Origin of the sequence: Methanolobus profundi (assembly GCF_900114835.1) — an archaeon.
GTDB lineage: Archaea > Halobacteriota > Methanosarcinia > Methanosarcinales > Methanosarcinaceae > Methanolobus > Methanolobus profundi.
This window is the reverse complement of the sequence record NZ_FOUJ01000002.1, coordinates 365,766-423,436: the sequence shown is the minus strand read 5'-3', so window position 1 is coordinate 423,436 and position 57,671 is coordinate 365,766. Positions and strand designations below refer to the sequence as shown.

56 protein-coding genes (2 of these 56 cut by a window edge) are annotated in these 57,671 nt (G+C 42.6%); 30 read left to right on the top strand and 26 right to left on the bottom strand.

Annotated features, from left to right (window positions below; all coding sequences use genetic code 11):
* Positions 1–1,258 carry the 5' portion of a DHH family phosphoesterase gene (locus tag BM008_RS07325; RefSeq protein WP_091935459.1) on the bottom strand. The gene continues 866 nt to the left of window position 1, outside the view, so the window shows 1,258 of its 2,124 coding nt (coding positions 1–1,258); its start codon is at positions 1,256–1,258; the stop codon falls past the left edge of the window.
* Between the two features lie 433 nt (positions 1,259–1,691).
* Here BM008_RS07325 and BM008_RS07320 point away from each other — a divergent pair, with 433 nt between their 5' ends.
* Both BM008_RS07320 and BM008_RS07315 read left to right on the top strand, forming a co-directional pair.
* Positions 1,692–2,420: a slipin family protein gene (locus BM008_RS07320; RefSeq protein WP_394328918.1), complete on the top strand. Its 729-nt coding sequence runs from the start codon at positions 1,692–1,694 to the stop codon at positions 2,418–2,420.
* An 11-nt stretch (positions 2,421–2,431) separates the two neighbouring features.
* Entirely contained in the window at positions 2,432–3,760 is a 1,329-nt protein-coding gene (locus BM008_RS07315) for an NfeD family protein (RefSeq protein WP_091935453.1), read from the top strand.
* A gap of 35 nt (positions 3,761–3,795) precedes the next feature.
* Here BM008_RS07315 and BM008_RS07310 read toward each other — a convergent pair whose 3' ends face one another.
* Together BM008_RS07310 and hisH are read right to left on the bottom strand one after the other, a co-directional pair.
* Entirely contained in the window at positions 3,796–5,115 is a 1,320-nt protein-coding gene (locus tag BM008_RS07310) for an AIR synthase-related protein (RefSeq protein WP_091935450.1), read from the bottom strand.
* Positions 5,116–5,127: 12 nt separating this feature from the next.
* Entirely contained in the window at positions 5,128–5,736 is a 609-nt protein-coding gene (hisH, locus tag BM008_RS07305; protein ID WP_091935447.1) for an imidazole glycerol phosphate synthase subunit HisH, read from the bottom strand.
* Between the two features lie 697 nt (positions 5,737–6,433).
* On the opposite strand from hisH, the gene BM008_RS14885 reads away from it, so the two are divergent.
* From BM008_RS14885 to BM008_RS07285, 5 genes are all read left to right on the top strand, one after another.
* Positions 6,434–6,571 carry a hypothetical protein gene (locus tag BM008_RS14885; protein WP_177188003.1) on the top strand — a complete coding sequence of 46 codons (138 nt, stop codon included), beginning with the start codon at positions 6,434–6,436 and terminating at the stop codon, positions 6,569–6,571.
* Between the two features lie 349 nt (positions 6,572–6,920).
* Entirely contained in the window at positions 6,921–9,197 is a 2,277-nt protein-coding gene (locus BM008_RS07300; RefSeq protein WP_177188002.1) for a DUF927 domain-containing protein, read from the top strand.
* 951 nt (positions 9,198–10,148) lie between these two features.
* Positions 10,149–11,105, top strand: a complete 957-nt coding sequence (locus BM008_RS07295) for a hypothetical protein (protein ID WP_143072306.1) — start codon at positions 10,149–10,151, stop codon at positions 11,103–11,105.
* Positions 11,106–11,373: 268 nt separating this feature from the next.
* The gene (locus BM008_RS07290) at positions 11,374–12,648 is read left to right on the top strand and encodes a hypothetical protein (RefSeq protein ID WP_143072305.1); all 1,275 of its coding nucleotides are present in this window, start codon (positions 11,374–11,376) and stop codon (positions 12,646–12,648) included.
* A gap of 555 nt (positions 12,649–13,203) precedes the next feature.
* A complete protein-coding gene (locus BM008_RS07285) occupies positions 13,204–14,166 on the top strand; it encodes an endonuclease/exonuclease/phosphatase family protein (RefSeq protein ID WP_091935435.1) in 963 nt (320 codons plus the stop codon).
* A 217-nt stretch (positions 14,167–14,383) separates the two neighbouring features.
* Here the strand turns inward: BM008_RS07285 and BM008_RS07280 are convergent, their stop codons facing one another.
* Positions 14,384–14,614, bottom strand: coding sequence for a hypothetical protein (locus BM008_RS07280; protein WP_091935432.1), 231 nt, complete (start codon positions 14,612–14,614; stop codon positions 14,384–14,386).
* On the bottom strand, positions 14,611–15,579 hold the full coding sequence (locus tag BM008_RS07275; RefSeq protein ID WP_091935430.1) for a hypothetical protein: 969 nt from the start codon (positions 15,577–15,579) through the stop codon (positions 14,611–14,613). The genes BM008_RS07280 and BM008_RS07275 overlap by 4 nt, the downstream gene beginning before the upstream one ends.
* A 115-nt stretch (positions 15,580–15,694) precedes the next feature.
* Here BM008_RS07275 and BM008_RS14880 point away from each other — a divergent pair, with 115 nt between their 5' ends.
* Positions 15,695–15,838 (top strand): hypothetical protein, encoded by a 144-nt coding sequence (locus BM008_RS14880; RefSeq protein WP_177188001.1) that lies wholly within the window; start codon positions 15,695–15,697, stop codon positions 15,836–15,838.
* Between the two features lie 39 nt (positions 15,839–15,877).
* On the opposite strand, the gene BM008_RS07270 is transcribed toward BM008_RS14880, so the two are convergent.
* A complete protein-coding gene (locus BM008_RS07270; RefSeq protein ID WP_091935427.1) occupies positions 15,878–16,135 on the bottom strand; it encodes an AbrB/MazE/SpoVT family DNA-binding domain-containing protein in 258 nt (85 codons plus the stop codon).
* A gap of 217 nt (positions 16,136–16,352) precedes the next feature.
* Between BM008_RS07270 and BM008_RS07265 the strand changes: the two genes are divergently transcribed.
* Positions 16,353–16,559, top strand: a complete 207-nt coding sequence (locus BM008_RS07265) for a hypothetical protein (protein WP_091935425.1) — start codon at positions 16,353–16,355, stop codon at positions 16,557–16,559.
* 1,357 nt (positions 16,560–17,916) lie between these two features.
* Positions 17,917–18,549: a recombinase family protein gene (locus BM008_RS07260; RefSeq protein WP_091935422.1), complete on the top strand. Its 633-nt coding sequence runs from the start codon at positions 17,917–17,919 to the stop codon at positions 18,547–18,549.
* A 149-nt stretch (positions 18,550–18,698) separates the two neighbouring features.
* Here BM008_RS07260 and BM008_RS07255 read toward each other — a convergent pair whose 3' ends face one another.
* Positions 18,699–19,298 carry a hypothetical protein gene (locus tag BM008_RS07255; protein ID WP_091935419.1) on the bottom strand — a complete coding sequence of 200 codons (600 nt, stop codon included), beginning with the start codon at positions 19,296–19,298 and terminating at the stop codon, positions 18,699–18,701.
* Between the two features lie 66 nt (positions 19,299–19,364).
* Positions 19,365–20,552, bottom strand: a complete 1,188-nt coding sequence (locus BM008_RS07250) for a site-specific integrase (protein ID WP_091935416.1) — start codon at positions 20,550–20,552, stop codon at positions 19,365–19,367.
* An 89-nt stretch (positions 20,553–20,641) separates the two neighbouring features.
* On the opposite strand from BM008_RS07250, the gene BM008_RS07245 reads away from it, so the two are divergent.
* Together BM008_RS07245 and BM008_RS07240 are read left to right on the top strand one after the other, a co-directional pair.
* Positions 20,642–21,049 (top strand): carboxypeptidase regulatory-like domain-containing protein, encoded by a 408-nt coding sequence (locus BM008_RS07245; protein WP_245747957.1) that lies wholly within the window; start codon positions 20,642–20,644, stop codon positions 21,047–21,049.
* A 30-nt stretch (positions 21,050–21,079) separates the two neighbouring features.
* Complete coding sequence (locus tag BM008_RS07240) at positions 21,080–21,511, top strand: hypothetical protein (protein WP_091935411.1); 432 nt, start codon at positions 21,080–21,082, stop codon at positions 21,509–21,511.
* Between the two features lie 65 nt (positions 21,512–21,576).
* Here BM008_RS07240 and BM008_RS07235 read toward each other — a convergent pair whose 3' ends face one another.
* The 3 genes from BM008_RS07235 to BM008_RS07225 all read right to left on the bottom strand — a co-directional run bounded on the left by BM008_RS07235 (position 21,577) and on the right by BM008_RS07225 (position 23,909).
* Positions 21,577–22,236, bottom strand: coding sequence for a hypothetical protein (locus tag BM008_RS07235; RefSeq protein WP_091935409.1), 660 nt, complete (start codon positions 22,234–22,236; stop codon positions 21,577–21,579).
* A 62-nt stretch (positions 22,237–22,298) separates the two neighbouring features.
* The gene (locus BM008_RS07230; protein ID WP_091935407.1) at positions 22,299–22,565 is read right to left on the bottom strand and encodes a hypothetical protein; all 267 of its coding nucleotides are present in this window, start codon (positions 22,563–22,565) and stop codon (positions 22,299–22,301) included.
* A gap of 48 nt (positions 22,566–22,613) precedes the next feature.
* Positions 22,614–23,909, bottom strand: coding sequence for a UDP-glucose dehydrogenase family protein (locus tag BM008_RS07225; RefSeq protein ID WP_091935404.1), 1,296 nt, complete (start codon positions 23,907–23,909; stop codon positions 22,614–22,616).
* A 135-nt stretch (positions 23,910–24,044) separates the two neighbouring features.
* On the opposite strand from BM008_RS07225, the gene BM008_RS07220 reads away from it, so the two are divergent.
* Together BM008_RS07220 and BM008_RS07215 are read left to right on the top strand one after the other, a co-directional pair.
* On the top strand, positions 24,045–24,602 hold the full coding sequence (locus BM008_RS07220) for a class I SAM-dependent methyltransferase (RefSeq protein WP_245747955.1): 558 nt from the start codon (positions 24,045–24,047) through the stop codon (positions 24,600–24,602).
* Between the two features lie 202 nt (positions 24,603–24,804).
* Positions 24,805–25,359 (top strand): DUF3795 domain-containing protein, encoded by a 555-nt coding sequence (locus BM008_RS07215; RefSeq protein WP_091935401.1) that lies wholly within the window; start codon positions 24,805–24,807, stop codon positions 25,357–25,359.
* Positions 25,360–25,517: 158 nt separating this feature from the next.
* Here the strand turns inward: BM008_RS07215 and BM008_RS07210 are convergent, their stop codons facing one another.
* From BM008_RS07210 to BM008_RS07200, 3 genes are all read right to left on the bottom strand, one after another.
* Positions 25,518–26,414, bottom strand: coding sequence for a Fic family protein (locus BM008_RS07210; protein WP_091935679.1), 897 nt, complete (start codon positions 26,412–26,414; stop codon positions 25,518–25,520).
* A gap of 80 nt (positions 26,415–26,494) precedes the next feature.
* Complete coding sequence (locus BM008_RS07205; protein ID WP_143072304.1) at positions 26,495–27,181, bottom strand: hypothetical protein; 687 nt, start codon at positions 27,179–27,181, stop codon at positions 26,495–26,497.
* 150 nt (positions 27,182–27,331) lie between these two features.
* Entirely contained in the window at positions 27,332–28,957 is a 1,626-nt protein-coding gene (locus BM008_RS07200) for a DNA cytosine methyltransferase (protein ID WP_091935395.1), read from the bottom strand.
* 90 nt (positions 28,958–29,047) lie between these two features.
* Here BM008_RS07200 and BM008_RS07195 point away from each other — a divergent pair, with 90 nt between their 5' ends.
* The gene (locus BM008_RS07195) at positions 29,048–29,485 is read left to right on the top strand and encodes a very short patch repair endonuclease (protein ID WP_091935392.1); all 438 of its coding nucleotides are present in this window, start codon (positions 29,048–29,050) and stop codon (positions 29,483–29,485) included.
* A 16-nt stretch (positions 29,486–29,501) separates the two neighbouring features.
* On the opposite strand, the gene BM008_RS07190 is transcribed toward BM008_RS07195, so the two are convergent.
* The 5 genes from BM008_RS07190 to hisI all read right to left on the bottom strand — a co-directional run bounded on the left by BM008_RS07190 (position 29,502) and on the right by hisI (position 35,580).
* Complete coding sequence (locus BM008_RS07190; protein ID WP_091935388.1) at positions 29,502–30,716, bottom strand: COG1361 family protein; 1,215 nt, start codon at positions 30,714–30,716, stop codon at positions 29,502–29,504.
* A 142-nt stretch (positions 30,717–30,858) separates the two neighbouring features.
* Positions 30,859–32,013, bottom strand: a complete 1,155-nt coding sequence (locus BM008_RS07185; RefSeq protein WP_091935385.1) for a hypothetical protein — start codon at positions 32,011–32,013, stop codon at positions 30,859–30,861.
* A gap of 76 nt (positions 32,014–32,089) precedes the next feature.
* Complete coding sequence (locus BM008_RS07180) at positions 32,090–33,085, bottom strand: hypothetical protein (protein WP_091935382.1); 996 nt, start codon at positions 33,083–33,085, stop codon at positions 32,090–32,092.
* Positions 33,086–33,235: 150 nt separating this feature from the next.
* Positions 33,236–35,101 carry a PINc/VapC family ATPase gene (locus tag BM008_RS07175; RefSeq protein ID WP_091935676.1) on the bottom strand — a complete coding sequence of 622 codons (1,866 nt, stop codon included), beginning with the start codon at positions 35,099–35,101 and terminating at the stop codon, positions 33,236–33,238.
* A gap of 116 nt (positions 35,102–35,217) precedes the next feature.
* Positions 35,218–35,580 carry a phosphoribosyl-AMP cyclohydrolase gene (gene hisI, locus BM008_RS07170; RefSeq protein ID WP_091935379.1) on the bottom strand — a complete coding sequence of 121 codons (363 nt, stop codon included), beginning with the start codon at positions 35,578–35,580 and terminating at the stop codon, positions 35,218–35,220.
* A gap of 94 nt (positions 35,581–35,674) precedes the next feature.
* Here hisI and BM008_RS07165 point away from each other — a divergent pair, with 94 nt between their 5' ends.
* From BM008_RS07165 to acs, 5 genes are all read left to right on the top strand, one after another.
* Positions 35,675–36,439 carry an RAD55 family ATPase gene (locus BM008_RS07165; protein WP_091935376.1) on the top strand — a complete coding sequence of 255 codons (765 nt, stop codon included), beginning with the start codon at positions 35,675–35,677 and terminating at the stop codon, positions 36,437–36,439.
* 126 nt (positions 36,440–36,565) lie between these two features.
* Positions 36,566–37,774, top strand: a complete 1,209-nt coding sequence (locus tag BM008_RS07160; RefSeq protein WP_091935373.1) for a hypothetical protein — start codon at positions 36,566–36,568, stop codon at positions 37,772–37,774.
* A 128-nt stretch (positions 37,775–37,902) separates the two neighbouring features.
* Positions 37,903–38,232 carry a HesB/IscA family protein gene (locus tag BM008_RS07155; protein WP_091935370.1) on the top strand — a complete coding sequence of 110 codons (330 nt, stop codon included), beginning with the start codon at positions 37,903–37,905 and terminating at the stop codon, positions 38,230–38,232.
* Positions 38,233–38,287: 55 nt separating this feature from the next.
* Positions 38,288–38,638, top strand: coding sequence for a nascent polypeptide-associated complex protein (locus tag BM008_RS07150; protein WP_091935367.1), 351 nt, complete (start codon positions 38,288–38,290; stop codon positions 38,636–38,638).
* Between the two features lie 345 nt (positions 38,639–38,983).
* A complete protein-coding gene (gene acs, locus BM008_RS07145) occupies positions 38,984–40,873 on the top strand; it encodes an acetate--CoA ligase (protein ID WP_091935364.1) in 1,890 nt (629 codons plus the stop codon).
* A gap of 10 nt (positions 40,874–40,883) precedes the next feature.
* Here acs and BM008_RS07140 read toward each other — a convergent pair whose 3' ends face one another.
* The gene (locus BM008_RS07140) at positions 40,884–41,699 is read right to left on the bottom strand and encodes a hypothetical protein (RefSeq protein ID WP_143072303.1); all 816 of its coding nucleotides are present in this window, start codon (positions 41,697–41,699) and stop codon (positions 40,884–40,886) included.
* A 295-nt stretch (positions 41,700–41,994) separates the two neighbouring features.
* Between BM008_RS07140 and BM008_RS07135 the strand changes: the two genes are divergently transcribed.
* The 5 genes from BM008_RS07135 (at position 41,995) to BM008_RS07115 (ending at position 46,695) form a co-directional block, all read left to right on the top strand.
* Complete coding sequence (locus BM008_RS07135; protein ID WP_091935359.1) at positions 41,995–42,786, top strand: beta/alpha barrel domain-containing protein; 792 nt, start codon at positions 41,995–41,997, stop codon at positions 42,784–42,786.
* Positions 42,787–42,978: 192 nt separating this feature from the next.
* A complete protein-coding gene (locus BM008_RS07130) occupies positions 42,979–43,248 on the top strand; it encodes a thioredoxin family protein (RefSeq protein ID WP_091935356.1) in 270 nt (89 codons plus the stop codon).
* 105 nt (positions 43,249–43,353) lie between these two features.
* Complete coding sequence (locus tag BM008_RS07125) at positions 43,354–44,367, top strand: MBL fold metallo-hydrolase (protein ID WP_394328917.1); 1,014 nt, start codon at positions 43,354–43,356, stop codon at positions 44,365–44,367.
* A gap of 86 nt (positions 44,368–44,453) precedes the next feature.
* Complete coding sequence (locus BM008_RS07120) at positions 44,454–44,870, top strand: EMC6-like membrane protein (protein WP_091935353.1); 417 nt, start codon at positions 44,454–44,456, stop codon at positions 44,868–44,870.
* A gap of 52 nt (positions 44,871–44,922) precedes the next feature.
* Positions 44,923–46,695 (top strand): ribosome biogenesis/translation initiation ATPase RLI, encoded by a 1,773-nt coding sequence (locus BM008_RS07115; RefSeq protein ID WP_091935349.1) that lies wholly within the window; start codon positions 44,923–44,925, stop codon positions 46,693–46,695.
* Positions 46,696–46,728: 33 nt separating this feature from the next.
* On the opposite strand, the gene BM008_RS07110 is transcribed toward BM008_RS07115, so the two are convergent.
* Positions 46,729–47,520: an alpha/beta fold hydrolase gene (locus BM008_RS07110; protein WP_091935346.1), complete on the bottom strand. Its 792-nt coding sequence runs from the start codon at positions 47,518–47,520 to the stop codon at positions 46,729–46,731.
* Positions 47,521–47,656: 136 nt separating this feature from the next.
* Here BM008_RS07110 and BM008_RS07105 point away from each other — a divergent pair, with 136 nt between their 5' ends.
* Positions 47,657–48,511, top strand: a complete 855-nt coding sequence (locus BM008_RS07105; protein WP_245747954.1) for an AIM24 family protein — start codon at positions 47,657–47,659, stop codon at positions 48,509–48,511.
* Between the two features lie 161 nt (positions 48,512–48,672).
* Here the strand turns inward: BM008_RS07105 and BM008_RS15220 are convergent, their stop codons facing one another.
* From BM008_RS15220 to BM008_RS07085, 5 genes are all read right to left on the bottom strand, one after another.
* Positions 48,673–48,798, bottom strand: coding sequence for a hypothetical protein (locus BM008_RS15220; RefSeq protein ID WP_281246267.1), 126 nt, complete (start codon positions 48,796–48,798; stop codon positions 48,673–48,675).
* Positions 48,799–48,901: 103 nt separating this feature from the next.
* Positions 48,902–49,324 carry a hypothetical protein gene (locus BM008_RS07100; RefSeq protein ID WP_177187999.1) on the bottom strand — a complete coding sequence of 141 codons (423 nt, stop codon included), beginning with the start codon at positions 49,322–49,324 and terminating at the stop codon, positions 48,902–48,904.
* Between the two features lie 29 nt (positions 49,325–49,353).
* A complete protein-coding gene (locus BM008_RS07095) occupies positions 49,354–51,174 on the bottom strand; it encodes a COG1361 family protein (RefSeq protein ID WP_091935344.1) in 1,821 nt (606 codons plus the stop codon).
* 27 nt (positions 51,175–51,201) lie between these two features.
* Complete coding sequence (locus BM008_RS07090; protein ID WP_245747952.1) at positions 51,202–52,305, bottom strand: ABC transporter permease; 1,104 nt, start codon at positions 52,303–52,305, stop codon at positions 51,202–51,204.
* On the bottom strand, positions 52,298–54,115 hold the full coding sequence (locus tag BM008_RS07085) for an ABC transporter permease family protein (RefSeq protein ID WP_245747951.1): 1,818 nt from the start codon (positions 54,113–54,115) through the stop codon (positions 52,298–52,300). The genes BM008_RS07090 and BM008_RS07085 overlap by 8 nt, the downstream gene beginning before the upstream one ends.
* Before the next feature lie 121 nt (positions 54,116–54,236).
* On the opposite strand from BM008_RS07085, the gene BM008_RS07080 reads away from it, so the two are divergent.
* The 4 genes from BM008_RS07080 to BM008_RS07065 all read left to right on the top strand — a co-directional run.
* On the top strand, positions 54,237–55,046 hold the full coding sequence (locus BM008_RS07080; RefSeq protein WP_177187998.1) for a mechanosensitive ion channel family protein: 810 nt from the start codon (positions 54,237–54,239) through the stop codon (positions 55,044–55,046).
* An 82-nt stretch (positions 55,047–55,128) separates the two neighbouring features.
* Entirely contained in the window at positions 55,129–56,043 is a 915-nt protein-coding gene (locus BM008_RS07075) for an ABC transporter ATP-binding protein (protein WP_245747949.1), read from the top strand.
* 119 nt (positions 56,044–56,162) lie between these two features.
* Positions 56,163–56,648, top strand: coding sequence for a MarR family winged helix-turn-helix transcriptional regulator (locus BM008_RS07070; RefSeq protein ID WP_091935341.1), 486 nt, complete (start codon positions 56,163–56,165; stop codon positions 56,646–56,648).
* Positions 56,641–57,671, top strand: the 5' portion of a protein-coding gene (locus BM008_RS07065; RefSeq protein WP_091935338.1) for an MATE family efflux transporter. The gene runs 427 nt beyond the window's last position; the window shows 1,031 of its 1,458 coding nt (coding positions 1–1,031); the start codon lies at positions 56,641–56,643; its stop codon lies beyond the right edge, outside the window. The genes BM008_RS07070 and BM008_RS07065 overlap by 8 nt, the downstream gene beginning before the upstream one ends.

The window sequence follows — 57,671 nt, the reverse complement described above, 5'->3', positions numbered from 1 at the left end:
TATCCACACTTATGATAAGTGGCATCTTCTGTCCATGTCTTGCTGCATCCTCTAGGGCAAAGCCGATGTCACGCACAACATCGGTCACCTCATAGAAAGGTGCCTTGGAAGGAGCACGTCTGTAAAAGTGATATTCTCCGTCCTGACCGTTCACTTCCTGTATCAGTGGCAGGATGGCTTTCTCAATTGCCAGTGCTGCTGTCATTCCATCAGCATCGGCATGGTGGCGCAGAAGTATAGGTGTGGATCTAATGATCGCCTTCCTTATTTCCTTTGCAGCCTTCTTCATGATAGGTCTGAGCTTTTCAAGGACCTCGCTCTCCACCATGTACTCGATCTCATAGGGTTCTGCCCTTCTGTCAATGGCAGCCTCTATACGTTCCAGTATCTCGGCTTCCTTTGGTCCGGTGAGCCTCTTCATGCTCTGGATCTCAAGCTGGACACTGTCTCCACGGGCTGTTATCTCTCCTGTGGCTGAGACCATCATGTCAGAGTCTATTTCAGGATACGATCTTTCACCAGCGCTTGCAAAGGCCGCACCGGATATCTGTCCTGTTTCGTCTGCTATGGTAAATATAGTAGGACCGGCTGTCTGTTTGACCTGTATGATCTCTCCTTCGACCTTTACTTTCTTTCCTACCATCTGAGGGAGTTCGTTCGCTAGTTTGACAGGCAATTGCTTCTCAAGTTCTATGGTCTGGTATTCCTTTAGTTTACGTGGTGCCAGATCCATCTTCCCTCTTGGTTTGATCTCCTTGAGCATTACTATAACATCTTCACCTACTTCGAGAGGGCCATTCATATTGCTTGAATGTACAAGCCCTCTTAGGTTTGAATTAAGGTCAACGAAAACACCGAAATCTGCAATGTTCCTGACTACGGAATGATACATCTTTCCGACCTCAAGTTCATCAATTGTGCATGAATTGTCAAGCTTGTAAACTATCTGCTTCTTTGCACATTCCTGACAGACTTCGTTGCCGTTATAGAGTTTTTCCATGTCTGTTCCACAGATCTTGCATTTGTAAAAAGCTCCTTTCCCGTTGCAATTGGTACAGGTCTCTTTGTTCTCTATTTCCCCGCTTCCTCCGCAGTTGGTGCATGAAGAACCATTTTTCAAAAAGTTAGCCATGTCCTTCTCTGAAAGTTTCATAAAATCTACGGACTTTGATTTCCCAGTCCCTTTGCATTCGGGGCATTTGGAAGTGCCAGTGACACTATATCCTTTCCCGTTGCATTCTATACATTTCTCGCTCATTGTATCTACTCTTAAATAGTATACGTTGGATTTATGTGTTTGCTTGTAACTGGGAGTAATAAAGACTAGCCAGATTTATACTATCTATTTATATAATCAGTTACTGGTGCTGATTTTGAAAAATTGTTTGAAATTATTAACATCAAAATCAATCACATTAATAAACGATAAATGAGTTCTATAATCTGTTGGGTCTGAAATGTTATTTCAATAATAACAACTGCTTTCATGCTTTCGTGTACATCCCCTCAAACAAGAATTCAGACCCAACCCTCTATAAACTCTTTTAGACACTGTTCTTCTGCTTTAATGGACCATTTCCACATATTCACCGGCATATTTTTAAGAAGTATCATCTCTATATAATTATAGTTAAGTTTTTCAGGAGAGTGATCATATCGCCTTAGTCGATATTATTTTACCCTTAGCTGTGGTGGCAGTCTTTATACTGTCAAAAGCTATCAAGATAGTCAATGAATATGAACGTGTAGTTATCTTCCGTCTTGGAAGACTGAGTGGAATAAAAGGCCCGGGTCTGTTCCTTATTATCCCGGTTATCGATACTGTTGTGAAGATCGACCTGCGTGTCGTCACTATTGACGTACCGAAGCAGGCTGTCATTACAAAGGACAATGTGACAGTGGCTGTTGATGCTGTTATATATTATCAGGTGATCGAGCCTTCAAAGGCCGTCAACGAGGTTGAGAACTTCAAGTATGCAACTGCTATGCTCTCTCAGACGACCCTTCGTGATGTCATCGGACAGCTTGAGCTGGATGATGTGCTTTCTGACAGGGAGAATGTCAACAGGAACATTCAGGAACAGCTGGATATTTCCACAGATCCGTGGGGTATCAAGGTCACAGGTGTCACTCTAAGGGATGTCAGTATTGATGAGACAATGCTGCGTGCAATTGCAAAGCAGGCAGAGGCAGAGCGTGAAAAGCGTTCCCGTATCATTCTCTCAGAGGGTGAATATCTGGCTGCTGAGAAGATGAAGCAGGCAGCACAGTTGTATCAGGAGATGCCTGTAAGTCTGAAGCTCAGGGAATTGCAGACATATGCAGAGATCGCAAGGGAAAGGAATCTCATAGTTGTATCGAATTCAACTGATATAGCAGAGATCGCTGCAATGTCGAAGGCTTTCTCCAGGAAAGAGTGAAAGGAGGAATTATGGATAATAAGTGCCGGTCTTACCTGAGCACTTTTCTTTTTTTTATTCTGCTACTGTCCCAATTCACAGGTCTGGCATGTGCTGCCGGAGAGCAGAAGGTACTGGTGCTCGAGATATCGGATTCCATCACTCCGGTTACGGATGACATGGTGGCTGATGCCATATCATTCGCCGAGAATGACGACTATGAAGCTCTTGTCATCACGCTCAATACTCCAGGTGGAAATCTGGATGAGACCATTGACATCATCGAACAGATAGCTGCAACTGATGTTCCGGTAATTGGATATGTCTATCCGGAAAGCACAAAAGCATGGTCTGCTGGTACCCTGATCCTGATAAGTACTGATATAGCTGCCATGGCACCTTACACTATCATAGGTTCGGCACAGCCAGTAGCTGTAACATCGAGTGGCAGTGAGCCTATAGATGATGAAAAAGTGGTCAATGCTCTTGTTAAAAGGGCAACTGAGAATGCTAAACAGCATAATCGTAATCAGACCGCAGCGGAAGAGTTCATAACTAAGAACCTGAACCTTGATGCCGATACTGCACTGGAGTATGGTGTGGTAGAGTATGTTTCCCCTTCTATAGCTGACCTGCTTTCACAGGTAGATGGGGATGAGGTGAAAGACAAGGTGCTTGACACTGAGGGTGCGACGATCGTTCATTATGATGCTTCACTGAAACTCGCTTTCCTGAACATAATCTCTGATCCGATAGTCTCCTCGCTACTTCTGCTCCTTGGAGTCTATGCGGTGATACTGGGTATCTCGCATCCTGGTTTTGGAGCTGAACTTTTCGGTGTGGTTGCCATTGCCCTTGGGCTGATCGGTACCGGATTTGATGTGAATATCGGTGCTCTGTTCCTTATTATAGTAGGTGTGATCCTGCTGGTGCTGGAGTTCCAGGCGCCAGGATTCGGTATTTTCGGGATAGCGGGTCTTGTATGTGTGGTCGCTGGCAGTGTTTTGCTGGCTCCTACGGATTTCCCACAGAACTATACACCTGCGGAATTCCAGAGGACACTGATACTTTCAGTTGCAACACCGACCATTGTTCTGGGGATGTTCCTTGTGTTCATAATATACAAGGTATTCGAGGTCAGAAGGAGAAAACCTCTCTTTGGTGAACTTATAGGTGATTCCGGACAGGCCCTCGATCCAATTGGCAATGGTCAGGAAGGTTACATACTCCATCGTGGCCAACACTGGAAAGCACGTTCATCTGAAGTTATAGAGAAAGGTGACAAGGTCAGGATACTGGAAAAAGATGGTGTTGTCCTTGTTGTTGAGAAAATGAAGGATGAACCGGAGTCCGAAAAGTAAGGTTAAAATGTAAGAAAAAGAAAGGCAGGTCCTTTCTATTTCCTTTTTACCATCTCTATGACACGGCGTTTCTTCTCGATAGCATCGAGTGCAGCAGTGTCAATTGCTTTTTTCATTTCTTCGAAGTCGCGTGGATTCTCATCGCCTATCATCTTCTTGATAGGTGTGTATGCAGACTCTCTGAAGCGTGGTGTGAAATCCTTCACCTCACCGTCAATTATCACTTCAGCACCGGTACCTTCAACCACTTTTCCGATGACCGCGATGTCTACATCAGCAGTTCTGATGGTCTTCATGATATCCTCGGCATACTCGCCGGGTGCAATGATAAGCAAAGCATCAAGTGAAACTCCAAGGTAATCTATCTCAAGGGATTCAAGCATTTCAAGTACAGTCGGGTTTACCAGTTTCCTCATATCTTTCTCTTCAAAGATGAGCTTGACACCTGCTGTCCTTGAGATCTCTTTCGCATCTCCGCGGATACCACCATTTGTGACATCTGTCATTGCGTGGATGTGCTTTACAAGACCTGAATCGATAAGTTTGTCACATGCTTCCAGGAATTTTATGTTAATGGTCTCATCCACCACATCATGCATGTCATAATAGAGTGCAGTTGTGGATATTGTACCGCCACCTGCTCCTTCTGTCATGAGGATCACATCGCCTACCTGTGTCTGTTCTCTGGATGTGAGGTCTGTTGAGACCCCTACGGCACCAACACCTCCGGTCATACGCTCGCCGATCACCATGTCACCGCCGATCCTGAGGGTACTGCCTGTTATGAGTGGGATGTTCGAGAGCTCTGCAACTGCTGTTATACCTGCTATGTGGTCGAAGACCTTTCCTACATCACCATCATCAGCTACGTGGATGTCAGAGAGCATTGCCACCGGTCTTGCACCCATTACATAGATGTCACGCAGGGCTGCCCTTGCAACGTGGAATCCTGCGAGGAATGAATAATCGCTAAGTCTGGAATGCATACCATCCACGGTAAGGATGACGTATTCTCCGCCTTCTGATGTGACAACTCCTGAATCATCAAGATGGGTGGTGTCTACTACTGCCTTTGTCTTGCCTATGACCTCAGCTATCTTCTCATGTGTGTAGAAATCACCAAGACCTCTTGAACCAACACCGAACTCTCCCATTGTCACTCCGGATACTGTGGGTTCGAGTACATCTCCCTTGAGGACAAGGGTTGCTTTTGCTTCTGTGATAGTTGCCTGTGCAAGTTTGCGTGCGTGTTCAGGGCTTGTGTTCTTCACTTCCAGTATTCTGGCAGTGAGCTTGTCTTCCAGTTCAGGGTCGTTGTTCTTAAGCCCTCGTTTTGCGTAGCCTTCGATATCCATATTCTCATTCCTTTAGCACATAGCAACAAAGTTCTTCAGTATCTTAAGGCCCACGTCACCGCTCTTCTCAGGGTGGAACTGGGTTCCTATCACATTGCCTGCATCATTGACAACGGCAGCTGCAAATTCCGTGCCATATTCGCATGATATCAGTGTGTTCTTTTGACTGGTGTCCACGTAGTATGAGTGGACGAAGTAGACGAAGGAACCTTCCGGTATGCCTTCAAAAAGAGGATGGTCCTGTGTTATCTTGATCGAGTTCCATCCCATGTGTGGAACCTTTAGTTCTGAGTGTGGGAACCTGAGCACCTTTCCTTTCACAAGATCGAGGCCTTCTGTAAGCCCGCCTTCTTCCGATGTGCTGAGCATCATCTGCTGTCCCAGACATATACCGAGCATTGGTTTGCCTGAAGCTACATAGTCATCGATGGTGCTTCTCAGTTTCTCGACATTCTTCATTGCATCCCTGAATGCCCCAACTCCCGGAAGGATGACCCCGTCAGCACTTTTGATCTCTTCAGGGTCGCTTGAGATGAGTACGCTGGCACCTGCGTGTTCCAGTCCTTTTTGAACACTCCTTAGGTTGCCAAGTCCGTAATCGATGATAACTATCTTCTTCATGTGGAATTAAAGAATGGTTTTGGTACATGAATGTAACGATAATTAATTATTCAGTAGACTATATAAAAATCAAGAGCAAATCAATAAATTTATATCTAATGTTCTTTTCCTACTCATCGGTGATTTTTTGAATTTTTTAGAAAAACTGTTCAATGATGATAGGGCCATCGAGCTTCCTATCAATATTGTTGTAATGTAAAAGTCTAAACTACAAGTATTACAGCTACACAGAATTCTATGTTTGCCCACATTCAATTGTGTTTATTTAAGGTACATGCCGTGACTTTAAAACACAATTCTCTCTTCAAATTTTGACAAAGTATAGCTTCAAGTAAAAACGGAATCATCATCGACTGCCACATATTTATACTAATGTGGAGGTGGGTATGTAATTTCTTATTAGCCCGTGTTTTTAGTGCACATATTCCTAAGAAGTGGCTGGCCTGAGTATATTTTGTATAAATCTAATCTCTCTCTTTGCTTAGCTCTATTGATGTTGATTCTTTCCAAGGATAGACACCTTTTTATATTCCCCCACTTAGGTGATTCTAGAGGCAAAAGATGCCTAATAGATACCATATGAGGTGATAAAATCAGAAACATTAGAACCATAAGTGGAACAGAAAAAGGTGCTTTAAGAGTTTGCATCCCACCGGCTCTGGCAGCAAATATTGGCATGCATGCAGGTGAGAAAGTAATGATTACAACAGAAAAAGGAAAGGTCATAGTCTCACCAGTTCCCGAAGCTTTTGGCGAGGATTCGGAAATTGGTGACTATGTAGCCGAAGACAAAGTACTCTATCCTACCACGGAGAAAATAAAATGCCTTCAATGAAGACAATATTGTTTTGCTATTTAAGCTCATTCCTTTCCCTCAATGGAGTGGTCCTACGTGGATGATTTCAGCAGCATGGACTTCGAATCCTACTCGAAATACATCGCTAACAACCACCCGGATTTATTGGAGCAATGGGAGTCTCATGGAGATACTCTGCGTTCAGGGCTGGCTAAACTGATTCGTGAAACCGCACGTTCAGTACAAGCATAACTGATCCCTATTGAATTGATTTATGAACACAATAAACAAGAGTCGTAGACTTGGACAAATTCCAGCTACTGCTCTTGTAATCTAAGGAACCTTATGTGCTATGTATTCAGCAAAGGCACAAAGGAAAGGCATTAACATGAATGACAATAACATATTACTAAATAAGGATAACGAAGACAAAGTTATCCACGATGTAGACTGCACAATCACAAATGATCCAACCTTCAATGAGAAGATGGAACAAGTATTGAGAGAGCTATCTGAAGTACCTTTGAAAGGTGTTGTAGAGATCGATGAAATCATCATATCTTTCATCGAAAATTCAGATATTGTACCTGTTATTGCGGTACAGGCTGAATATAGAGGATGCAAAGTGGGTACATTCGAGCTAGGCTATCGTCTTGATTTTGAAGAGCTATCTTACACCGAGGCCAAATTTAAGCGCAAGGGAGTGCTATTGCCTTTGATAGAGGACCTTGAGGAGATAACAGGTCAAAAATGTACCAAAACAGTATATAGAGCTGTTAGCAAATTTGTGGAAGAGCACAAAGACTCAATCACAAAGAAAGAGCCCTTGTTGAAACAATACAAGACCCTCAATGCACAAAACGCACTTGAATATAAGGAAAGTGCTATTGGTGAGAAGACAAAGGAATATCGGAGTGTACCAATACCTTACCCATACGTTGGTTTGGGTGATAAATTATGTATGTACAAAACCGTCAAAGACAAAGATACAGGCGACCTGATCACAAAACCAGTTGAAATCTCTTCTTTTTGCGGTATTGTAGAGCACGGTGTATTCAAAAACGGACAAGAGCAGGTGACTGTCTCATGGAGAGCGAGTGATGGAAGAACCATCGAAAAACACCATCCTAAACACTTTGTACTTAATAGGAAAGGTATAGAACAATTACAGATGGAGGGCCTCGTGGTTACTGAGGCAAATTTCAAAATACTTCAGGATTATTTCTTCAAACAAATGTCCGAAGACTCCAAGCTACCTGCTGAAGAGCAAAATATACGTCAATATAAGCCGGTAGATACATGTGGCTGGCATGATAATGTTTTTGTCCTTGGTAACCAAACCGTAGGTCGTACTAATCAAAGATACGTCCTTTCAGAGACAGAAGAAAGTCGTTTCCAACATATAAAGAAAGCAGGCAGTGTAGAGGAATGGGTAGAGGGTGTTAGGGACTTGATTACTGACCCTTCGGTCTTCTTTATTTGCTGTTCTTCATTGGCCGCTCCATTACTTGCCCCATTAGGAAGGGATTCATTCACTGTTAACATCTCATATAAAAGCAGTAGTGGAAAGTCTACTTCCTTTAAGGTAGCATCCTCGATGATAGGTAATCCGAAGGGTATAATGTTTACAGGAAACTGCACCATGAACGCAGTTGAACCTTTCCTCCATGAAATGACCGACTTGCCTACATTCATGGATGAGTTGACATTCAAAAAAGTTGACCTTGATAACTTCAAGCAGCTTATAAAATACGTAATCTCTATGAATCGTGGTAAAATGAGGATGGTCATCTCTGGATATCCTTCGGGTCTTACATGGATGACAATATTGCTGACATCTCAAGAGGACAGCTTCTTTTCACGCAATGCCAACGACGGAGAGTATCCGAGGGTCATTGATATCAAAAGGAAGCCCACGTTCAATGGGTCTGCTGTGAAGAAATTTGAGGCTACGGTATTGCCAACACAACTACATGAGGGAAATTACGGTCACATCATAGGACCTTACTTGGAGAAAGTAATGAATCTCATTGATTCTGGGCTATTAGAGTCAAAATATGAAGAGTACCTTAAGGTGTTCCATCACGAAGAAGGTAAAAAGAACAGAATATACAAAAATGCTGCAGCTATAGCACTAGCAGGAGAGATTTTTAGTGATATCCTTGTGAATCTTGGGTTGCCGAGAGTGAACCACATAAACATTGTAAAGGAAATCGTGGACGAGTACATCAACTCAATACAAGAAAGCCATATTAAGGCATTAGAGGACCTCATGAGTGATGTCATCGCTAACATGTGCTATCTAAATGAGCCTGAAGAGCATGACAGAAAGATCATCGGATACTTTGAGGAAGGAGATACTGAACTCAAATTACTGTCTACCTCTTTGATGGATTTTATGGACAAGAGAGGTCATAATCACAACTATAAAGAAATGTGGCAGGAACTTGGCATCATAGCCCAGCAGCCCAGTAGGCCAGGGTACACTGTGTCGAGAACAATCAATGGCAGACGAAAGGGAGTCTATGCGTTCGATATCGAAAAAGTATTGAAGTATACTGGAATTGATTTTAAGGGTGAGATAACAGAGAGTGATTCTCAACATCTGTCTTCAGAAGTCTCCTCAGCTGAATACGATATTGAAATAGACCCTTCTGAAATTTGAGGACTTGATATGTAGCACTCAGAAGGTGCTACATTTTTTAATTTCCATTGGGCACATATGCACACATATTCGAACACATGCATCTACTAGTAAAAATCAACATCAATCTGCATGGAGCACATAAGCACATTCATTTCTGAGCACCCCCTCGCATTAATACAAGATATATATCTAGTACTGAATCTATGTATTCCTCTTTTTCTTTTCATGATGTATGATAATAGTAATATGTTCTATATGTTTAATGTCTATTGATAGTGATTACCATATGTGCTCAGTATGTTCCCATTATGTGCTATTACGTAGGTAGATATCGATATTAAAATATGTGCTTACTATTTGAGAGATAAATTGCGACAATAGTGGACACGTATATTTCCGGTGGAATGACGCATAAAAATACATTTTAATTTCTTGTGGAGAATGATAGTTTCAGACCATCATAACTAAAAACCCACCTATTTTAACCTAGACTATCTCATGTTAATATTATAACATAAACATACCCTCTCTGGACCATCTCCGCACATGAATCGCTACCCATGGGCCATTTGCCAAAAATCTTCGCTCACCCAGACACATTTTCCCCCCGACGAACAGACCATCCCAAAAATAATCTTACAACACCCACATAAATGCTCTGAAAAACTCCGATGAGGGAAATGTACGGAAAGATTCGTAAACTACACTTTTTTCACCATAGAACATTGCAAGTTAACCTTATAACGTTAACATGCCCACTCTGGACATAGCACTACAAAGGAATCGATATCAATGGACCAATTACAACAATCAGACCTCACCCGGATACATTTTTCGGAAAATACCGGGAAAAACCCCACTACATCCTCCCAAACTCCTCCTCGATCCCAGGTATCAATCTCTCAGTCCTCACCCGGATACATATACTCCAGCCCGGCTACAAAATTCTCCCCTCCTAATTCCGACTGCATGGTCAAAGCAGCAATACTTCGAGCCATCGATAATGGAGCTCACACAACCACCGAGATCCGAGATACTCTTCCCCACGTTCCGTACGGTTCTTTAAGAACCAGCCTGAATCGATACTGCAAGTATGGATATCTACACAAAGATGGAACAAAGCCCTATCATTATCACCTCACTCCGAAAGGCCAAGAACATGCAGCTAATCCCTTCCTACACCGCCAGAATTTCAAAAAGAAAATGGACGGTTACTTCAACGATAGATTGGAGGATGAGATAGCAGAGACATTCCTAGACCCCGCCACCATAGAGCGAATCGCCGCTATGCACCCTAGGAAATCCGAAACTATCTATCGTACCCTCACTCAACGTATTCCGACACCTGTTCGAGATAAGATCCTCTTGGACGAAGGAGCAAGGTCCCACCCCCCTTCAGTGAAAGAAAGTGTCCGGGTGAGTGAATTGGAGGAAGAGAATCGCAAGTTACGAAAATTGCTCGCTTCGAAGGAAAATGACCGAACGAAAACCTCGGAGAAAAATATCGCCCCTTCAATTTTCGAAAAACCCACCCCGACCAAAAATGCTTTGGCTCGCTATAAGATCATGAAGAAGTACAAAGATAAGCAACTCTTCGCCAAGTTCTTCGATTTCCCGGAGGTCCCTTACTATCCTTATCGGGTCGTCGCTTCCAGTAGTATGAAAGAGCTTGCGAAATATAAGTTCCAGAAAGGAGAGGTCATCATTCTGGACGATCGAACTGCCTCTAAAATGGTCGAAATGGGTCATATAGAGCGTTTATCGGCTAAGGAGATAGGAGAGCTTCAATTTGTCCTGCAACACCGTCCAGAGGGCTTCTGTGTGATGTCTAGAACGTTTTACATTAAGAAACTCATATTCGATTCTAAGAACATTCCGAGGGAACAGACGAAGAAGGATGTAGTTATCGTACCTCGTGAGAGATGACTGGTAAAGGCGATTTATGAAAATCTCGATATTATTACGATTAATCTGATTAAATGGATTAATCCGATTAATTGACTTACAAAAATAACGCAGATTCCAAATACTAGATATTCAAAGGACACCTTCAAATTCGACCATTAGAGGCATATGATTACTCTTGCAAAATACAAATCTACGTTTCATTGGATAGATGTAGTAAATATTTCAAATCGATTCGAATAATTTATATGTATATATGTGATGGTATATATGGGGAAGTTGGTATGCCATGCCTATTTCATATAAGTACAGGCTTAAGAAGTGGAGAATAAAGTTAGTTGAATCTATTTGTCACATATTATGCCTATTAAGGGAAAAGATAAGGTACTTCACAGACACTTCACCTAGATGTAATCTCTCTGAATATGAGATTAAGAGAGTTATGATACCGCCTATTAAAAAAGCAGGTAGACATTCTGATGAAAAAACGTTTGCGTTTTCGTTAACATTGCTTGCTTCATCTGTCTATGTTCTTAATTCAACATATAATTATATAGTGTCGAATGCAATCGATTTCAGCTTATATATAACCTCTATTTATATATTGCTTATCACTCTTGCCATTATTATTTTATTGGCATGCTATATATTTTTGAAAGTTCTTGCAATGGAACCTTTAACAAACAGTAGGGATGATTTTTATGAAAAAGCCACACTTATATTAAATATCACTTCTGTATTTTCATTTACTTTAATAATATTAGTAGGATATTTCCTATTGACTAGTTTTGGTTATATTCAATCATATCGGCGTGTTGATTTCGCTTTTTTGATATTGTTTGGTACTCCTCTATTGTGGCATGCAACCATTAATAAAGCCATGATACAATCGATATTGTTTGGGGCACTTATACTTGTATTTGATCAAATACCGTTATTTAGAAATTTAGGCAATGAGATGCTTATCCAATTAATAGGTTTGGGATTCGTGGTGGTCAGTCTTTTCGCGCTCTATCTAATGTTAGCCGATGAAAAGCACTATGTAAAAAAACATATTATGTCGTTTGTTTTTAATAATGAAATGAAAATGTTTGAAATAGTGAAGTACCTAGAATACGAGAGATTAAATTTGAGATTCTTGATGTCTATTATTTTCATTACTATTGGAGCATTCACTATTCTTGTAGCCGGTACAGCAGTTGACAATCTATCTTTTTTGCATGGGAACATTGAAATTGAAATGGAAACTGCATATCCAGAGGGCATAACCACAATACCATTTTCTGTGCATGCCACTGGACCAATTACTGGAATAAGTGTAAACTTAAGCAAAGTAAATTCAAGTAATATAAATCAAATTGATTATATTGAAATTGATGACGAAAATAATATTACTACTCTTTGTCCTAGTGAATGCGGACTTCTATTAGGCAACATAGCAAGTCTTGGTAACTACGATTTTTTCATCAATTCAACAGGTATGACAGCTGGCTACTACGAAATAAAATGTAACAGATTACACTATGATGATTCGGTGGAAAAAGTGTTTTTTATTAAAGAGTAGCTCACATCCTATGTATTCGTATAGGAAGCGACAATAATTTCAGAATTATATATGCAGTTCATTTTGTTGATTGTTCTAAACGTTACTTTTACTAACTAGTTTATAGGAATTATCTTAAAAACGAACTGTCATTTAGATGGCCTTAAACAAAAATCCACATAATAAGCAGCAGTTCTACGAGTTAATCAATAGATACCGGATACATCAAAGAACATCTGAGTTGACCATGTACGATATTCAGGTGATCCTTGACAAAAATTCCGAGCATAATATCGAGTCTGCACAAATCTCATGGTATATCGTATTGGGAAACGCCTGTTCCTGGAGTAACTATGAAACGGCCTGTATCCATTATGATACGTACAAAGAAGTGCTTGACAGCCTCTAGAAGGAATAATAGAGAATATGACGTAGCAGGACTTTAGGTTGGTTGGTTTAAAAATCGATGCTACGTCATCTACCTTGATGTAAACACAATTACTATATAATAATTTTGATTTCAATACCATAAAATATGATGAACTTGTTCATGATAGCTCAAAGAGGGATTGAATTATGAAGCTCAAACTATTCACCGTTATCATTTTGATATCACTTACATACGGATGTGTATCTACAGGTACAGAGCAGGTCCAGAACTTCGTGGAACAGCAAGTAGAGGAAGTTGATGAACCTATGCAGGAAGAGGTTGTGGACACTCCCACACCAGAGGAAGACTCCTCAATTACCACGTCTTTTTCACCGGACGATACCTTGAGAATAGGAGCTTTCAATGTTCAGGTATTTGGAGTTACAAAAGCCGATAAACCTGAAGTTATGGACGTTCTAGCAGACATCGTCAGGACCTACGACATAGTTGCGATACAGGAGATCAGGGACAAATCAGAGACCGCTCTTCCTGAACTCGTAGAGCTTGTGAACTCCGATGGTTCGAGCTATGATTACGTGGTCAGTGAGAGGTTGGGAAGGACCACCAGTAAGGAACAATATGCCTACATCTACGACAGTACCGCAGTGGAGCTTACAGGAGATCCTCAGACCTATCCAGAGCCGGAAGGGACAGACCCATTCCATAGACAACCATATATCGCATCCATAAAGGCGATAAACGGAGATTATGATGCTGTTCTCATGGTCATCCACACAGACCCAGACGAAGCTACGGAGGAGATCAATGCTCTCGATGATGTTCTGGAATACTCCGAAAGTATCTACAGCGACGAGAAGGACTTCATCATTATGGGAGACCTGAACGCCGATGGTAGCTATTTCAATGAGGATGGAACTTCAGACCTCGATGAGTACAATTGGTTAATTGATGATGATTGGGATACAACCACAAAGTCCACAGATTATACTTATGATAGGATTATCATGACCGATATTTCCGAGCTGAATGGTCAGTATGGAGTTTTCATGTACGATGTGGAGTATGGCCTTACTGAAGAAGAAACAACGGCTGTATCAGACCATTATCCGGTGTTTGTGGATGTAAGTGTTAGTGGGGATGTGGATTGAGCTAAGCTCATATTCGATTCTAAGAACATTCCGAGGGAACGGGCGAAGGAAGTTGGAATCGTACCTCGGGGAAGGTGAACAGGTAAGGGATAACGTTGTCTGCATCTGCTGGTAGGAGATTCCATCTGTCCTTATTGATATTGTCTAATGGAAGCGTGCCTTCAATGATTGCTATTCGTGGGCTAGGATGTGGCGGTTTTTATTTGGATTTTAGGAATTATATTAAAAAGATTAATTTTGGGGCATATATTTCAACTACGAACAAAATAAACGAAACAAATGCAGCTTTGTTTTTATCGTTCCAAGTGTAAATAATCCAGAAAGAAATACCTGCCCAAACAAGAACATAGTCAACTCTCATTTGCGTAAAATGCAATATAAGCAAAGAGAACAAAATCACGGTAGCGACCACTCTTAAAGGCGATCCTGTTACATCATCAAGACTCATTCAACAACCTCATACTGAATTCCATTATCTCCAGTAGTTTTTGACTGAGATGAATTGATGTCAAAGCTGTAATTCGACATTTTACTAGTATTGGATCGTAACTGGCCTAAAAGCTGAAATGACTCAAATTCGCTATGGTTGTTAATTTTAAATGTCAATCCATAAATCTCAGGATTCATGTCGGTAGTGTCAATGTAGATGTTATAAATCCCATCATGCAGATGAATTCCAGATATATGTTCACTTTTTTCCATTATCCGCGGTTTATCTGCATCAAAGCTTAAAGTTTCCGCTAAGGAAAGTATTGAACCATTTTTTTCATAAAGCATAACAGTTAAATTACCTTCGCGACCCGTTACCTTTACATCAATCGGTATGGGAGAATTACCTAATTCGTGCACATTTTCCATAGTGATTTCAATATCATTTGAGTGAGCAACATATTGAGAAGTGAGTCCGCCAATAGATAGAAAAATCACAAAAACTGTCATGCCATCAATATTATTGTCAAAAACTTTTTGACCTGCTACAATGAATAGCGTAGCACCTGCAATTAGCAATAAAAGACCTATGATGTTAAGAAAGCCAGGTTTAAATGCGATATATGATGAAATTATCATTATCGGGGCTACTATTATTAAATGAAAACAACTTTCATATAAATGTGAAGAAAATCGAACTAAATAAGAGTTTGCTTTCGAGTTGATTTGAGAATTTAAAGATAAACCTGTGCAAAAAATGTACATTGCTAAAGATAAACCAATTGTATATACAAAAATATTTGTCATGTTCAATGCGCGTTCGGTGGCATAATCCAAGTAATTGCTGTATATTTCAGGGATTATGGTATATACTATAACAAAGCAGAAACCAATTAAACTTAAAGCAAAGCTTAATCTTCGTTCATTATTTTTCTCTTTATCCTTTTGAGATGAAATCCATTTCGTGGGCTCACGAGACACCATACTTTATTATTAATTATACACTTAGAAATAATTTTCTTTTGTTATAACTAATATTATCAATTCTATCCTGAGTCAGAAGGTGTGGGCACAACTACGAAGTCCACAGATTACACCTATGACCGATATATCCGACCTGAACGGTCTCTATGGGGTTTTCAGGGACGATGTGGAGTATGGCCTTACTGAAGAAGAAACAACGGCTGTATCAGACCATTATCCGGTGTTTGTGGATGTAAGTGTTAGTGGGGATGAGGATTGAGAATCTTTCCATATCCAAATTACTCACTATTTTCCCTTTTTATTTTTTTGTTTGTAAATAGCTCCATGCTTCGTCTTCTTCGGGGGTATCCCAAACTTCAGCTAGAGCTTTTTCTGATGCTAACGCCATCTCCATGCTTTCTTCAAAATCCTCGAGTGGACGAATTTCGATACGGTCTTTTTTTGCTATGATTACAACTTTGTTTCCGACTTCAAAAAGCCCTTTTCGCATGGTAGATGGGATTACTATTTGTCCCTTGCTCGTTATTGTTGCAGTGCGAATATCTATCACAGACACTATGTTTCCTCCTCTTAATTGATACGTTTTTTAATCACGCACTCTTACATATAAGTTATATAAGACATGTAAGATGTATGTTGGTACAAATACTTAATCATCATTACTACAGAAAATAGACCCAACTCCTAAACCCCATAAAGAAGGAAGATAACGCCAAATAAAGGAAGATAACACTTTTTAAACTAATAACCAATATGATATTCGGTGAATATATTTGGATATAGAAGGCGGTACTACAATAATGGCTCTGACACTTGGAGCTTTCTTTGGTGTTTTTGGTAATCTTGCAGTTACAATTTACTTTAGAGCACGGGATAAGTGTGAAATCACAAAGAGTGACAAGTTTTTTGCTGCTATTTTCTTTTTAACTTTCTTTGCATATGCTGTGGCTTCTATACTATTTATTATTAAGAGTTTTTAATTCCGAAAACCCTAGATATGGGAAACAAAAAAAGAATCAAAATGGTATTTAAATACCATTCAAGTAAATTTAAATATTGTCTTATTCATACTATGTTTTGGTTATAACCGCAGTATGAATTTAGTTCATATTGCTGATTGAAGTGCAGCAATGATCTCATATCCCGCGAAGATTGTGAGAACCAATGCTGCAATTTCTACAACAAATTTATTTATATTCATCATTTATTTTTCCTCATTATTTTTGTTCATGGTCTGTACTGTATATTTTGTATATACACATTGATATTGTACTTCGATAGTATAAATACTTTGTTTATATACTACCTATCATACTATGTCTGTTGCTAGCGTTTTATATATAGATTGTTAACATTGTGTTAATTAACTGTGCAAGCAATTTGTTATTATCACTTCTTAACACTGTTTTTCTATAATCTGGCATGGAAACGCTATCATTATCAATATACTAACTTCTTACTTGGTATGCTTAACTTCCACTTTGATTGTTATTTTTCACTAAAATTGCCTTGAAAATGTCTAATTTTGAAAGGGACCTTTTTTTGACTCCGGACCCGCCGCAAAAGGACCCTGTTTTTTGGGACCTTTTGTATGATTTTGACACAAATTAGGGACCTTAAACAATGTGATGAACTAAAACATCAAAGTACGCTTTCAGAATTTGCCTAAACACCCTTAGTAAAGGAAAAAGACAATATAATGAATCAGTAACACTTTTGAAACTTCCAACTACATACTGAAAAACAGCTATTTTCTTTTTAAACTATCTCGGCTTTTATCGTATCGGCTGAATGTGGGGAAATATATTTCCTATTTGTTTCACTAATCGGAAAGATTAATCCTTTACAAAATTAGATAAAATGTAAACATTAAGGTACCCTTTTTCAAAATCCCCTTTTTAACCCATCCCGCTAATACTTACCATGTTTATATGCTTCTTTACATTTCGTGTTATTGTAAACTTTGAAATAATATAAAATAAAATACAAAGGTTTATCTTTCAAAACTGGTTCTAGACATCCACAATGTTCCTAAAGATCTTGTTCTGGTTTAATGTTATAGTAACCACAATTATAAGTGGCATATCCATCCACTTAGGTACTTTCGATTATGGATTGAAACACTCCATTGGTGAGCTATGGAAAGGGTACCTAATCATTTGTATTTTATGGACTACAACAAAAAAAATATGAGAATCAAATATTAAAGAGCTACATCGTTAGTTCGATATAAATTACGGAAAAGAAAAACTACATGATTACGAAAAACATGTCTTTTTCGTCCTACAAAACCTATGCCTAATCTTTTTAAGTTATTCGTTACACGAAATAGGTTTAATGGAAAATATTGAAAGATCTGTAGGATATGCTAGGACCAGCACTAAAGACCAGAACATTGACACCCAAATAGTACAGCTCAAGAACAAAGGGATCCCACCTGAGAGGATATTCTTTGATGAGGGCATCAGTGGAAGTGTTCCAGCTACTAAGAGATCTGGGTTCAAGAAGCTCCTCAAACACATCGAATCTCATGATGTAGATACGATCTATCTGTTCGAAATTTCTCGTCTCGGAAGGACTTTTATCGACACCCTTAACCTGACTATGGAATTCGAAGAAAAGGGCGTTAGGATTGTTTCTCTGAGCCCTAGTGAGTCATGGTCCACTATCGGTGACCCACACTATAGGAAGTTACTAATCTCTCTGTTTGGATGGGTCGCAGAGAATGAGAAGAGGATATTGAAGGAACGTATCAAGGTAGGTATCGAGCGATATAAGAGTGAGAATAAGAAATGGGGAAGGCCTAGTAAAGAGCCGGACAAGAAGGAGGCAATGAAGTATCGAGATAAAGGGCTTACATGGGCCGAGATTTCAAGGGTAATGAACGTTCCAGCCAGTACACTGTATAAGTATCGTGATATCTGGGAAGAACAAGAGAGAGTTGAGAGGGTTAGGAGTGTAGGGGAATGATTCTGCCCTCACAGTGGATTCCTATGGAGGTTATATCGTTTAGGTTGAATCATAGCAGTATGATGACCACTGCGAAGCTCTATGCCCGGATAACGCGGATATCGAGAGGGATTTGATTAATCAACACGGGGCTAGTTTGAGTGGATGGCCTATAGTGATTCTGGCCTAAAATGACTCCTGTAGTATTCATGAAGCATAGACTGATAATCAACACGGTCATGTTTCCTTGAATTTATGATTTCTTGATCATTTTCCAATTTCTCATATACCCATAACCAAGCTTGTGCCTTTCTTGAACAACTTTGAGGCCAATGGTTAAACTTCAATAAACCGTTAATGTCTGGTAAGATTTTATCTGATATAAATGCAGCAAGCCACTCATACTTATGCTCATTATATATCTCCATGCGTTCCGCTTCCCATCGTTTCCGCGCTTTATTTTGATAATATGCTGATGTGCCAGGGGGATACATGCGGAATTTGTTGTTTTCTGTACGGTACAATACACCTCGCTGTAATGGACCATCGGGAACGTATCCAATGGGATAGGCTCCATGTGCATCAGGCAAAATTTTGTCCTCTTTCTCATGCAAAATTTTGTTCTCTTCCTCAAGCAAAACCATAATCTCAACATCTCTATCGAGATTCAACATATTAAAAATCATCAAAAACTGATCAATTGAAACTTTATTTTCATCAATATGTTTTACAATTTCCAGTTCATCGTTGTTTTCAAGTATTATTTTCATTAACTTCACACTCCTATCTTGTATAATTAAATCATTTTTACGGTTCAGGGTGACCCCCTTCTCCGCTCATGCTTGTTCCAAAGCCTTTACTATCAACTCTGGATTTTGTTTAACCTTCTCGATTAATGTTTCAAATATTTCTTTATCTGTCTGATTCGCCTCATACGTCAAGGGCAGTCCACACTTGAAACAATACTTTGCATTAGGAGGGGTCAGTTCATGGCACCGTGCACAAGTTCCGGGTCTCATGGTGTCAACAGGGCTCTCAATATCCTCTATTCCGTTCATAGCCATGATGGCTTTATCGATATCTTTCCCCGAAAGGTGGACATATACAGAGGCCATATCAGATCCAGGAGTCCACCCAAGGTATGCTTTCATTTGTTGTTCAGTCAAATGTTCTGCTAAATGGGTAGCTCTTGCATGTCTAAAACCGTGAACGTAAACACGTTTCTTTATGCCTGTTCTTTTTACGGTCTCGCGTAGTAGATAACGAAGGCCAACATCGCTTAAGGGTCCCGCTCTATAGTCTCCTGTAGGCCATAGTGGTGCATCTGGTGTATCTTTAAGAGGATGTGCATCTATCCATTGACGAAGGTATGGTGTAAAATTGAAGATGATAACTCTGCGAGGGCCTGTTTTTCCTTGTGGGAATGTAACTGCACAACCTCCATTGTGCAGAAAGTCGACGTTCTTTATCTTCAAGGAGAGAATTTCTCCCGATCTGCAACCGGTTTCATATAACACTCCGAGCAAGGCTTTATCTCTCAAACTTCCGGCATGGTCTACTATCTCCAGTACCTCATCTTTTGTTATTATGTCCTCTGGAATTTTTTTTCCTTTCAAGTTCTTACACTTAATGACGTTCGCTTCGTCGTTGCACCCCAAAAACTGCAAAAAAGCCTTCGTCTGCATCTTTATCGTGTTTTTAGTGTACGGAGATAGTGGTTCTCCTTTGTTCGGTCCACTTGTTGCATTCCATGTCTCTAATGTTATTAACATGGACTCAATGTCTTCAATTGTAGGGTGTTGGAACTCGATGTCAGTATTTTTAAGAATATATCGGAGTGAGGTCAAATAGGTTAAGCAAGTTTGCCGGCTTTTACCATCTCTGATCATGCCATCGATGAACTTGTTAACAAGCTGTAGGTTCTCGGGTGAAGTTTCAATATCATTAGCTAAATTATCCCTTTTTCGTTTCAACTTCTCATCGAGTGTAGATGATGTTCTCGGGTTTGTTGGGTTCCTGGGCATGACTCTCTTATTTATGAATGATATTTATTCTATATATATGTAATGTTAGTAGTAATTTAGAGTATATTGTTGTAATGCTGGTGGTTGGTATGGTTGCCCTTGCGGCACTTGTAGCTATTATCCCTCCTCCAACTAAGAATATGTCTGTGAACATCGTGGCATCTGGTGAGAATAATGCAGGTCCAAGTCCTGGTAATACTGTTATTGTGGATTCTACTGTAGCAAATGCACCTTTTGATATCGATGTGGATATCTCCGTATCAGATCCTGATGGTTATCCTGTAAGGAATGCTAATGTGATCCTGCGCGGGCTTGGTGGTGTAGCCACTGGTACCACGGACAACAATGGGAACTGCAGTCTGAGCACATCGACAAGCAGTTCGCCTGTCAGTCTTGGTGCTAACCAGAACGAAGGATCGATGGATCTCACTATATCCACTGATGGCTTCTACGATTTTGAAAAGACAGATGCTGTAATGATAGTCAGGACATCATGATCCTGGCATCTTTTTATTTTTATGGTTCACATGTTCTCAGATGAATCTGCATCCGTGGGGCTTCCAATAAGGATCGTTGTTCTCACGATCATCGGGATGATAGGTATGTATGCCATCCTCTCTGCTGTAACAAGCACGCCTTTTGTTCCTGACACCATGTTCGCATCCTCGAACTGCAGCAGTTTCAATATAAGTGATACGATCAATGATTCTCCAGAGCTGATAGTCAATGTTTTTGACAATGACGGCCGGGAAATTGGCGGTGCCAATGTAGTAATTTGGGGTCCGTCAATGGAAAAGGCTGTTGGAGGGATCACTGACCATAATGGTGAATTCCAGTATAAACTGGTGAATATCTCTCTACCACAGGGTAAGACAGAAGGCTATCTTTCGCTGAAGGTAATGCAGGAAGGTTACCTGGACCATTCTAATGACTACTTTGTAAAAGTAAGAAAAGTCTGAGATCCCAATGTCTATACTTCGGGGATCCCATTTGTTCTAATTATCCTTTTTAAGTGTCCTGTACTTCAGGCTCTGCTGCGGTTTGCCACATAGAACTTCAAAAGAACTGCAATGGCAAATATAAAGGCAACAGAGAATGAGAAATAAGCTGACCGGATGATGTCCCATCTACCCACCATTATGAGATAACCGGTAAAGGCGAGTATTATCGCTCCTAATATACCCGAAAGTTCCACAGGCACTTTTACAGAACCAATGTTAATGCGGTTGTGGTTCTCGGCTTTTTCAAGGCGCATATTGAGCTGTGAGATCTCGTTCCTGATCTCCAGTTTTAATCCCTCGGTGTCCTTATGGTCGAGCACTGGTTCCTTACGTTCAAGTTCTTCCCGGAGTCTTGAATTCTCTTCACGAAGCTCATCTATCTGTGAATCTATCATTACGAACCGGTTATCTAATTCCTGCAGACTGTCGTCAGATGTCTCATTGACAGAAAGGCTTTGTTTCAGTTCATTGATATCGGAGAGCAAGGACGCGATATCTTCCTGTGTGCTCTCTATTACCTCTTCAAAGTTCGTCTCATACTCAGGAATAGTATCTTCCAGAGGAATGTCCACAGAGAGTCTGCGTTCTACTGCACGTAATCGTTTTTCTACGCTCCTTACATTCTGATCAAGGGAGTGTAATCTGCCGTTAATATCTTCTTTTATCGTTTTGTCGTTTTTCATAAGGTCACCACCAACCACCCTGACCTTTTTTACTAAAGATATTAAAATCCTTCTATTTGATGTTATATTGTTGGAGAGTTCTGAAGTGTTATATATTCAGGTTTTACATCAACAACGTAGTATTTTCTTCCATCGAGCACGATGGAGGATGCCTTCTTCGGAAAGAAAAGGTTCAGGGCATGACCCTGATATCCCTTTGAAAAAAGAAGTCCGATGGAAAAGGTGTTCTCTGAGGATATCCCGCAGTACATCATGTCCTCAATGGTTCCCCAGAAGCTTTTGCCGATGTTCTTTCTTTCTCCTACATTAAGAGTGAATGTTTCGGTCATGATGGTCGATCCGTTTTTCAGTTACTGACGATATTGCTTTGTTGCTGCTTACCAGCAGATGCCTTCGTAGTCTATCTCTACACTGAGCCTTTCAGGTTTTATAAGATGTCTGCCGTCAATAACGACCCTGTTGGCCATGGAGTTGAACTCTTTGTCCAGTTCCCTGAACTCGCCCCATTCTGTCATGATAAGACAACCATCGGCTTCTTGTAGTGCCTGTGCTGCAGTCTTGCAGTATGCGACTGCAGGGAATAGCTTCTTCATGCTTTCCTCTGCCATGGGGTCGTATGCAGTGATATCTGCATCAAGGCGCAGAAGTTCAGCTATTACAGGGATGGATCTGGATTCTCTGATATCATCTGTATCATTCTTGAAGGCCAGGCCGAGGACTGCTATTCTCTTATTCTTAAGATCCCCTATCTTTTCCTGAAGCAGTTCTATCATCTTCAGGGGCTGTCTGTCATTGACATCAACAACGGATTCAAGGAGCTGTGGTGCGTAGCCGATCATGTTCGCCTTGCCTATAATAGCCTTGACATCCTTTGGGAAGCATGAGCCACCAAAACCTGCACCGCAGTTGAGGAACTGGCGTTCTATCCTGAAGTCGGTTCCCACGGCATCCATGACCTCATAGGTATCGATATCCAGCTGCTTGCAGATGTTACCTATCTCATTGGCGAAGGATATCTTGGTAGCCAGGAAGGAGTTATTAACGTATTTGATCATCTCAGCTGTCCTTGGGTTGGTATGTGTGATCTCACAGTCCAGCTTGCGATAGAGTTCAGATACAACGAATCCCGACCTCTCGTCAATAGCACCGACAACTATCTTGTCAGGGTGCATGAAATCGTATACTGCTTTTCCTTCTCTCAGGAACTCAGGGTTCATGGCAATACCAAAGTCCTTTCCTGCCTTCTTGCCGGAATATTCCTCAACTATGGGCAGTACGACCTTCTCGGTGGTCTCTGGTACCACAGTACTCTTGACAACGACAACATGGTAGCTATCCTTCTTTGCGATAGCTTTCCCAAGGCTTGCACTTGCAGCCTTAACTATGGAGAGGTCGATACTACCATCATCTCCTGAAGGTGTTCCCACGCAGATGAAGGATGCATCGGAGTTCTGGACAGCGTAATCATAATCCGATGTTGCGATGAGTGTCTTCTGGGTGTATTTCTCCATCAGTTCGTCAAGCCCCTCTTCCCAGATGGGTGCGATACCTGCATTGATCTGTTTTACTTTCTCTTCGTCGATGTCAATACAGATGACCTCATGTCCGAGGTCTGCAAAGCAGGCTGCTGAGACAGAGCCAACATAGCCTGAACCGATAATTGATACTTTCATGATAAGGATCTCCTGAGTTGTAAATTGTTTGGAAGTGTATATTAGGATGTTGTTCTGTTGCAATAAATGATATACTCTTTTATAGGTATCACAATGATATTCCTTTGCAGTTATTTTTGAAAGCAGGTGATCATTATGGGAAATGATGTTGGTCGTTTATGTCCTGTGGAAATGTCAGTCGGTCTGGATAACAGATTTCGCAGATGGCTCCAGGACCCGGTGAAGATAATAGGTCCGTACCTTCGTGGAGGTATGGAGGTGCTGGAAGTAGGTTGTGGTCCGGGTTTTTTCACCCTCGACATCTCCCGGATGATAGGTGATACCGGGAAGGTCGTTGCTGTGGACCTTCAGGAAGGTATGTTACAGAAGGTCAGGAATAAGATCGCAAGTTCAGACTCAGGAAAGAATATCACCCTGCATAGATGCGAGGTGGACAGGTTAGGCCTGTCAGGAAGTTTCGATCTTGTTTTCCTTTACTATGTGGTACACGAGATCCCGGATAAAGCTTCATTGTTCAGGGAACTGTCGACCCTGCTCAAAAGTGATGGACTTATCTATATAGCCGAACCACCCATCCACGTTTCAAAAAATACATTTGAACTGATCATAAGGGCGGCAGAAGATGCCGGATTTGTGATCAAGGACAGGCCAAAACGTTTTCCTGATAAGGTGGTTGTATTGGGGAAGGAGTAGCATTTTCTCATTATTTTCATTCATTGACAGGTGACCACAAATCCCATCCTAAAATGTAGTCACCTATCCTAAATCCCCTTCTAATACTACTCGACCAGAAAACCCGGCATATCCTCTGTTTTTTTCTTGTTTGATCAAGTTTAATATTAATTCTGCCGAGCTAAGAAAAATATTAAAAGAAGACAGTACTTACTAAATAAACATGGAAATAAAATGCCCCGAAATAGGAATATGCGGGCTTTCCTGCAGGCTTTGTCCAAACTATCACATGAACACCAAAAGCCAGTGTCTGGGCTGCAAAAGTGATGGCAGGATGGCTGTAGGTTGTCCTTTTATCACTTGTGCAATAAAGAAAAAAGAACTTGAGTTCTGTTGGGATTGCGAAGAAAGTAAAACCTGTGAAAAATGGGAAAAACACAGGGAGCTTGGGAAAAAGCGTGATTCATTCAAGTGTTACCAGAAACTTGAAGATGACATTGCCTTTATTCAGAAGAACGGGGTGAATGAATTTGAAACATTACAAAAGGTCAGAGAAGGATTGCTAAAGGAAATGTTGCAGGAATTCAATGAAGGCCGTTCAAAAAGTTATTATTGCATTGCTTCAACCGTTTTAGAGACCGGAGAATTGAAAGAAGCATTGGATAAAGCAAAAAGGAACTCTGAAGGATCAGACATAAAAGAAAGGTCCAGATCACTCCACTTTATATTAGACGAAATTGCTATGCAGAAAAATTATCATCTGAAACGGAGGAAGTGATCGGGAATGCCAGCTACCAACAGGACCATTGATCATCAGGACTGAGTCATCGTTAGCTTCAATTTTAAATTTCATGTAACTATAGGTCCAAAATATGGAGAGTTATAAACTACTACACAGATGACCACAGATCCCACCTGATAATGTAGTCACCCATTCTAAAGCCCTTTCTGATACTGCTCTACCAGAAACTTCAGCGTGTCCTCAAGTCTGTTCTCGCTGGAATACTGCTGCAGACAATAGTAATACCTGCCCCTGTCCTCGAACAGAATATTGATAGGTGGATAGTCGTGACGGAGGAGGACATAGTTCAGCAGCAGTCTCCCGACCCTGCCGTTGCCATCCTCGAAGGGGTGGATGTATTCGAACTGGTTGTGCACAAGGGCTGCAAGGACAAGTGGCTTCAGGTCTGTTTCATTTTCCCTGTACCACTTTGACAGTTCCTCAAGCTCATTCCCTATCTCTTCCTTCGGGATACCCTGGTGTACGATCTCGCCATAGGCGTTGCGTATCACAACTTCCACATTCCGCAGTCTGCCTGCAAAGGACTTGGAACCATCAAAACATATCCTGTGTAGCTCCTTTATGAGATCCACCGAAAGCTCCTCATCCGTATCCTGTATGAACTCTACGGCTTCTGCTACATTCAGTGCCTCTATCTCATCAGAATTGGTAGCTGTCTCATTGTGACTGAGCAGCTTATGTACTCCTTCAGGGCTAACGGTCGAACCTTCGATAGCATTAGTATTGAAAACGAACTTCTCGGTGAAGGCCTTCCATCCGTCCACGTCAAGGTGGACCACCTCTATCTCCCTGTCGTACTCGCTGAGCTTTTCTATCTCTTTCTTCGTAAGAGAGAACTTCAGAAGATCGGTCTTTGCCTGTATCTGCTCCTCTATTTCCCTTTCCGCATCTTCCCTGCGCTCCTCAATTTCCTCATCGGTCAGGTTAAGGCCCAGATAATGTCGTATCTTCTTCGTCTTTTTTCCAACACGGTAGGAGTGAGTAAGGTAATATTTCGTGTTTTGTCCCTGTTTTCTTCTCTCGATATGCACAACAGAATGGGTGACCACATTCTATATAGCATTTTTGTGGTCACCTATTGGAAACGTAAGAATGCTACCCTTGAGTGAGCTCATTCCATGTGTAGATCGAACGTCTTTGATGCAAGTTCCAGCAGATGCTTCTTGTATATGATCACGTTTATCGGCTTCTCTTCTTTTGCATCCTTTGAGTAATAGAAATGGAACCCTCTTTCCATATCGATATCCTGTAGGTCCCTTTTGATATTCCTGCTCATATGCTGCCCGTCTCTTCCGCTTCTTCTTATCTTCCTGTTGATCTCAGCAGCATTTTTTGGGTACAAACCCCGGATAGCTAAAAAATAAAGTATCTTCTGTCTCTCCACAAGACAGCACTCCAGCTTGAGTATATCCTCAAGTTCGATATCTTTCTTTTTCTTCGCCCACATCCATGACAGCAGGTAATATTTTGTTTCCTTCGATGTATCATATAACCAACCCTGTTTCTCTGATCCTCCGCTCAGGAAGCTCAGCTCAAAGGCAAATGTAGGAAGTGAACATTCCAGCAGATCTGTCTTAACGTAATCATGGGCGCATTTCACATCAACGGATTCAGCCGTGAGGTCATCAAAAAAAAGGTCACAGTCCTTACCTTTCAACTGGTCGGTCATATTATTGTACCACCTGACCGGTTCCGAGCAGATATCTGGATAGAGTTTAGACTCAAGGAGGTCGATAATGGTCCTTTCTGTTCTCATATCGTAGAGCCTGTTGGACATATGTATCTGTATATATGCCAAACAACATTAAAAAATAATTTAATCTAGTGATTTTTCTACAAATTCTATTAAAAAAATATGCACAGAAGCTAAGCTAACTTTAACGTAGATCACAACAAATAAGAAACGTGGTTCAGTGAACCACTATAATACTACAGAAAAAATTTACTTTTAGTCCAGACACTCAACAAAATAATCACAGGCATACATTCCCGCGATCACTCTCACAGGAACTCTGTCCCTTTCTATTGCGATCGTCCCGTTGGAATTATTCACAAAAGCATCCTCGTCGGGGAAATGTTTGTCCACGAGTTCCTTCATTATATGAAGGGCCTGTTCAGGGCTGATATATTCGCTCTCGCATCTGGCTACATAGGCTTCCTGAAGGTGAGTGTGGTCCATATCGAACTCACTGAACCTTTCATGAACATCCTCTTTGAACTCATCAAAACCGGGGATCTGATCAACTATTTCTGTCAGGTCGCATTCATCCGGTCTGCACATGAGGGCATTCTTACCGCTTCCCTGATGCAGGATGCATGACCATTTGATATTGCCTTTCTCAAAGTCTGAATCCTTATTGCTCAGTTCAACCCTGAATCCTCTGATCTTGATGTAAGGGATGTGTATTGCGAACTTCGCATCAGGCTTCTTCCGACCCTGGGTCTTCAGCTTTCTCTTAGTGCCTCTAAGGTCAACGTTAGGTCTGGTATCCGGCAGAGGGATGAACTCCTCAGGCGGTTCGATACCTTCCTTGATGAGGATTGCCTTTGCAAGAGCTGACGACAGGCGTGAGCATACTGCATTTCCAACAAGCCTGTACTTTGAGCTCTCGTTGTTGGCCTGGAACTGATAGGTTATCGGGAATGACATGAAGGATGCGATCTCCCTGATGGTGGGCAGACGGTAGCCAATGTGCTCTCCGTTCTCATCCATAGCTTCCAGTATCATGGATTCCCTTGTGGATGCTGACATTGTCGCCATGACGGTCCTGCTAGGTCGGTCAAGGTCCTCTGGGAATGACATCTTACCCATGAAACCATGGTCCTCTTTCATCCTTCTGGCCTTTTTCCACTCGAAATCTGCAACACGGGTGTCGTAGAAATGGTCGGTCAGCGAATCTGCAGCTACCGATAACCCATAACTTGGGTCGGTGATAGTTCCACTGTGGTCTTTCTCGAATGGATTCCTCAATGCTTCCAGAACATGTCTTGTGGTGGTGAATTCAGATGCATCCTTGCAGGTCGGTTCAGGAAGAGGGAAATCTCCACAAACGAATCTCTTTCTTGCCTGAGGTGCTCCATAATAAGCAGCATTGAATACCTCTTTTCTCTCAACAACAAGGTCAGGTCCATCTCCGGGAAGTCCAAGTTCCTTCCACGTATATTTGTCCTTGACATAACTCCCGGCATTAGGAACATTCTCTAAAAGCCAGTACTTTAGCTGACCCTTGCTCTTCTTCCATGCGACTATCCTGAGGTATGCTTCAATAAGTTTGATACCAAGGCTCTTGTCTGCCTTTCCTGCCTTGTTGGAGCCGGAGAATGAGACGCATGGAGGACTTCCAATAAGCACATCCACATCAGGGACAAATTCGTCTATCTTTTCCGGTGTATCGATCTCCAGAATATCCATTCTGACCGCATTACAATCAGGATGGTTGAGATGATGCGTATCAATGGCAGGCTGCCAGCTATCGAGTGCAAATAGCAGTTCAAAGTCATTCTGTCTGAACCCTTCTGAGAAACCGCCGCCCCCACAGAAGAAATCTGCTGCTGTCAGTCGCCTTTTTGTCATGTTCCATGAAATGACCTCTACTAATATAAAAACTTCGATCCAGTCCTGTCAGTTCTTCTTTTATACCTCCGCCACAAATACTGTGATAACATGTACATCAGAGACGGTCGTGCCCCTATTCCCGAATCCGAGACTACTTCCAGAGTGATGAGTGCGAACACCGGAAAGAACACTAAACCGGAGATCACCTTCAGAAAAGCACTCAGGGATATAGGCATTCCCGGATATCGTCTTCACTGGAAGAAAGCACCGGGCAGACCTGACATTACCTATCCTGGAAAGAAGATCGCCATCTTCGTTCATGGCTGTTACTGGCATCGTTGTCCGTATTGTGACCTTCCTCTGCCTAAGTCACACACAGAGTTCTGGGCAGAGAAGTTTTTGAAGAACAAGGAAAGGGACGTAAAGAAAAAAGCTGCTCTTGAAGGGGATGGCTGGGATGTACTTGTATTCTGGGAGTGCCAGATAAAAAAAGATGTAGTTGCATGTGCTGAGAAGGTCAGGGAACTCTATGATAGTAAAACCTGAATAATTATGATATGTATTATTCCTGAATAATTACCACTGCTTTACTGGTTTCAATATCGAATGCCTGGATGAACGAAACGCCTGTTACTGTCCATCCCTGTTCGATATCATGTAACTGAAAATATATCGGCACAACTGAGACATCGCCTTCATTTCCGAGAATATCAACACTGGATACAGTACAGTTGACTGCTATGACCGCGGTATCTTCTTCTATCTCATTTGACACAACATCTACCTGCTTGATAGTACCTGCTTTAATTCCTCCATTGCTGAACAGCATCTGGACACTTGCCGGAACAAGGAAATCCTTGCCCTGATACATATTGAAAGCGATATCGAATTTACTATCATTCACTGCATTGAGAAAGTCCATAACTTCCATTTCAGTCTCATTGGAAGGTGTAATACCCCCATACTTGCTACCTATACTTTCCTTGAACATTGGGGTCTGTACTACGTAAGCTGCAACGAAAAAAAGAGCCAGAATAAACAACATTTGCTCAATGAGCTTTTTCTTGCTCTTTTTCTGCACCTTCAAATTCTTATCTTCTTTTTTACGTGGTGGGGCAGTGCTGCGGGGAATATTTAGTTTCTTATCAGAAGGGGCTTTATTTCGGGAATAGGGGATGGGAATGGATCTATTTTTAGCGTCATTCTCTTTTTGTTTGCTTTTGAGCTCATTTAGATATGAATCATACATTTTCGCAATATCCTTTTCTTGCGATGTCTGATCACCTGTGGCAGCAGTGGCTTTCTCTTTACGTATGCTTTTGCCTTTATTGATCACGGGCTCAGTTTCATTGGACCGGGTCGAATAGATACCGGGTTGCTTTAGAGCACTATTCCTGACATTAACTGCTGGTTCTGTGGTTCCGGCAGATACGTTGCTTCTCTGCACCACCCCTTCAGGTATCTGAACTAGTATCGGGCGCATATCAGCTACATGTTTCTCCCATTTAGGGTCACGATAGATGATACTTGCTTCAACTTTTCCATTCTGAGCTTGTCCTTTGGGCACCAGGGTGAATTTTGCGGTCATGGCTGTGGCTGGAGGGATGTTGTCCAGTTTCTGGACCCTGTCTCCCTGTAAACTGAAAACCGATCCCTCAGGATCAATGATGACCTGCACATCAGATATCACCAGTTCAGTTTCATTGGTGACCCTTACCCCGAACATTACATTGTTGTTTGGAAGGATCTCATAACCACGTTTGATGCTAATTCCCATTCAATTAAAATGTAATTTGTTTTTATATTTATTAGTTTTGTAAAAAAGGCAATATCTATCTCTGATGAGATTTGCAGGTTTAGGATGTAGGGTGATTGTACTCTATTTCATCATATCAGTTGGATCTTGCAATGAAGCTATCTCAAGGGAACAACTGGACAGTCTCTTTTGTTCCATAGGAGGAAGGTGTTGTGAGGTCAGTGCTTGTTATGGAGCCTGATTCAGGTGTAAATACGATATTGACAGTTGTTCTTGGTACAATGTTAAGGCCTGATGCGCTGAGACTTGGAATATATATAGAACCCAGATATGAGTATCCAGTACTTGTGGATGATACCGTTGCAATATACACTGTAATTAGGTCACCACTGTTTATCACAGGGTCCTTCAATGAGAATGATGCATCTTCATCTCTTATTTTTTCAACAACAAAGTACTTTTGTGAATTTCCTTCCTCGATAAGCAGTTGTCTGAGGTTCTGAGATGCGGAATTTGTGCTGAATCCTTTCATCATATGCTCGTTCTCATTATTCCCTGCATATATCAGGATATTTGCATTTTTGTCATGATTTACTGAAATGACCACATCTTTCATATCAACGGCATCACTACCCACATTAAGGCCAACAGTTAGTTTTAGCAGGTCGATCGTATCAGCCATCTCACCTTTCACACTTTCTGCCCTTATTCCTTCGATGTTCTTGACCATCAAGCTTGAAGAAGTCGTCTTTACAGCCAGTCTGCCAGCTGTTCCGTCATCAGACAGACTCTCTGTGTCAGTGCTGTTGTAATCGATAGTTAGAGGTCTATCAAATGAAATGGTTGTGATCATCCATCCCTTGTCTGTATCATAAAGTTTGAAATATACGTGGATAGGTGTACTTCCACTTACCTGTCCATAAGGGTCCCTGATAGAAACATTACATTCAGTTGCTACAACAGCCTGTTCCTTGTAGATCTCCTTAGAAGTTGTGTTCACATCTATGATGCAACCTGGGTCAATTCCATTATTACTGAATGTCAGTGCGATAGCTGATGGTGCCAGAAGATCACTGCCTCCATATATCTTATATGCAGTTGCAGTGTCTCCTTCATTGACAGCATCTAAAAAATTAGTTATCTTGGATCCTACAATATAAGAATCGGTGGATAATGCCATTTTGATATCGAATGAGTTATTTTCCAAAAGTGGTGCAGCAAAATGATACATTGAAATGACAATGGCAATTAGAGCAATTCCAATGATAATTCTTCTGTCAATTCTTCGCTTTTTAACTTCTGTCTCATCAATTCTCAATGCAGAATAGAGAGATCCACGTTCGGAATATGCTTGCTGTTTTGCTCTGGAAGGAGTTATTATTGAATTATCGTCTTCATTTTTTGTTTGTATTAGACCTACGTTTTGCTTCTACTTCTTCCAGATATGCGTTGTACATATTGGATATCTCGGCTTCCTGGCTATTTTCATTCTCATTGGAATTATCTATTTTCCGGGCAGGTATGGCATTGTTATTCAAAGGTTCATGTATCGGGGCATTATGACTCCTTCTTTGAACAACACTATCCTTCACATTTATCGAAGCACCTTCATTTCCTGTTGAGATGTGACTCCTCTGCACGACCGAATCTATGATGTTGATCACCTGTTCGTGTTTGATGATCCCTATCTCTCTGGAAGAATTCACTGTATCTACAAGGTGCCTGAGCTCTGCAATTATCTCATTGATAAATCCATTGATGCCATGCTTCTTGTTGGAAGTTGCTCTGAGCATTACCCGAATGGTCCCATTGTTCTCTTTGATCAGGGCTGTCAGAAGGTAGTAGTTCTTCTCACCGACGGATTCTCCTGAAAAATAAAGTATCTGATCCTGTCCGATGGAATAGCTCTCTACTACGTAAAGACGTGTGGCACATGTCTGCATCAGGAAAGAGGTCACATCTTCTGAACTTACTCCCTGAAAGTTGATTCCTGATTCGATGGAATCCCCGTTCTCGGAAAGATGGAGGAATTCGTTCTTTTCCATTGCTTTCGGACGCAGGAATGGGCAGACGCAATGTACATGCTTTGGTTGCATAGTAACGATGCGCTTTTCCCATTTGTGGTTTCGATATGTGATAGTTGCCTCGATATTCTCCTTGTGGACACATCCAAGAGGCTTGAGGACAAATCTGGCAGTCCTTGGTACCTTTGGGGGAATACTGTCAAGCTTCTGGACTGTTTCTCCCTGCAACTTGAAAAGTGACTCATTATGATCAAGGATCACCTGAACATCAGATATCACAAGTTCTGTATTGTTTGTGATCCTAATACCAAAAACGACATTGTTGTTTGGAAGGACCTCATAACCACGCTTTATATCTATTTCCATCGCAGACTAAAATTAATTATTTATAAATATAAATAGATTTTGAAGAGCTGGATGAAAATAACCAGAGATCTGGAAATCAATATCCTGGTTTATGGTACTGTAATAAAAAAAGAAAAGGTATCCTTTAAGATACCTTGTTTTTAGTGCTGATCAGATCTCCTTCACCCATATGACCTCGCCCTCTTGCATAGCCTCAAAAATATCAAAAGCCACATCAGAATTAGCCCTGACCTTGATATCGCCATGCCTGCTGACGGTTGCTGAGAACAGGAAGCCTTCACCTGCGTAGACCTCTACATCACGGCTTGCTACCTCAGGGACATTGAGTATAACATGCTTTCTTGTACGCTCGATTATAGGGTGATGTTCCTTATCTTCCCGTGGTTTTTCATCATCTTTCTCACGTGATCTGCGCTCTTCTCCAGGTTCGAACTTACGTACATCGATATGGATCCCGATCCTCCTCTCTATATCATCGATCGTTTTACCGCTCTTACCTATCACTTTGGGCATATCCTTGTCCCTGACACGCACCATGGCCCGGGTATCTGAGATCATTTCCACCTCAATTGGTCCGCTTGCATAGTTACCGATGACCTCTTTCACCTCTTCTTCTGCAAACTTCCAGGATGGGTTCCTCTTCTGCTCTCCTCCAAGGGGCATGACAACAACCTGTTCTCCGTAGGTGTAGATCTCGAACTCGTTCTTGCCTGTTTCAAGGTCTGAGATGAGAATGACAGGTCTTGCAAGGTCAGCTTCCATCATGCCTGCCGGAACCTTTACAGTGAACTCAAGGAGCTGTACCTTTGCAATTTCTCCTTTGTCGATGAAGATCACAGTATCCACGACCTGAGGTATCACACCGAGCTCCACTCTGCCGATAAGTCTCTGGATGGCATCCACTGCACGGTTGGCATGTACGACTCCCATCATACCCACACCGGCCAGTCTCATATCTGCGAATATCTCGAAATCCTTTGTCTTTCGGACCTCATCATAGATGGTATAATCCGGACGTACAAGTAGAAGTACATCTGCCGTGTTCTCAAGGCTGCCATCAAGAGGTGCATACTGAGTGATCTCCTGTGGGACCTGCAGGTCACGTGGTGATTCCATGGTCTTGACAACAAATCCTCTGTCGTTGAGGTATGTAGCGACACCGGCTGCAAATGTGGACTTTCCTGCTCCGGGAGGACCTGCTATCAGTATCCCTCTCTGGGTGCGTATCCTTTCTTTTAGCAGATCGCTAAGGCCGTACTGATCAAGTGAAACGGATGCTATTGGTCTGACTATCGTGATCTCAATATCATCTGAAAAAGGTGGATTGGATATGGCTATCCTCATATTTCTGATCTGGAGCACCGATGCACCGCTGAATGACATCTCTGTGAACGATTCCATATCAGAGCGTGCTCTGTCCAGGAGTTCCCTTGAGATCATCCTGAGCTCGCCGTATGTGCATGGTTCATTCCTTATCTTCACATACTTCACATTTCCTATGGAGCCTCTCTTGGCCATAGGAACTACCTTATGTTTCAGATGTACCGACATGGTATCTGGTGTGAAGAACTCATCTACGAGCAGTGGTCCGAACTCTTCCATAGGAGGCTTCACGAAGTCAACATCAAGTCCTTTTGCCTTTGCAACAAGTGACTGGACCCTGTCCCCGGTTACGAACTTTGCTTTAAGTTCCACTGCAGTCTCTCTGATGAGCGCATCGATCTCGCCGCCCTTTGCCAGTTTCACCTGGTCCAGATTTGGTCTGGGACCAGTGAAGAATAATCCTATATTGCCTTTCCCAGAGTAACGCTGGAGTTCCTGTATTTCCTCCAGTCCTTTGTACCCGATCTCAAGTCCTCTGTTGGCCTGGGCTTCCAGTTCAGCCACCACAGCCTCAGGTATATGAACATCAACGTCCCCAAGTTCACCGTCACGTATCCTTCCTGAGAGGATACCATCGATGACAGCACTTGTGTCAGGGACAACTATCTGCCTTTTCTCTGCGCATTCTTCCATAAGCATGAATAGGCTGCCTGACTATATAATTAAGTCGCCATACTATCTAATTTCAATAAAAAAGGAATGTCAGATGACCGGGTATGGCCTAAAAAAGTTAGACTGATATGTCACTTTCAATAGACATCTTCGGGGTCGAATACTTTCTCTCCGACCAGTTTGTCCTCTATTGTCCTGTAGAAGCATGATCTGTACCCTGTATGACATGCTCCGCCTGCCTGTTCCACAAGCAACAGAAGTGCATCCATGTCGCAGTCCACTCTGATCTCTATGACCTTCTGCATGTGGCCTGAGCTTTCCCCTTTTTTCCACAGGCTTTGTCTGCTACGACTCCAGTAATGGACTATTCCGGTCTCGATGGTCTTCTCTACAGCTTCCCTGTTCATGAAGGCGCACATAAGGACCTCTTTTGTTTCATTGTCCTGTGCAATTGCCTGTATGAGGCCGTTATCATACTTCAGATCATCAGGTTTAATCATGTGAACCACTAATTGCTATATACTATAAAATACTATTATCTTTCATTATTAATATAATTGGTAACAAAATAATAGCTTTATCAGGGGTACAATTATGGATTACAGTTTTGATGGTACAGGTGGATACAGAATTCCTACAGGTATAGGCGGACTTGATGTGCAACTTGGCGGAGGAGTACCTCCCGGAGCAACGATCCTTATTCTTGCAGAGCCAGGAGCCAATTCGGATATGTTTGCCCAGCAGTTTGTCTATGGAGGGCTTTTGAACAACGAGGAAGTTTTCTATTTCACTTCGGAACATCCAGCCCAGGAGATCGTCCATGAGATGGAGGATATGAGCTGGGATGTGGAGAAATACGTGGAGGATGGAACCCTTGAGTTCATCGATGCGTATCTTCCCAGATTCTACAATGTTCTTCCAAAGGAGTTCACAAGTAATCTTTCTGCTAAGGATTTCCTTAAGAAGGGTACTGATTCCATGGGTCTTCTCAAAACCACAGCAGTGCAGAAGAGAGAAGGAAAGTACAGAGGTGTCATCGATTCGATATCATACTTCCTGCGAGCCTATAATCTCAATACTGTTGTTGAGGTCATAGAGATGATCTCTTCGATAGGTAAGGCGACAGGAGCCATTCATCTGGTGCTTATGACAAGTGGAATGCACGATTCAGTGACCGAGAACACACTACGCCACATATGTGATGGTGTTATCGAGTTCAGGATAAGGGAACGAGGAAGCGAGATCGAGCGCAATATCATGATACGCAAGATGCGTGGAATGATCGTTCCGAACCGCACGATATCCTACATGGTGACCCAGAAGGGTATTGAGCTTGAGACCACAACACGTGTTCTCTGATCATTATCATGTTCCTGCTTCAGGGAGCATGATCTACTAACCTTTTACGTCTTATTTACAGAAAACTATTTTACTTAACCGGCAAAATGGATAATGATCATAATGAAACAGGACTTAGTGCGAATTTTGAGGGACATTTTCACTTCATCGGGTTATGACGTTACCGATTCTTTCAGGTATGACCTTGTTGCGGAAAAGAATGGTTCAAAGACCTTTATCAAGCTTACATACGATCCTGACACTGCTGAGCTAATTGACTTTGCAGGTCAGATCACAGATGGGAACGGTCTCTATGTGGTTGCTGGGGATATCAATAATAGTATTATCGCTCAGGCAAGCTCTTCAGGTATAAGCATCTGGGGACGCGATGACATTGCTCTGATGATCGGACGTGCCGTTCTTGCAGATATGGAAGGGACGACCTCAGAGCTTGATCTGTTCGCTGGTGTTGTTAAAAAGCCTGTCAGCAAAGTTGATGAGGTTGCACAGGAAGCGATCAATGCGATATTTGGTACGGGTTCATCCACTCTTGTAGAGCAGAAGGCTTTAGAGGAGCCTCAGGTGTCACTTGCAGAAAAGCCGCCTTCTCATCCGGTAGAGCGTGTAGCCGAGGTTAAATTCTATCGTCCGGGGGCAATGTCCTCAGCTCGGCCACCTGTGGAGCCGGAAGTCCAGTACGAGGCAAGCATTCCTGAGCCTGTAGTACAGGAATATAGGGAAGAGCCGGTGAATGTAGCTCCTCCTGTTCCGCAATCCAGAGTGCCGGATGATTCCATTGTCATGAGCCTGCATTCCTCACCGGTGAATATCTCACAGGAACGTGCATTTTCCATAGCTGCTCCACATGTTCGTGGGGCCAATGCAGCTATTCTGAAATTCGTACCTTTCTGGAAGTACAACTATTCCCTGAGTGTGGAACATCGTTACAGGTCCAAGATAATCGATATCTCGGGCGATGGGTCGGGTTGTCTTAATGCACTTAACGGGAATGTAGAGACAATGCATCTGGATGATATTCAGAAGACCGTTTCTGTTCCAAATGTGGAGTACGATGTTAAGATGCCCGTGACCACTGAAGAGGAAGCTAACAAGCAACTTCTTGATATGGTCGTTGATGAATACACACGTGACCTGCGTTTTGATGCTACCAAAGGGGATGCCATTATCTCAGAGCACAAACGGTTTAAGCCAGCAGCGTCAGATATTAATCTGAATGTCGAGCTTGTTTATGTCCCGATATGGGAGATAAAAGGCCAGCGTAATTCTGTAGAGATAAATGCTTACAGTGGTGAGGTCTTGCAAAATCCAGTGGATGATGATGTTGAATTTGTATAATTCGATCTCAGTATTGGAACCAAAAAACAGTTCGTAACCATACGAATAATTTATATACCAAAAACACATATAAGGGATTACCCGGTAGTCACCTTAACTAATTTCAAATAAATAATGAGGAATCAATAATGGTAGAAGTAACTGACAATGCAGCAGCTGAATTAAAATCACTGCTTGAAGAACAGGATAAGAAGGATGTAGCTCTCAGAGTATTTGTTGCAGGCATGAGCTGCTGCGGTGTGCAGTATGGAATGTCACTTGAAGATGAGATCAGCGAAGAGCACGACCTTGTACTTGAAGAGAAAGGTCTTAAGATCGTAATGAACAAGGACGATGCAGATGGTCTTAAGGACGCAAAGATCGACTACGTAGATGGTCCATCCGGAAAGGGCTTTGTCATCGACAACCAGAACGGTGGTGGCTGCAACACTTCATCATGTGGTGGCGGCTGCTGTTAAACAACAATTCACTTAACAACATAACTGGGTAATTTAAGATATCAAAGGTGATAATATGTTTCCGGGAATAGGTGGCAGGGGCATGAACCCTGCAAAGGTCAAACAGATGATGAAGCAGATGGGTATCAACATCACTGAGATAAATGATGTTGAGCAGGTCATTATACGGACAGTTGACAGGGATATCGTTTTCAACGATGCCAATGTGTCCATAATGAATGCTCAGGGAACGGATACCTATCAGATAGTCGGTACTCCGGAAGAAGTCGCCAGGGAACTACAAATACCCGATGATGATGTGAGGCTCGTTGCTGAGCAGACAGGTGTCTCTGAGGATCAGGCACGTGATGCATTGAAAGATGCTAACGGTGACCTTGCAGAGGCTATCCTGGCCCTCTCATCATAATTCTTTTTTTTGATCAAATTCTTGTGATAATTTCTTTCTGTCCTGCTATTGCATTTACTGCTTAGCTTTGCTCTTGTTCAGGTTCTGTTCTTTGTGCTCTCTCTTTCTATAGACCAAAATAGGTATATATGAATATCATGATTATACATGATAGTTGAGTTCTTCCTGTTAATTTGCAGGATGATCTTGAACGGTTCCTTTCATGTCCCGGGGTTCACTCCGAACCTTTGTTTGTTTTTCAAAATGACATGATGCGGTTGCCAAAACAAGTTGGTTCGATCGTCCTTGAGATAGTTCGAGGTCGTGGAGTATGTATCATATTTAATGATTATAAATGGTGATAGCATGTCTGAGAATTTTGATGTAAAACTGGATAGTAAAAGCTACCTTCCTGATCCTTCTGTAAAGGAAGGTTCCTGGATGCAGGATTACGAAACTGCTTATAATGAGTTCCTCAAAGATCCCGAAAAACACTGGGAGAACGTTGCTGAAGAACTTGAATGGTTCCAGAAGTGGGACAAAGTGAGAGAGTGGGACCATCCATATGCAAAATGGTTCACAGATGCCAAGCTCAATATCACACATAACTGTCTTGACAGGCATGTACTTAATGGAAAGAGGAACAAGGTCGCTCTTATATGGGTAGGGGATGACGGAGAGGAACAGATCCTTACATATCGCCAGCTTTACCGTGAGGTCATGAGATTCGCTAACGGCCTGAAGTCACTTGGTGTTGAGAAAGGTGACAGGGTCTGTATCTACATGCCTCTTGTTCCTGAGCAGATCATTGCAATGCTTGCATGTGCACGTATTGGAGCTGTACACAGTGTTGTCTTTGGTGGTTTTGGTGCCAATGCACTGCATTCAAGGATAAAGGATGCACAGGCAAAGATCGTCATTACGGCAGATGCGACCCTCAGACGTGGAAAGCGTATCGACCTTAAGACACTTGTAGATGAGGCTGTTGTCAATTCATCATCCGTTGAGAAGATCGTTGTTCTGAGGAGAATGACCCCACAGCTTGAGCTTTTCTCTGAGATCGAGGTCGATTTCTACGAGATCATGGAGGATGTCGAAAAGGAGTGCGAACCTGAGGTAATGGATTCAGAGGACCCCCTGTTCATTCTCTATACCAGTGGTACCACCGGACCGGCAAAGGGAATTGTCCACACATGTGGTGGTTACATGGTAGGGACCTACTACACCACGAAGAACATGTTCGACCTGAAGGACAATGATGTCATGTGGTGTACTGCAGATCCCGGATGGATCACAGGTCACAGTTACATTGTCTACGGTCCGCTTTCAATGGGTGCTACGATCATGATATCCGAGACAACGCCGGATTATCCTGACCCTGGTGTCTGGTGGAGCATGGTGGAAGAGTTCGATGTCACGATCCTCTACACTGCACCTACAGCTATCCGTATGTTCATGAGGATGGGTGAGGAATGGCCTGAAAAGTACAACCTCAGTTCCCTGCGTATACTGGGGTCTGTCGGTGAACCTCTCAACCCGGAGGCTTTCGAGTGGTACTTCCGTGTCATAGGTAAGGAGAAATGTCCGATCCTTGATACATGGTGGCAGACCGAGACCGGTATGCATATGCTGACAACAGCAGTTGGAGAACCCATGAAGCCAGGATTTGCAGGCAGACCTGTCCCTGGTATCATTGCGGATGTTGTTGATGAGAACGGTGAATCTGTACCTGCTGGAACAGGTGGTTTCCTTGTCATTAAGGAACCGTGGCCTTCCATGATGAGGACTGTCTACAACAACGATGAGAGATATTGCCAGTACTGGAACACTATCGGCAATTACTATGCAGCCGGCGACCTTGCTGTTAAGGATGAGGACGGTTACATCATGATCCTCGGACGCTCCGATGATGTCCTGATCGTTGCAGGTCACAACATCGGCAGTGCGGAGGTAGAGAGTGCCCTTGTCTCACATGAGGCGGTTGCAGAGGCTGCTGTCATCGGCAAACCAGACCCGCTCAAGGGAGATTCCATCAAGGCGTTCATCATCCTGCGTATGGGCTTCGAGGCCAGTGCCAAACTCAAGACCGATCTCGTCTACCATGTCAGGATGAACCTCGGTCCAATAGCCATGCCATCGGAGATCGAGTTCGTGGAATCACTGCCAAAGACCCGAAGCGGCAAGATCATGCGCCGCCTGCTCAAGGCACAGGAACTCGGCCAGGACCCCGGAGACGTTTCAACACTGGAGGACTGATCTCCTCCTTTCATTTTCTTTTTTGTCTTGTGTTTCCTTTGAGAACAGCTATTAGTGTAAGTGTCAGGATCCCGATGGTTGTTGTGAAGCCTGGAGTTTCTGTTGAAGTTTCATCGAACGCTGCTCCCTCAGGATAACCTACGCTTTCTATGGAGTCTTCAGTCACTATTATTGTGATATTGCTTTCGTTTGTTGTGATAAGACAATCAAGCGAATATGGGTATTCGTTGAATTGAGGAGATGCTACTGAGTATTTCCTAGCAATTTCCTGTGCTTCTTCATACGTAACATCCTCGTAGAAGATCAACCATAATTCTACCTGTCCATCCTCTGTATATGCCCATTCAGGAACGTTTAAACCATGAATATGGTCGTACTTATTCTCAACTGGGATCTTGCCCATCCATCGCAGCCCTGCATTGTCCGGCAAATCGGCAGCAGTATATTCTGTGGGCATTGAAACGATATAAGTATCATCAGCGGCAACATCTAAAATTTGAACTCCATATTCTTCTAACAACAAAAGTTGGTCATCAGTGGAGTTGTCATAGAATTGGAGTAAAAGATGTTTCCTTTCGGTTCCATTCTCCAGAGTAATATTGTCCTTCAGGTTCGCTCCAAACTCCATCGGTTCCGGTGTGTAGACCTCTCCACCGTAATTCGTGAAAGTGTACTTGTCGGAGTCGTTCGTCTGGTCTGCACTTGCGATCAGGGTGCATGACCCGATCATCAGTAAAAATACAATGGCTGATACTATCTTTTTTCTAAACATCGCATACATATCCTTCTGTTTTCTGGTTTCAGCCAGCATGATCGGCTTATTCATTTAGTTTAAATAGATTATTTTTATAAGTGCAAAATATCACGAAGTCTATATATTTATGTCGAAAGTTGTTTTGAACTCAGCAATTTTCAATAACTGCGTGATTTCGATCGTTTGTGGAATGGCGGTGACGGAATGTGCCGCCTGCGGCGGGTGGTCGTGTTGTTTCTTGTTTGTTGATGGTTTTTGCAGGTATGTTAGATGTGCATGAGCCATTTGAGTGTGAGTCTCTACGGAGCCACAAAAATAGCAACAGTTATGAACTATACTCTACCTATTATATGAACAGGTGAGCACCATGATCGATTTTTTTGACCTTTATCTTTCGGAGGATTGTCCTTACGGCGACGAGACCACAGAGTTCCTTGGTATAGAAGGTAGTGGAAGGCTTCGTATCAAATCAAGGGAACACGGGGTGGCAGCGTGTATGGATGATCTTGCAGCGTTCTACAGGAAGAATGGTCTTGAGGTTGTGAGCATGGTTGACAACGGTGCGGAGTTCAATCCAAATGATGTTATCTTTGAGGCTCAGGGGGATCTCCCGACACTTTTCAAACTCTGGCGTATATCCCAGACCTTCCTTTCAATGGTCTGCTCTATCGCGTCAAAGACCCGATTTGCCGTTGAGCTTGCAAGGAAATCGAACCCTGACATAATGATAGCTACAAGTCGAAAAACACATCCGGGTTTCCGTAAATATGAGCTAAAGGCTGTGAAGATCGGTGGAGGGGATCATCATCGTAATTCTTTGAGCGATTCCATTCTTGTAACACAGAACCATCTTGATGTCATGGAGAAACAGGTAAAGCTCAAAGCAATGAGGAAGATCGAGATCGAGCCACGTACAAGGCAAGAGGCTCTGGACTCTGCTCCGGTGGCAGATATATTGCTCCTTGATCACTACAGTCCCGAAGAGCTAGAGACATTCGTACCGGAACTGCGTGCCCTGAATCCAAAAATTGAGATCGCAGTGGGTGGGATCGACCTGGGTATGATATCTCAGTATGCAAAGTATGTGGATATCATCGTCACTACAGCACCGTATTATGCAAAACCGCTCGATCTTACATCGAAGATCAGACGCATGTGAGTATATAAAGTAAGCGAAAACTATTTATGCTTATATCGCTATGGTTGTGTATGCAATATGCATTACCGATTTTAAGGGACTGCTGAATTCTGGGGATCATACAATAGCAGGTCTTTCGGTCAGGTCATATATTGCGTGCATCGATAACTAAAAATAATCAATTCATTACTATACATACAGAGGTGTTTACATATGAGCAAAGTGGAACTTTTAGATTTCAGTGCAACCTGGTGCGGACCATGCAAGATGCAGAAACCACATCTTGAAAAGGTAGAAGCAGAACTCGGTGACAAGATCGAGGTAAAGGTAGTAGATGTTGACCAGAACCAGGCTCTTGCTGCACAGTATGGTATTCAGGCAGTGCCAACACTCATCATTCTCAAAGATGGTGACGTTGCAAAGCGCTTTACTGGCCTCACAACTGCCGGTATCCTTATTGAGGAACTGAACAAGGTGCTTTAAGCATCTTTTCTTTATTTCTCTCTTATTCTTTTGTAATAATTTTCCTTCGTATTTTCCAAAAACGTAAATAACTTAAGATCGATCTAGCTTCGAGGGTTTAGCAAATTGAAGGAACTGGTCGACCTTGGTGTGATGGTATTCAGGGAGAAGAACTCCCGCGGCTCTTTCAAGCCACATCTTTCTATTAAGTTCAGGTCCGTTGAAGGTGACCTTGTAACATTTTCCGTGGACACCAGTCGTACTCCTGCAAAATACAAACAACCCGATGCTTATCTTATTACTCACGCACATTCTGATCACCATGGCAAATCTGCAATGCTCTCCGACCGTGCGGTCTGTTCTGAAAAAACTGCTATTGCACTTGAGATACGTCACCAGCGCAAGTATGCAGGAAGAACGTTCAAGGTAGGAGACACCGTAGAGATAAAGGGCGTTAAGGTCAGGACATTCCACAACTTCCACACAGTTGGTTCAACCTCATTCCTTTGGGAGAACGAACTTGGTACAAGGATACTTGTGACAGGTGATGTAAAGGATGCTTCCATGCTTCCTGACTGTGATGTCCTGATAACCGAGGCCAACTATGGCGATCCAGGGGACACCTCCTGCTATTTCGAGGATGATATCTCAGGTTTTGAGTGTGCTTTCAAGGATAATCCATCCATAGCTTTTGGAGCCTATGCATTCGGTAAGGCACAGAGGGCAGTGGAGCTGCTCAGGGAACTTGGTTATGATGGGGTCATTGAGATGGATGAACAATCCCTGGCCCTGACACGTACTCTTCTTGATGATGCAGGTGAACTGTCCTATATCGGTGAGTCCTGTAGTGATTGCATAAGCATTGTCCCTCCGTGGGACCTTGGCACGTTGCCATCCCATATATCAAAATTTGTCATGACCGGGCGTAGCGATTATCGTTATCCTGCGATCCAGATAAGTGATCATCTGGATGCCAGGGGTCTTGTGAGCATGGTAGAAGATATAGATCCCGAATGTACTGTGGTCTATCATCCCAATGGTCACAGACCGGGAAGATTCGCAAAACATCTCGGTTCTATCGGTTTTAATGCACTTTCTATTGATGAGATCGATAATGTCCTGAGCAATGAATTTGTATAATGTTGCCATGTGCAGGATAAACATTTATATAACTATCTGGGTTTATAGTACCACACTATCCAAGTTGTACCAGGAGATCAGATCAATTGTCAAAATCATCCAAGAAGAAACAATCAGCAGAAGTATCAACTAAAGAGTCTGCTGATAATACACAACCAGCTCCTACTTCATCAGGTTCCGGCAGGAGACCGGGATACAAGGCTAAAACTCCTGAGGAAAGGAGATTAGCTCACAAGGAGGGTATCATCAAAACGGCAGTTGCAGCTATTATCGGAATAATAGCAGGTATAATTGCCAATCTACAACTTGGTGTCGCCGATGACCCCACCATTAAGTGGTATGTGATCATGATGTTCATAGTAGGTCTCTCCTTCTATGTAATGAAATTCTCATTCCCTATCTTTAAGATAAAGGCCAAAGAATTTGGCTTCAAGGACTGGTTCTATGTTGAGTTCATCGTTATAGACTTCTGTCTGGTGACATGGACACTGCTCCTTAATTGATCTTCTCTTTTTCATTTTATCATTTATTTCATTCTATTGACAGGGATCCTACATGCGAATTGCCATATTGAATAAAGACAGATGTCAGCCAAGACGCTGCAGTCATGAATGTGAGAAATACTGTCCCCGTGTAAGGACCGGGGATGAGACCATTGTCTTCGGAGAGGACGGAAAGCCGTACATATCTGAGGAAATGTGTGTCGGGTGTGGAATATGTATTCATAAATGTCCTTTTGATGCTATTATGATCATCGGGCTTCCTGAAGCCCTTAAAGAACCGACCCACAGGTACGGACCCAACGGTTTCGCACTCTACGGTCTGCCTGTCCCACAGGTAGGAAGGGTCACAGGTATCCTCGGTCCTAACGGTATCGGTAAAAGTACCGCAGTTCAGATCCTCTCCGGTACACTTGTACCTAACTTCTCACAAGATACCGGTAACTGGGAAAAGGTGCTTGAGCACTACGCAGGTACTGCTCTATATGATTATTTCAGTGATGTTGTGGACGGTAACATCACAGTCTCCCAGAAACCACAGTATGTTGACCTTATTCCAAAGGCATTCAAGGGCAAGACCAGTGAACTTCTGGACAAGACAGATGAAAAGGGTGCACTCCCGGAACTTGTGGAACGTCTCAACCTCTCACATGTACTTGATCGCAAGATAACAGAGCTCAGTGGTGGAGAACTCCAGAGAGTTGCCATTGCAGCATGTGCTGCTAAGGATGCTGATTTCTACTTCTTCGATGAGATAAGTCCTTATCTTGATATCCACCAGCGTATCAACTCCGCACAGCTCATCCAGGAGATCGCTAAGGATAAGGCTGTGCTCGTTGTTGAGCACGACCTTGCGATACTTGACATGCTTGCTGATGTCGTTCACGTTGCATACGGTGAACCGGGAGCCTACGGTGTGGTCACACATCCAAAAGGTGTGCGTGTTGCTATCAACCAGTATCTCAAAGGCTACCTGCCTGAAGAGAATGTGCGTATACGCACCGATGCCATCAAGTTCGAAGTGCATCCCCCAAGGGTCGAGACCGATATCAACACTCTTGTTGATTATGACGCATTCTCCAAGAAATATGGGGAAGGTTTCTCTCTGTCCACTGATGACGGCTCGCTGAAAGAAGGTGAGGTGCTCGGTATAGTGGGTCCTAACGGTATCGGAAAATCCACGTTCGTTAAGATCCTTGCAGGGGAGATAGAACCTGATGAGGGTAAACTGGACATTGATATCAAGATCGCGTACAAACCTCAGTACATTAAAGCTGACACTCCGATCCCTGTGCAGTATTTCCTGCGTGGTATCTCCAACAAGTTCGATAGCAGTTATTTCCAGTCAGAGATCGCTAAACCATTGAACATCGAGAAGTTCTACGAACGTCTTGTCACAGATCTCAGTGGTGGTGAACTCCAGAGAGTTGCCATTGCAGCATGTCTCATGCAGGATGCTGATATGTACATTCTCGACGAGCCAAGTGCCCATCTTGATGTAGAGCAGCGTTCCATGGCGACCAAGGTCATCAAGAGGTTTGCAGAGAACAACCGTAAGACCGCAATGGTAGTAGACCACGATATCTACATGATCGATATGCTCAGTGAACGTCTTATAGTGTTCGAGGGTGAACCTGCAGTCTACGGTAAGGCACACAAACCTTCCAGTATGCAGGATGGTATGAACAAGTTCCTGGCAAATCTGGATATCACATTCAGGCGTGATGAGGATACATCAAGACCAAGGGTCAACAAGCCAGACTCAAGACTTGACAGAGAACAGAAAGCAAAGGGAGAGTATTACTATCACGATGTTGGTGATGAGTGATCCTTCTTCTCTTTTTATTTATAATTTCTTTTTTTAGATGACCTCTTTTTCCATCAACTGGTAGAATTCCTCAGAAGCATGTCTTTCCAGCCACGGATAGTGCCCGCATTTTTCCAGCAGTATGAATCTAAGATCAATGATAACTCTTGATAATGGTTCTTCCACACCTTCGAACGGGTGCGGATCATAACATCCATGTATCGCAACCACCGGACATTTGATCTGGAAACCTGTCCTCAGGAGTTTTCCACTTTTCCTGAGGTAGCTTGCCTCGCTCCATACGCTCTTGTTCACATCATGGTGAAAACCAAGATGTGTTTCTTCAAAGGGTACAAGGTCGAATGAATCGGCAGATGACATGAGCTTTCCGAATCTGGTGAAGAAATGGTTCTTATTCCTGACAGAAGGGTCGCTCATCTTTGAACTGAGATGCAGGTACTCTTCTATGCCTTCCTTGCTCATGCGGTCAAGTCTTGTCTGCATTATTGTTGTGGCATACTTTTCTTCAAATGGTCCGCTTGCAATGAGTATCAGCTTTTTTACATAGGATGGGTAGCGTGCAGCAAATAAAAAAGCAAGCCATGCACCCCATGAATGTCCCACAAGGGTCAATGGCAGTTTTCCGTGTCTTCTAAGCATTCTCTTTAGTTCACTGATCTGGCCTTCGATGCTCATGGATGTCTGAAGAGGTTCCAAAACTCCTTTTCCTGATCTGCCAGCCAGTCCCGCAGCAAGCTCTGCTACAGTTCCCGGAGCTCCCGGTCCTCCATGAATGACTGCGATTCTGTAAGGTTCTGTTCCATATTTTCTGGGATTTGGTAGCACTGTGGATCGATTCCGTGACAGATTTATATCTATACTTCTTATGTGGGCTGAAAGGTTAAAAATCCATATAGATATGCTTATATATTATTTATATAATAATATATTTACTCTGCAACAATAGGGTAAGGCTATTGATGTGGTTTTTCTTGGATGTGGTATCATAAGTGAAAAATTCTATGACAACATTAATGTTCTTGACAGTGCCGATAAAAGCAACTTCAAAGCAGAGATACTTGAGTACCGATCTTTGACCGGCAGTAAGAACCCTGCTCTTGCAAAGAATCTCTATTATGCTGATAAGGCAGGTATGTCCCTGAAACAGGTGAAGATCACACTCGATAACAGTGGTGTTATAATCGAGCCGGGGGCACTTCAGTTCCTTAAAGGTAACATTGCATGCGATGCCAACATAGGTGGAGTTGGTGGCCTTGCAAAGAAGATGCTCAAGAACAAGCTCACGAACGAGTCAGCTTTCAACCCTCTCTATAAGGGGACAGGTGAGGTTTTCCTTGAACCAAGTTTCAGTCATTTCATCATTGTGAAACTTGAAGGCGGTTCTATTATTGTCGATAAAGGTATCTTCTACTGCTCAGAATCAACTCTGGAAGTTGGTGTTGCAAGCCAGAAGAACATAAGTGCAGGCTTGCTTGGAGGAGAAGGCTGGTTCCAGACAAAGATCAGCGGAACTGGTATATGCATCCTTGAGAGCCCTGTTCCGATGTCTGAGATCTTGAAATATAATCTGGATAATGAGAAACTCCAGGTCGATGGTAACTTCGCTCTTCTAAGATCTGATTCTATCAATTTCAGTGTAGTAAGGGCAGGAAGCGGAATTGCAGGAAAACTGACATCAGGTGAAGGTCTTCTTCAGACATTCGAAGGAACAGGAGCAGTTTGGGTTGCACCTACACAGCCGGTCTACAATTATATCGCTGGAGGTAACGTCGCTTCTCTTGCAGCTGCACCTTACAACAGGAACAATCCTGCATAAAGGAGTTGATGCTCCTTTTACTTCTTTTTTGATCTAGGCTTTTTTTGCAGCTTCGTATCTTCTGGCATAGGTGTAGGCCTGGTATACATTGTATATCCAGAAGACCACCAATATGAGCATCGTCACCACAAGATATGATGATATTATCAGTATGAAAGTAATTACAAAATAGTAGGAACCTCTTCCTTGTTCGCCATTGTGCATCTGGCCGAGTCCGGGAAATACAAGAGAATAGAAAGCGGACCTCCATGGTTCCAGTACAGTTTCTTCTTCTTCTGCACTCTCACCTACAACTATCTCGTTCTCATCTGTCAGGATGTTTCCCCCATAAGGATAAACTCCCTATTCCTAATAAACCTTAATGGAAAATGAACTGGAAAAATATGGGGATTACTTACGGTTCTGCATATCTTCTTTTGCTTTCTCGATAGCAAATGCCAGATTTTCCTTGAAAGTTGCAAATGGGTTTGACTTCTGACCTGTACCAGTACCTGTTCTCACCTTTCTCATTCCTCTTCCTTTGCTGAGGTACCATGTCAGGAATTCAGTGTACAGGACAATTCCTATAAGAGTTGACCAGAGCATCAGTAATATGTGGAAATTGTTGATAGGTACAAGTCCTTCTGCAAGCAGCATCTGTTGATAGGAAAGGAAGGCAATGGATATCTCCGGGATCAAAAGAACAATTAATACCGGTGTCACGAAAAGGATCAGAAGCGCAAGTCTTGATGACATGTTTATCAGGACAAAGAGCACGAGTGCGGCAAATGTTGCAAAAAGCATTGCAGATCCTATGAATGCCATTATTTCCATGCTACTTATCTCCCGTTGAACAACTTCTCTTACTTATATATTCTGATTATATATAAATATGCAAAGGCAGGTACAAGTGCTATTATCACAAAAAGACCGATAAATGATGATGCAAGGAAACCAGCTGCTCCAACTCCTGTCATCTCAACTGGTTCAGTGGTATGGGAAACCGGAGTATAGTCAATGTTCTCTTCAGCATAGCTCTCCTCAAAGTACACTTCATCATCACCCGGGAGAGGCTCGTCGATATAAAGGAATATCTCATCAGTTGTCGCTTTATCTTTCCTGTCGTTCTCATTAGTGTAGCTAAGTTCGGTTCCGGGTATGTATATCTCTCCAGCGCTTTGTGCTCTCAAAGTGTAGCTGAATTCTCTGCTCTCCCCTGCTTCCAGGGTGCCCTGCCAGTTATCATCACCTTTTACAAAGGCAAGTTCTTCAGGAATTGTCTCCTGGAAGGAAGCATCAATAGTTCTGTCACCATCATTGCTGGCTATGATCTGAACAGTTATCTCTTCTCCAATTAGCATATAGCTGGAACTTATCCTCTTTGTCAGGACAACCTTCGAGCCGCTCACATGGAATGTCTGGTCGATCTCTTCAGATGTAAGTGTGTATGTTTCTCCACCATCTTTCCATACTACCGTGGCAGGTGTGAATGTGAAATCTCCAGGTTCTGTAGGTGATGCAAAGTATTCTATTGTCTTTGTTTCTCCTGCATCAAGGGATAGTACCCATTCCGTGTCCTCGAGATCATCAGGGATGAATGATTCTGGCAGTTCATCAGTGACTGTTACCGCTGTCTGGAAATTCGCCTTGTTCTCAAGAGTTATCAATATCTGGAAATACTGTTCAGTTCCAAACTCCGGATCTTCTGATGGCTTGTCCTTTGATATCACTTCTTTTTCAATAGCGATATATGGTTTGACATGTGCTACTGTAGTGGCTTCAGTATTGTACTCATTCCCTCTGTAATCATAACCCTGGACCTTCGAGATGATATTGATGTCATTTCCCATTGGTTCGATATCCGGGTCGACCTTTATCTGGAAGACCTTTGATTTTCCCTGTTCCAGTATGGAATGCTGCTGGCTGACAACTTCAACATTACCGTCATCAGATTCAGTAGTGAGCATGATCCCATGCAGGGGTATTGTCCCATTGTTTGTGACTATAAGCTCGTATTCCACATACTCGTTGGGTTCGTAACTATCCTTAAGATCGGCATTCTCGATCATTATCTGCGGTGCACCGGGTTTGAGTGTTTCGATAAAGACCTCTTTTGTGTCTTTTTTCAGGTATATTATGTTGATCATGAACTCATCAGAGAACTTCTGGTGTTCTCCTGACACGTAGGTCCCTTCAAACTGCTCACCTTCATATTCAACTTCTATAAGGGCTCCTTCTTCATTGATGCCTGCAAGGGTTATTCGGTAATTATCTCCTGAAAGTGTGTCCCCGGTCTTGAATGATGTCTTCGGTATATCGTTGATCCATACAAGTTCTGTCTTCTTCTTGTATATCTCAAGGGATACCACGTCATTATCAATATCTATGACATCGATCTTGAGCTCACTGTTGTATATATACTCATTGTTCAATCCGGTATCTGCCTCAAAGGCTTCTTTGAACGCAGCATTCCTGTAGATAAGAAGGGTGGTAGATGCTTCATTGGTGCTGTCTATCTCGTAAACTTTAAGGGTGAAACCTTCAAGATATGCCCTGTCCCCTATTCCAAGCTCATAAGCACCCTGGAATATCCATATATCCTCTTCCCTGATGCCCAGAGCGTTAGCGTTGGCTGTGAGTATCAGAAGAATGGCTATTAAAAAGAACAGTTTTTTAATTGGCATCAATTATCATCTATATATTTTTATGTTTTAAATGTTATGTGGGTCATGCCTGACAGCCATTATCATTGCAGTGTAAAGAACAATTCCAACGGACATGTATATGCCGATCCATGTCCATGATTCCAGTGCACCTATACTTTCTATGGAAAGACGTGTTACAAGGTTTAGTGGGGAGTTGGTGAACAGGTAGGATGACATGAAGAGGAATATCAGGACAAGTGAGTAGATCAATTGTGCGACTCCTCTGTCCTTGAAAAGGACCGATATGATCGTGCTTGCCATCACAAGTATGAAAGCTACTATGGTCACTGTAAGCAGTATCTGAAATGAGTTATTTATTTCAACTCTATTCATTGAAAGTAGCAACATCCATACAAAAGACTGGAGCGGAACGATCAATGTTGCAAGCATCGCCTTTCCGCTGACTATCTCCAGCATAGAGGCAGGTGTCACAAGGAGCATATCCATTGTCTTGCGTTCATACTCCTCTGTTATGAAATCAACAATAAGTCCTCCTGATATGAATGCAGGAGTAAATACAAGCAGTGGGAGCAATGCCACATATATGAATTCGAAGTATGTAGAGGTTGCTTTTATTCCTCTCTTTATTATGTTGAACTCGATCGGTGTATATCCGGGAAGTCTCTGTGTCCTTACATCTCTTACACTCTGCTCGTATCTTTCCAGTGGTTCCTTCAATTGCAGGGAGACCACAGTTGCTTTTATCTCCGATTTGGGCAGGTAGATATCCACGTTCAACAGTCCCGTACCGTCAGCTGTTCCTGCCGGAGTAACGATGATAGCATCAACATTACGTTCATAGAAATCAGTGTACGCAAGCTGGAAGTCATTGTAAAGGTACGGCCTGATATTTCTTTCCTGCAATAGTATCTGGTAGAATTCATCACTCTCCAGTCCAACGACTGCAATGTTGGTATCTTCCATCTCAATATTGTTCAACATACTCGGGTCATAGAACGATGTGAGCCCGATAACAAGGAATGTTGAGAATGATGCTATGAAAAGCTGAATTATGATAGCAAGTATGAAGGTCTTCTCCCTCATGAGCTCTTTAAACTCTTTCTTTGCTATGGTCTGTATCTTTTTCGCAGATACTCTGTGTCTAGTCAAAGAACAACCCCCTGAGGATCACTATATTGTAAATACTGTGTACAAGTGTTGCTAGGACCACTGATGCCAGATAATAACGTGTTCCTTTCTTGTACATGACAAGTGAGCTGACAAGGACCGTGGTTGTATGGAGTACCAGAGGTATCAGGAGCAGTGCACCCATAGTCATCACAGATCCAAAAGCTGAACTTGCTATAGGTGCCAGTGTAAGAACTGCAACCGCCTTTTCACCCACAAAGAATCCTGCACCTGAGAGCACTGAATACTTCACCGCATTCCTCAGTGATAATTTGGCTATCTTTCTCTTGAACAGTGTGTATATACCAATTGACTTCACGATCTCTTCAGCCATGGCCGAGAGGATTATCATGGCAATTATCGAATAGGGCACAGGCAGGTTGAATAGCATGACAATGAGCATCAGTTGTGCCATGTAGACAAAAGGAATGAATATAATGCTCAGCAGGAAAACAGATCCATATGGGTATGAAAGGAACATCTCAAAACAGTCTACTATCTTTGAACTTATGGACTTCTGTGTGAAAAGGTCCTCTTCTCTGAAGATGAATGTTCCAAACGCATATGTTGAGAGTGCTACGAAATAGAATGGAAGTGTGGAGAAAAGATACGTGTTCATCAATACTTCTTCTCCTTCGATAAGCCTGACTATGAGAGTTATAGGTGATATGGAGCTGATGGCATGTATATTGGCGAACATTGCAGGGAAGAACAGGTATCCTGATATGACCACTGAAAGGAACACGCTTGCAAATGTCAGTTCTTTGAAGCTCCTCGAAAGGATCGCACTGTAGAATGAGAGTGCAAAGAACAGCAGGACCACAGGTAGTATGGCTGCAAGTACAAGGACGACCCGTTCAAGTCCGGCAAGGGTTGAAGGGATGCCGATTATGTAAAATGTGATACCTGTCTGGATGGCCATAGTGATAAGAAGGTATGGTACTGTCTTACCGATGATCACGTCCCTTCCTCTGAGGGGTGCTGCAAGTACCAGTTCTCCTTTCTTGTTAGTGCGCTCGTCCATCAGGCTGGTGGAATAGAACTGTGAGACAAAGTAGATCGGAAATATGAACAGGAAAGCGTAAAGGATAGCTGTGAATGGTACAGGTGGCGAGAAATTTGTAGGTGTGGACAGTGTCTGTTTCTCAAAGAATGTCTTTCCTTCCATTTCATCAAGAGCTGCTATCTCTTCAGGAGATACAGTTGAGGATCCTGTTCTGATGGATGCGCTGGACCCTCCTTCCGCGCCGGTGCTATCAACACCCTCTGGAAGGCCAGTTGTTGCATTGAACCCGCGGCTGAAACTATCTGCTGTCTCTTCTGCTCCTGCAAGCTGGAAGTTCTGAGGTCTTTCCAGATCATGGACAGTGACCCACACAGGGTGACTGTTGTTCACATCATTGTAAGCTGTCAGTGTCAGTTCTCTGTATGTCTTGAAAGTGTTTTCCAGTGCATCTCCGGCAGATGCCGCCTTGCGTGTATCTCCAAGGTAGACGTTCCTTCCGATGATGCCCATGTCAGCACCATATTCATAATAGGTGCTTGCGGCAAAACGGTCAACTACAACGTAATCGAATCTCTGGTCGGTATCGATGATGGGTTGTACATCAGCCTGGGATACGGCGGCCAGGTATATTTTCTGGTTCATGCTCATCCCTGTCTGGGCCGCAGCATAGGCTGCAATGATCACCAGTATCAGGGACAATGTTAGCATGATCACTGATTTGACATCGAATTTAAGTTTTGATCGTAATAGCTCCCACTTAGCTATAGTTAACCAGCCTGCCATCATTATTTTATTAGTAACTTATTATATTAATAGCTATTTCACAGATCGCAATATAATTAAAAAGGGTTATATGCAGTCAGTTCACCATTATTATTCGTATATTATAGCAGATAGGAGTGGTAAAATGGCAGATATATTAGCTTTAACTATACCTTATACAGCCATAACGGTTGCTGATATTGTGTTTGCTCTGGTGGTCCTGGTAGCCGGTCTTTTGTTGGCCGGTATCCTCACCGGAATGTTCAGGAACAGCCTGAAAAAGACGAAGCTTCCTGAGCTTGTTGTTGAATTCCTTGTGCGCTTCCTGCGTGCATTGCTCTATGTTGCAGTGTTGCTGGCAGTTGTGAGTGCACTGAAGGTCGATGTAAGCTCTGTGGTCGTAGGTCTTTCAGCGGTCATAGGTCTGGTCCTTGGATTCGGTATGCAGGATTCATTGAACAATATGGCAGCAGGTGTGTGGATAGCATCCCTGAGACCTCTCGATAAAGATGAATTTGTAACCGTAAATGGTCTTTCAGGAAAGGTCCATGCAGTTGGTATCATGGCAACAGAGCTTCTGACGCCTGATAATCAGTTCATCACAGTACCAAATAAGATCGTATGGGGCAGTCCAATTGTTAACGCTACTCGTATGCCAACACGCAGAGTTGGTGTGGATGTTGGCGTAGCTTATGCAACGGATATCCCAAGAGCAGTACAGGTCGCTATGGATGTGATCAAACAGGATTCCCGTGTGCTTGCTGACCCTGCTCCGGCAGTTGTAACAACTGAACTTGCGGATTCCTCCGTGAACCTGCAATTGCGTGCCTGGGTCAACACAGGTGATTTCTGGGCTGTTAAGAACGACCTTACAATAGCAATACATGCAGCATACGGTAAGGAAGATATTGAGATCCCGTTCCCTCAGCTGGATGTGCATATGTCCAGGCTTTGAGGCTTAATGCATAGTTGTTCCCAACTATGCTTTCTATTATTTTATAACATCGTTTATATATAGTAACGAATATAGTCATATTGTGGAACCTGGGATAATCGAAGTTAACGGACTCAGAAAAGAATATGGCGATTTTGTTGCTGTTGATAACCTTTCTTTTTCAGTTTCAAAAGGGCAGATCTTCGGTATAGTGGGCCCTAACGGGGCAGGTAAGACCACTACTTTGAAGATGCTCAGCAGTCTGATCAGACCTACTTCCGGTAATATCTACATGAAAGGTCTTGATGTTTCAAATGATTCTGTTGAGATCAAATCTTTCCTTGGTTTCCTTCCTGAAGAGTCCCCTCTCTATGAGAGCATGGGTGTGGAAGATTACCTGATGTTCTTTGCTGAATTGTACAGTGTTCCCAAAGACCGCGCAAAGAAAAGGATACGTGAACTTCTTTTTGATCTTGCTCTCAATGCCGATGGCAAGAAGATAGGTGACCTCTCAAAAGGTATGAAACGTAAGGTTGCCATAGCACGTTCACTTATCAATGATCCTGATATCCTGATATATGATGAGCCTGCATCGGGTCTGGACCCAATGACCTCCAGATATATCACAGATTATGTCCGCTCACTGAAAAGCTCAGGAAAGACCATTATATTCACTGCCCATAACCTGTATCAGGTCGAGAGTCTCTGTGACAGGATCCTGATCCTTAAGAATGGGAAGCTTGTGACACTTGGTACTGCCGAGGAGATCCGTAAGGAATATGGTAAGATCCAGTATCGTCTTGAGTTCAAGGTGGATAATATCGATGGATATATTATTGCCGATTTCAAGGATATGGATGGGACCTATGTGGTCATTACCAATGATATCAATGTGGTGAACCAGACAACAAAATGGGTTGCATCGGAAGGCGGAGATATTGTCGAGATGCGTACGATCGTTCCATCACTTGAGGAGATCTTCCTTGAACTGATGGGTGTCGAGCTTTTCGTTGACTGATCCTCTTTTTATCACTGGTTTTTGTATTTTTCTTAGATGGATATCTTTTTATTAATTAGTTGCATATGCAATAATTGCGTAAGCAACAATATGTTTAATATTATTTTGGTGATATCCCGATGAATGAGAGCGGCCATGGATCAATTTGCTGCATAAAAAAGCATGAATCGATTGGAAGGGACATTTCGCATCTTTTCAGATCGATAAATATCTATCTTTCAAAGGAACTTGAACCCTACGGAATTGGAAGCGGCCAGTTTCCCTTTTTAATGCGTCTGCTACATCATGAGGGTGTCAGTCAGGAATCACTTGCAAGCATGTTGAGGTATGACCGGGCAACCATCACCCGCTCAGTGAACAAGCTTGAAGATCTGGGTTTTGTTTCAAGGAAAAGGGATCCCAATGACAAGCGTGCTTATTGTATCTATCTTACCGATAAGGGGCATGAGATGGAATCTGTATTGTTCGACATAAGCGCAAAGCTCAATGATGTTCTTCTTAAGGGTTTCAATGATGAAGAAAAGGCTATGTTCATCGCCCTTATTGGAAAAGCAGCCATGAACATCGCAGAAGAGAACGAGACCAGGAAGACTTTGAATGGCTGATAAAAACAACGGAAATGAAGCTGGTGTGAAACCCGGATATGTGAGATCAACATCAGGAATGAAGGCTTTGCTGGGTGATCCCAAAAAGGCTATGATCAAGCTGGCACTGCCAATGATGCTTGGTATGTCGATACAGACCCTGTATAATCTTGTAGATACCTTCTGGGTATCGGGTCTTGGTGCGGATGCCCTTGCAGCCGTGGGTTTTGTCTTCCCGTTCTTCTTTGTTATCATCGCATTATCTAACGGGCTTGGAGTAGGTGCCGGATCAGCAATATCCCGCAGACTTGGTTCTAAGGATAAGGTTGGTGCAGATAATGTTGCTGTCCATACTATGATCCTTATGGTGCTGCTTTCAGCAGCTTTCACGATTCCACTTTACATATTTGCCGAACCTATATTCGTACTCATAGGTGCTGGAAAGACGGCTGGTATGGCCAGTGAATATGGTCGCATCATCTTTGGTGGCAGTATCCTTTTGTTCTTTACAAATGTTGCAAATGCCATCCTTCGTAGTGAAGGTGATACCAAGAGAGCTATGAATGCCCTGATATTCGGTTCGGTCCTGAATATAATCCTTGATCCTATATTCATCTATAAGCTCGGTATGGGTGTTTCAGGTGCAGCATGGGCTACTGTACTGTCAATGGGCGTAACCTCGGTTATGATGGCTAGCTGGTTGTTCTTTAAGAAAGATACTTACCTGTCCTTTGATTTCAAGGATTTCAGGTTTGGAACGGATATTCTCAGGGATATCTTCAAGGTCGGTATTCCTGCTGCAGTTCAGCAAACATCAATGGCATTGATGATGCTTGTGATGAATGTTATTATTATAGCTGTCAGTGACACTGATGGTGTGGCTGTCTACACTGTTGGATGGCGTGTTGTCACCATTGCGATCGCACCTCTTATAGGTGTTTCAACAGCTGTTGTGACATTGTCAGGTTTTGCGTATGGTGAGGGTTCATACGATAAGGTATCCTTCTCACACATATATTCCATGAAGGTCGGTCTTCTTGTAGA

Bases quoted from the DNA above. Each gene is read 5' to 3' on its own strand.
- BM008_RS07315 (WP_091935453.1), top strand. From the start codon at position 2,432: ATGGATAATAAGTGCCGGTCTTACCTGAGCACTTTTCTTTTTTTTATT.
- BM008_RS07310 (WP_091935450.1), bottom strand. From the start codon at position 5,115: ATGGATATCGAAGGCTACGCAAAACGAGGGCTTAAGAACAACGACCCT.
- hisH (WP_091935447.1), bottom strand. From the start codon at position 5,736: ATGAAGAAGATAGTTATCATCGATTACGGACTTGGCAACCTAAGGAGT.
- BM008_RS14885 (WP_177188003.1), top strand. From the start codon at position 6,434: ATGATTACAACAGAAAAAGGAAAGGTCATAGTCTCACCAGTTCCCGAA.
- BM008_RS07300 (WP_177188002.1), top strand. From the start codon at position 6,921: ATGAATGACAATAACATATTACTAAATAAGGATAACGAAGACAAAGTT.
- BM008_RS07295 (WP_143072306.1), top strand. From the start codon at position 10,149: ATGGTCAAAGCAGCAATACTTCGAGCCATCGATAATGGAGCTCACACA.
- BM008_RS07290 (WP_143072305.1), top strand. From the start codon at position 11,374: ATGCCTATTTCATATAAGTACAGGCTTAAGAAGTGGAGAATAAAGTTA.
- BM008_RS07285 (WP_091935435.1), top strand. From the start codon at position 13,204: ATGAAGCTCAAACTATTCACCGTTATCATTTTGATATCACTTACATAC.
- BM008_RS07280 (WP_091935432.1), bottom strand. From the start codon at position 14,614: ATGAGTCTTGATGATGTAACAGGATCGCCTTTAAGAGTGGTCGCTACC.
- BM008_RS07275 (WP_091935430.1), bottom strand. From the start codon at position 15,579: ATGGTGTCTCGTGAGCCCACGAAATGGATTTCATCTCAAAAGGATAAA.
- BM008_RS14880 (WP_177188001.1), top strand. From the start codon at position 15,695: ATGACCGATATATCCGACCTGAACGGTCTCTATGGGGTTTTCAGGGAC.
- BM008_RS07260 (WP_091935422.1), top strand. From the start codon at position 17,917: ATGGAAAATATTGAAAGATCTGTAGGATATGCTAGGACCAGCACTAAA.
- BM008_RS07255 (WP_091935419.1), bottom strand. From the start codon at position 19,298: ATGAAAATAATACTTGAAAACAACGATGAACTGGAAATTGTAAAACAT.
- BM008_RS07250 (WP_091935416.1), bottom strand. From the start codon at position 20,552: ATGCCCAGGAACCCAACAAACCCGAGAACATCATCTACACTCGATGAG.
- BM008_RS07245 (WP_245747957.1), top strand. From the start codon at position 20,642: ATGGTTGCCCTTGCGGCACTTGTAGCTATTATCCCTCCTCCAACTAAG.
- BM008_RS07240 (WP_091935411.1), top strand. From the start codon at position 21,080: ATGTTCTCAGATGAATCTGCATCCGTGGGGCTTCCAATAAGGATCGTT.
- BM008_RS07235 (WP_091935409.1), bottom strand. From the start codon at position 22,236: ATGAAAAACGACAAAACGATAAAAGAAGATATTAACGGCAGATTACAC.
- BM008_RS07230 (WP_091935407.1), bottom strand. From the start codon at position 22,565: ATGACCGAAACATTCACTCTTAATGTAGGAGAAAGAAAGAACATCGGC.
- BM008_RS07225 (WP_091935404.1), bottom strand. From the start codon at position 23,909: ATGAAAGTATCAATTATCGGTTCAGGCTATGTTGGCTCTGTCTCAGCA.
- BM008_RS07220 (WP_245747955.1), top strand. From the start codon at position 24,045: ATGGGAAATGATGTTGGTCGTTTATGTCCTGTGGAAATGTCAGTCGGT.
- BM008_RS07215 (WP_091935401.1), top strand. From the start codon at position 24,805: ATGGAAATAAAATGCCCCGAAATAGGAATATGCGGGCTTTCCTGCAGG.
- BM008_RS07200 (WP_091935395.1), bottom strand. From the start codon at position 28,957: ATGACAAAAAGGCGACTGACAGCAGCAGATTTCTTCTGTGGGGGCGGC.
- BM008_RS07195 (WP_091935392.1), top strand. From the start codon at position 29,048: ATGTACATCAGAGACGGTCGTGCCCCTATTCCCGAATCCGAGACTACT.
- BM008_RS07190 (WP_091935388.1), bottom strand. From the start codon at position 30,716: ATGGGAATTAGCATCAAACGTGGTTATGAGATCCTTCCAAACAACAAT.
- BM008_RS07180 (WP_091935382.1), bottom strand. From the start codon at position 33,085: ATGGAAATAGATATAAAGCGTGGTTATGAGGTCCTTCCAAACAACAAT.
- BM008_RS07175 (WP_091935676.1), bottom strand. From the start codon at position 35,101: ATGGAAGAATGCGCAGAGAAAAGGCAGATAGTTGTCCCTGACACAAGT.
- hisI (WP_091935379.1), bottom strand. From the start codon at position 35,580: ATGATTAAACCTGATGATCTGAAGTATGATAACGGCCTCATACAGGCA.
- BM008_RS07165 (WP_091935376.1), top strand. From the start codon at position 35,675: ATGGATTACAGTTTTGATGGTACAGGTGGATACAGAATTCCTACAGGT.
- BM008_RS07155 (WP_091935370.1), top strand. From the start codon at position 37,903: ATGGTAGAAGTAACTGACAATGCAGCAGCTGAATTAAAATCACTGCTT.
- BM008_RS07150 (WP_091935367.1), top strand. From the start codon at position 38,288: ATGTTTCCGGGAATAGGTGGCAGGGGCATGAACCCTGCAAAGGTCAAA.
- acs (WP_091935364.1), top strand. From the start codon at position 38,984: ATGTCTGAGAATTTTGATGTAAAACTGGATAGTAAAAGCTACCTTCCT.
- BM008_RS07140 (WP_143072303.1), bottom strand. From the start codon at position 41,699: ATGAATAAGCCGATCATGCTGGCTGAAACCAGAAAACAGAAGGATATG.
- BM008_RS07135 (WP_091935359.1), top strand. From the start codon at position 41,995: ATGATCGATTTTTTTGACCTTTATCTTTCGGAGGATTGTCCTTACGGC.
- BM008_RS07130 (WP_091935356.1), top strand. From the start codon at position 42,979: ATGAGCAAAGTGGAACTTTTAGATTTCAGTGCAACCTGGTGCGGACCA.
- BM008_RS07115 (WP_091935349.1), top strand. From the start codon at position 44,923: ATGCGAATTGCCATATTGAATAAAGACAGATGTCAGCCAAGACGCTGC.
- BM008_RS07100 (WP_177187999.1), bottom strand. From the start codon at position 49,324: ATGGAAATAATGGCATTCATAGGATCTGCAATGCTTTTTGCAACATTT.
- BM008_RS07095 (WP_091935344.1), bottom strand. From the start codon at position 51,174: ATGCCAATTAAAAAACTGTTCTTTTTAATAGCCATTCTTCTGATACTC.
- BM008_RS07085 (WP_245747951.1), bottom strand. From the start codon at position 54,115: ATGATGGCAGGCTGGTTAACTATAGCTAAGTGGGAGCTATTACGATCA.
- BM008_RS07080 (WP_177187998.1), top strand. From the start codon at position 54,237: ATGGCAGATATATTAGCTTTAACTATACCTTATACAGCCATAACGGTT.
- BM008_RS07070 (WP_091935341.1), top strand. From the start codon at position 56,163: ATGAATGAGAGCGGCCATGGATCAATTTGCTGCATAAAAAAGCATGAA.